The sequence below is a fragment of the Siminovitchia terrae genome (assembly GCF_003605405.2).
In the GTDB taxonomy this organism is placed as follows: Bacteria; Bacillota; Bacilli; order Bacillales; family Bacillaceae_C; genus Siminovitchia; species Siminovitchia terrae.
The window spans coordinates 288,357-346,027 of sequence record NZ_QYTW02000003.1; the positions used below are offsets into that span (position 1 = coordinate 288,357).

Below are 57,671 nucleotides of genomic sequence, written 5' to 3' on the forward strand. Positions count from 1 at the left end.
CAGTTCCTTCGCAATGTAAGGCTGATAAAGCGTACCTCCATTTACCGCAGCTGCAACCGCAGCAACCTGCTGGATGGGTGTGACTGACACTCCTTGGCCAAAAGCGGTTGTTGCCTGCTCAACTGGTCCCACTTTGTCCATTTTAAATAGGATTCCTGTCCCCTCTCCGGCAAGGTCAATGCCAGTTTTTTGCCCGAAACCAAAGCTCCTGATATATTGAAAAAGCTTTTCCTTGCCCAGTCGATCTCCCAGTTGCACAAAACCCGGGTTACACGAGTTTTGGACAACCTCCAAAAAGCTCTGGCTGCCATGTCCTCCTCTTTTCCAACATTTAAGAGTTGCCCCGCCAACTTTCACTGAACCAGGATCATAAAAATGGTCATGTTCCAGATCGACAAGTCCCTCTTCGAGTGCCGCAGCAAGGGTTATAATTTTAAAGGTGGAACCCGGTTCATAAGTGCTCCAGATCGGCAGATTCCGGTTGTATATTTCCTGGGGTACATCACGGAAGTCCGAAGGATCGAATGACGGCCTGCTTGACATAGCTAGAATTTCCCCGCTATTCGGATCCATGGCTATGGCTGCAATCCCGTCTGGGCTGAACTGTGCTTCGGCACTATCCAACTCCCTTTCCATGATGGATTGGATTTTCGTGTCAATTGTTAATTTTAAATCATATCCATCAACTGGAGCCTCAAAATCATCCGACATATCCGGCATTCTTCTCCCTTTAGCGTCGGAAAAAAATTGCACAGAGCCCCTTTTTCCTTGTAACTCTTTATCATAGTAGAGCTCAAGGCCCATCAGCCCTTGATTATCTACGCCAGTAAATCCCAATACATGAGACAAGTAGCGCCCAAATGGATAGTGACGCTTGGAATCTTCTGCTATATAAACACCTTTTATATCCAATGCGCTTACTTCCCTGGCTTTCTCATAGGAAATCTTTCTTCCCTCAGGAATACGCTCACTAGAAGAATTTGCTGTCATGTGTTTGTACAATTTTTCTTTTGACACATTTAGGACTGGAGCAAGGCTTTCTGCGGCAGCAGCCGGGTCTTCAATTTGCCTTGGTATGATATAGACCGTAGGTGCACTTTTATTTTCAGCAATCGGCACGCCGTTGCGGTCCGTTATTTTTCCCCTTTCTGGTTCAAAAGGGATGTTTCTGCTCCACGAATCACGAGCACGGTTCGTCAAATCGTCCCCTAATACGAATTGCACGTATCCCAACCTCATATCGATGATTAAAAAAACGATAAGTCCAATCAGCAGGAAATAGGACAGTCTTTTTCTTACTGTTACAGTTGAAACCCGCTTCACAAAAGGCCCCCCTCTTTTTACGGTTCGTTCAACTATATGTCTTGTCCTGCATGATTAGACCAACGTCCACGCCATGTATCAGTCCAGCGGAGCTTCTTCTTCCGCCTTGTCTTTTTCGGATTTCTTTTTTTCAACCATTTCAGTTTGGTTGGCGAAATTGGCAACAAGGTGGTCGCCAGCTGTTACTTTGGAGTTTGGCTTTATGTTTTGTTTCATCAAATAGCCGTTCCCCACCATATTAACCTTCAATTCTGCCAGTTTGGCCACTTTGAGAACATCCCGTTTTGACCATCCTGTCATATCCGGTATTGACAGTTTAGCGTCTGTCTTAATGACCACCTTCTCCCCTTCAATGACTCGATCTCCCTTCTTGGGAGAATGCGAGAGAATTTGTTTTCCATTCCCGAGGAGTACTGGCTTGAGGCCCTTTTCCTTTAAAAACTCTGTTGCTTCTTGAACATTCATGTCAGTTAGATCCGGCAATTCGGTGATAACCGCCTTCTCTTTCTTTTCAGGCTCAATGTTCAAATATTGAAGGCTGCTTTTCATTACCGGCTTAAATATTTCTGCAACGGGCAAAGCACCGTTTTCATCCTGCCTAAGCTTTGGCTTTTCTACAACCACATACATCACCAGCTTGGGATCATCCTTCGGAGCCATTCCCAAAAAAGAAAAAATATAATTTTCCCTTCCCTGCAAATATCCACCATTTGGAGCAGCTATTTGTGCAGTTCCGGTTTTCCCTGCAACGGAATATCCATCAAGCTGATAAAATTGATTTCCGGTACCATTTTCCGCCGTAATGACGGTTTCCAGAATATCTCTGACTTCTTTTGCACTCTTCGAGCTTAGTGGCTGTCCGCTCACCTCAGGCTTTGTTTCGGTGACATCGCCGGTAGCGGTGTCTACAATTTTATCCACCACATACGGTTTCATCATTTTTCCGTTATTGGCAATGGCTGAAGCTGCCTGGATCATCTGCATAGAGGTCACGGTTGTTCCTTGTCCAAAGACACTGGTTACTTTTTCAATCGGCCATTCATACAATATTTTTCCGCTTGCTTCATTCGGAAGGGCAATACCCGTTTTTTGCCCGAATTTAAACTTATCCATATAGTCACGCCAAGTATCTGTGCCCATTTTTTCCAGTAGATAGGCAAATCCGACGTTGGAAGAACGTTGGACCCCTTCCAGATAGGTTATTGGACCCCAACCGTTTCCTTGATTATGGTCTTTGATCGGAGGTTGCTTATTGTTCAAATAGTACTTTCCGGATGGGAAGGTCGCATTCGGATTGAAGACCCCTTCCTCAACAGATGCAGCTAATGAAAATATTTTCATCGTCGAACCCGGTTCAAATGAACTTTCAACCACTTCGTTATGCCAATTTTTTTCTATTCCTTCTCGGGTGACCGGATGATAGGTGGGACGCTGTCCCATGCCGAGGATCGCCCCCGTTTTCGGATCAGCAACAATGGCAAGAATTCTCTCAGGTGAATATTTCTGATCCACCTTATTCATCGCATCTTCAAGAAAGGTTTGGATTTTTTTATCAAGGGTTAAATAAATGTCCTTACCGTTCTTTGGCTCTTTAATCTGTTTTTTGGAGTTAGGCAAAATAAAGTCCCAGACATCTCCCTTATATGTGAGGGAGCCATCCTTTCCGGTGAGCATTTCATTATAGCTTTTTTCCAACCCCGCTTTACCGACGATTTCGGTAGATTCTCCATTAGACTGTTCCCCTTGGGCATAGCCAATCAAATGCGAAGCGAAAATACCGTTCGGATAAAATCGTTTCGTATCCTTAATGAAGCCTATGCCTGGCAGTTTCAACTTTTCGATTTCTTCCTTTACGCGGTGAGGAAGGTCCCGGCCAGCCGGACCAAATTCAACCTGTTTCCGTCCTTTTTTCGTCAGCCGTTCATAGATTTCCTGCTCGCTGAGCGAAATATGTTCCGAGAGTTTCTTGGCAGTTTCCTTTGGGTCTACCACGTGATGCGGACGCTTCGGGTCCAAAGTGACCTTCTTATCCATCACGGCGATTAGAGTATAAGATGCTGAGTCTTCGGCGATTACCTCACCTTCGCGGTCATAAATGGTCCCTCTCTTGGCTTTTAGCACATCAGTCCGTTTATACAATTGCGATGCTTTAGCAGCCAGCGCCTGCCCCTTCACTTCTCCTGTATACTGGATAGTTATGAAACGAACGGCCAAGACAAAAAAAAGCAGCCCGAATATAAAAAATAACAGTGCTGCTCCTATGTTTCTATTTTTTTTTTGAACATTCATCGATTCTCAACAACCTTAACATTATTCTCGTTCAGATTTAGGCCCAGTTCTTTGGCTTTTTTCCAAACCCGCTCATATCTGCTGAGTTCGTCAACTTGCATCGCTAAGTCAGCATTCACTTTTTCATGTTTCTGGATGTTTCTTTCCACTTCCTGAGCTTCTTTATTCGTATCGTAGACTGCAGCTTGAACTGTAATAATTTTTACGGCCATAAAAATTATAAAGGCAGCGAGAAGCAAATACAACACTTTTTCGCCCGGACTTATTTTTACATGTCGCCGAACTGTTGTTTTTTGAACTTCCTTTTGCTGAACACTATTATTTTGTTGGAGTTGTTGTGCCAAGTTACTCATTGACTTCCCCCATTTCTGACTGTTTTTAGATTATAATTTTTCGGCTATCCGTAGTTTCGCTGATCTCGAGCGGTTATTGGCTGTCAATTCAGCTTCTACTGGTACAATCGGCTTTCTATTTACTAGTTTCAGTACAGGTTTGTATTCTTCTGGAATGACCGGCAATCCCGGCGGAAGGTCAGGTCCTTCGCTGGCTTCCTTGAACACATGCTTACAAATCCGGTCTTCAAGGGAATGGAATGTGATGACACTGATCCGCCCTCCTGAATTCAATAACTCGATAGCCTGCCTCAAAGAGTTTTCAAAAACTTTCAATTCGTCATTGACAGCAATCCGAATGGCCTGAAAAATCCGTTTAGCCGGGTGACCTCCTTTTCTCCGCGCAGGAGCCGGAATACTATCTTTAATAATTTCTACCAGCTCGCCTGTTGTCTTAATAGGCCGTTTCTTTCTTGTTGCCTCAATATTCCTCGCCACTTGTTTCGAAAATTTCTCTTCTCCATACCGAAAGAAAATTCGCACCAAGTCTTCATATGGCCATTCGTTCACAACATCATAGGCCGAGACGTCTCCGTCCAAGTCCATCCTCATATCCAATGGCGCATCGTGGTGATAACTAAAACCCCGCTCAGGATTATCCAACTGCGGTGAGGAAACTCCAAGATCGTAAAGAATACCATCCACACGCGTAATACCCAACTTCTCTAATTCTTCAGCCAAATACTTAAAATTACTTTTCACCAAAATCAATTGGTCTTTGTGTTCTGCTAGCTTCTTACTTGCATGATCAATGGCTGTCTCATCCTGATCAAAGGCAATCAGTTTTCCTTCATCTGATAATTGGGACAAAAGGTAGGAGCTATGTCCTGCACCGCCTAGCGTGCAATCAACATATATACCATTCGGCTTTATATCCAGACCATCAACTGTTTCTTTAAGCAATACCGTCGTATGTGAAAACACTTTTCAATTCACCATCCAAATCTATTCCGAAAGTTGGAGCATTCTATATATCGAAGTCAATCATATTCTCGGCTATTTCTGCAAAAGACTCTTCAGATGCTGAGAAATAGTCTTCCCATAAATCTTTGCTCCAAATCTCAAAACGACTGGATACTCCTAAAATAACACATTCTTTTTCCAGTTTCGCATAGCCAAGAAGAGATGCGGGCAAATTAACCCTGCCCTGCTTGTCCAGTTCACATTCCACGGCCCCCGAGAAGAAAAATCGGGTAAAAGCACGTGCGTCTTTCTTGGTAAGTGGGAGAGCTTTTAATTTTTCTTCGATCTGTTTCCATTCTTCCATTGGGTAGCCAAATAAACATTGATCCAACCCCCGGGTAATAACGAACGAATCACCCAAGTGCTCTCTATATTTAGCAGGCACAATCAAGCGGCCTTTTGTATCAATGTTATGTTGGTATTCACCCATGAACATGACCTTTGCCCCCACTTTCTATAATAACTGTACCACAATCCCCCACTTGCCACCACCATTTTTTTAATGAATATTCCAGGGTTTTTATCATCGATTTTCGATAAAAAAAAAGCCTGCTCCCAAGGAAGCGGCTTTTTTCCATTTAAATTCTTATAATTTTATGTCTGCCGTCAAACTCATATGGCAAATTTAACAATCCATCGATAAATTTCGTTCCGTATTCATTCAGATAATAAAAGATGTTCCAAATTCTTTCCTGGGGCTGGCCATTTGGTCTGAGCATTTTCTCCACACAAACATATTTGTCCAGCTGGGAGCTATGCTTCTTTGTCATGCTGTCTTCCACTTTTCTCTGCAAAAATTCCAATTGCCTGATTTGCAATGCCAAACTAGTTTCCGCAAGTTGAACATGCCCCCGGTCAATTTCCCCTACTTTTGCAATGATTTTCTGATAATGGTCACTCAATTCTTCTTTCGTATCTTTTATCAGTGACTCAAATCCGCCATCCTTAATGGAAGCCAAAAAACGATTTCGATCTTCAGCTGTTCCTTTTTCCAACACCTTATCAATTGACAAATTTAAGTCAGCAAGATTTCGATCTGTCGTCTTATCGAGAAGTGTAATATTGAGCCTCGGTACAATCGGCGGCATTTGGCTTTCCATTGCCTGAAATGCAGGGAGCAATTCTCCCCAATAGGCAATCTCACCAGGCCCTGCAATAAATGCCAAGGTTGGAAACAACCATTCCTGCATAAGCGGGCGTGTAACGACATTATTACTAAATCTCTCAGGATATGATTCCAGTAGTTCAAATAACTCCAGATCAGTAAATCTCAATTCGTTTGTCTTGCTGACAAATACCTTCTCGATTGGATCGAACTCCAACAGCTCCCGCTCATTTTCATGGTAATAAAATAAGTTCGCCGCGTAATCATCGATTTCAATCGCATTGGAAAAGCCCCTGCTTTGTTTCTTTCTTTGTTGAGAGAGCACGGCATCAGTGATCATTTGCCTGTCATGAATGACTCGGGAGAAAAATGGCTTTTCAAGCTGACGGAGCTTCGGATCAGCAGAGTCAATGAGAAGCAAGCCGTAATCTTTGAAGAAATACATGATCAAATAGGAAAAGAACTCAGTAAAAGTTCTTGTATTTGAGATGGCTTCATCAACGACTGTTAGCATTTCCTTTGTATGGGAACGGTCACCAAAATACGAAAAAATCTGGCTAGTCCATGCTTGCATTTTCTCTTTATCGAAGACAATATGGGAAGCCATCATTTTGCCTGAAAAAGCTTCGTGGTAATTCTTCTTTTTAAAATTCTCTTTCTTCGGGGCAAATATATGATTGATTTCCAAATGGTCATGGTCTTCACCTGCAATCCAAAAGATTGGAACGACAGGCTGCTCCAATTCCTTTTCCTGCTGCTCAGCCAGTTTTATGATTGAAATAATTTTATGTATCGTATATAGGGGGCCAGTCAATAAGCCGGCCTGCTGTCCGCCGATGACTACAACGGATCTGTTGTCCCTGAATTTCTTGAGTGAATGCTGGGTAGCGGCAGAACTTGGAAACTTCTTCATATAATGATCGATGCATTCAGCAATTTCTTCCCGGGCAAATTCCCGTTCCATCAAATCACCATATCGCTGCCGATAAATTGTTTCTTCTTTTATATTATATTGAAAGAAATCTTTTACAGATTCCATATCTTCAATGTAAAGCGAAGCAAAGCGATTTGTTGCCAAAACGGCAGCATTTTCCAATTCCATCTATGTACTTCCTTTCTCCTATCTGTTTCAATCACAAAAAGTATAGCAAACTATATGAATAAATGACATTTTCCTGCTTAAAGCCGCCATACTAGACGCTGAAAATCAAGTTTTTTGCCCTCGTTATAATTCCAAACAAAAGGAGACTGATGTAAAAAACTGAAAACATAAGAAAGTTTAGACGCAGGTAACCTGCAAACACTTTCCAGTAAATGATCTCTTCTCTTGTTTTCCAATGCAAGAAAGTGAAGAACACAGCTGTGATCAGCATGAATAATATAATGACAAACAAATAGGAGCTTTCCCATATGGTCATGATTAAAAAATGAACGGATATAACTAGGATGAATGTAGTTAAATAAATGGCAGCATTTAGCGCTTTTTTATGATTCCTTGTTAATTGTTTAACGATAGTGAATACAACAATGTAGAAAAGGAGTGGCACTGTTATGAATAAGGCTGCTGCTGATGAAAAAAGAGTTCCCACTTTGCTTGCTCATCTCCTTTCCTGTTCAATTCCTTTGACCATGACGTAAGCCATTTGAATGGTCTTAAGCTTGGCCCCTTTTCTTTCTGCCACCTTTAGGATATATCCCAATATAGCATCTATTTCTGTTTTTCTGCCTTCTTGGATATCCTTCAACATAGATGAAGTGTTGTGTTTTGTATTTTTGCAAATACCAATGACCCTATTAAAGACTTCTTCTTTTTCCCCCAGTGGAAAGATTGAATAAATTTCCTCAAACATTAATCTCAATAACTCGTAATAATACGGATTATCAACTAGGCGTCCGTTCTTCACCTGAAAAACCACCGTCAGAGGATTAATCAACGCATTTGCAATCAGTTTATTAATCAGGATTGTGCGATATTCCTCATAGAAGCTGACAGGAAATTGAGGATCAGCACTCATTGGAAAGCTTTTTTCCATCTCATAGGTCCCCTTATAAACTGATACGTTTGTCTGCCCGACTCCATTATGTGAAACAGTCCAGTCATTCAATCTCTTGGCACCGTGCTCCACCGTCGCAACCAAGATAGTCTTTTGCGGCAGAATATTCAAAAGCTCAAGATGCCCCATTCCGTTTTGTATGAAACATAGCGGTATAGCTTTTGAAGCTGAGCTCAGCAAAGTCATTACCTGTGGTAAATCGTATTGCTTTACAGCCACAATCAAAATGTCTTGATCCGAGATGATGCAGTCTCCAAATTTGGCATCAACTGCAATCACTTTTTCCTCTCCATCTTGGAAACAAAGGCGGATTCCCATTTCCTTGATTTTTTGTGCTTGTTCCTCACGTTTTGTAAAAATAGTCACTTCATGGTTCTGTCCCAAATATGCTCCAAACAACAGGCCAATGGAACCTCCACCAATTATACCTACTCGCATCCAATCACCTAATTACTTAATTACTTAAATCAAATGCGCCTTGGCGTATTTGCGCCCAGATTTTATCGAGCTCCGCTCGATAAATTTCCTCTGAAAATCTGCGGCATCCGCCGAAGGCTTTAACTTTATTCAGCCGGGGTTTGAACCCCCGCTGATTTGAATACCAATATGCTTTCATCTCACCACTTACAGAAGTGGGAGACTTCTGCTGAATGAAGTTAAACTTACTATTATTGTTATTTTAGCAAATGAACATTCTCCAGCCTATTCCTTTTCCATAAAAAAATTCCTCTTACTGAAAAAAGAGGAATTTTTTTATTCCGCTATAAGGCCCCAGGTGTAAGATCAAATGCACCTTGGCGTANACTATTATTGTTATTTTAGCAAATGAACATTCTCCAGCCTATTCCTTTTCCATAAAAAAATTCCTCTTACTGAAAAAAGAGGAATTTTTTTATTCCGCTATAAGGCCCCAGGTGTAAGATCAAATGCACCTTGGCGTATTTCCGCCCAGATTTTATCGAGCTCCGCTCGATAAATTTTCTTTGAAAATCTGTGGCATCCGCCGGAGGCTTTAACTTTATTCAGCCGGGGTTTGAACCCCCACTGAATAGAATACTAATATGCTTTCATCTCACCACTTACAGAAGTGGGAGACTTCTGCTAAATGAAGTTAAAACCATGTCAGTTTCTTATTGTCTGGCTCCAGCGACGACGACGGACAGGACGTCCTAGTGCATGCGATGCGACAGGACGTCCTATAGTACATGCGATGCGGCAGGACGCCGCGCTCTGAGCATGCCGCACAAAGGCAGGCGAAGCGTGTCCTAAGCCGGAGCCTTACACTTTGAGGTGACAAAATCACCATGTTCTCTTATCTTGTCAAGATCCACCACCAAACGTTCCTCTATGCTTTTCTCTACACCGGATAAACCGGATGTTTTCTTGTACTAAAAACAACGTCCTTTGTCTCATATAAATCGAATCGGTCAATCAGCGTTCTCCGCAAATCTCCCGGTTCGGTGATTTCATCCACGATCATCTCTGATGCAAGTTTATAAATATCTATATGTTTCTTGTATTCTTCGTGTTTTTCAAAAACAAATTTCCGTCGTTCCTCAGGGTCCTCAATTGCCTCAATTTTATTGGAATATACAGCGTTTACTGCCGCCTCCGGCCCCATAACTGCAATTTGCGCTGTTGGTAATGCAATGCACACATCCGGCTCAAAAGCAGGTCCTGCCATAGCGTATAGCCCCGCTCCATATGCTTTTCGGACAATGACGGATATTTTAGGGACAGTGGCAGAGCTCATTGCCGCGATGAATTTGGCCCCATGCCTGATAATCCCAGCCCTCTCAACTTTGGTTCCTATCATGAAGCCTGGGACATCCGCCAAGAACAATAATGGAATATGATAAGCATCACAGAGCTGGATGAATTTCGCACCTTTATCAGCCGAATCGACAAAAAGAACCCCGCCTTTTACTTTCGGCTGATTCGCAATGATGCCTATTGTGCGACCGCCCATTCTGGCAAAACCAGTGATCAGTTCAGAAGCAAAAAGTTCCTTGATTTCATAGAAACTGCCTTCATCAATAAGGGCATCCACCGCTTCATACATGTCAAAAGGCGCATTTTGGTTTTTAGGGATGATTTCTTCAAGCCCTCTGCCCTGTTTCGGATCTTTTGGTTCAAAGATCTTCGTTTTTTTTGTAAAATTGGCCGGGAAATAAGATAAGTATTTTTGGGCTGCTTTTATAGCTTCTTCCTCTGATTGCGCCAATATGTCCCCGCAGCCGCTTACGGAGCAATGCATTCTCGCTCCACCCATTTCCTCGAGGGTCACTTTTTCGCCAATGACTTTTTCCGCCATCCTTGGAGACCCTAAGTACATGGATGCATTTTTATCCACCATAATCACAATATCGCAAAATGCTGGGATATAGGCACCCCCGGCTGCCGAAGGGCCAAAAAGGATGCACACTTGCGGGACCATCCCGGACAATTTCACCTGATTGTGAAAGATTCTTCCTGCTCCCCTGCGGTTTGGAAACATTTCCAGCTGATCTGTAATTCTGGCGCCGGCTGAATCAACCAAATAAAACAGAGGGACCTTCATCTTTTCTGCAGTTTCCTGCATTCTGATTATTTTTTCAACGGTTTTAGCACCCCAGGATCCTGCTTTGACAGTTGAATCATTGGCAATCACACAAACCGTTTGGCCATTTACTTTTCCTATCGCCGTAACAACTCCATCTGCCGGAAGGTCGCCGGCCTGATAATTGGCAAACAGTCCGTCTTCTTCATAACTTCCTTCATCAAAAAGAATGGACAGTCGATCCCTTACAAACATTTTATTCTGCTGCTTTAATTTCTCGTGGTATTTTTGGCCGCCTCCTGCGTAGACCACACTCTTTCTCTCAAGCAAAATATCTTTGTCTGCCTTTTCAGTCATGTAAGAATCTCTCCTTGATTTCTATTATTCTTAGAAAAACGCAAGGTGCGCAGCCTTAGGCGATAAGCACAAGGCGAATTGCGGGGAGTCACCACAGCAAAGCTGCTAATTTCAATTACATCGTGAAAAGCTTCTTTGAGTATGCTTCATGCAGCTTTGCGACGAGGGAATCATATGCTTCCTTGAATAAGCTGTGCCGCAGGAGCACATTCTTCCTAAATAAACTTCCGCGTGACTTGATCCTTGCGCCGATGGCGCCTGGCCGCCTCAAGCCGCCACATCCTGTGGCTTCGGTGGCACTAGTACTTACTGTACGTCATAGCTAGACATAGAAAAACTTAAATCGAACAAAATATTTATCTGATTTTATACTTTCTTATCTTCCTAGAAAGGTGCAAGCGCCTTGGTCTGTGAGGATAAACAAGTTACTTCCCAAGCAGGCAGTTCCTCAGCCATCAGAGGGAAGCCTCTTGATTCTAATGAGGTTAAGCGCTAGAGCTGGACAGGACAAACAGAGTATCTCCTTCATTAACAAAGTCCCCGGAAGAGACGTTTACTTTAGTTATTTTACCAGCCTCTGGACTTTCAATAGGAATTTCCATCTTCATCGATTCCAAAATCAATACGGTTTGGCCAGGTGATACATTTTCTCCAGCCCCGACTTCAATTTTCCAAACTGTACCTGCCATAGTCGCCTGAATTTCTTTCATTTCTATTCCTCCGTCCCCTCATATTTTCCATAACCTTGATAAAGCTCAGTGAGACAGCCATCATGCCATTGACGATGATGTAATCGCTTCCTATTTACCATTATATCTGAAATTTTTCATGCTTTGTTATATAATGAGATTTAATTACATAATAAAAAAGAAATATATACAGAAAATGGGGATGAAAATATGTCAGAGGAAGTAAAAAAGCTCAGAATCAACTATAAAACAATGGAGGAATTTAAAAAATTCAAAGAATATGGGGCACAGGAATTATCCATGCTGGAGGATTTGCAAGAAAATATCGTTGAAGATGACCTCGATTCTCCGTTTTATGGCATCTATTTTGGGGATAATCTTGCAGCCCGCATGAGCCTGTACAAAAAGGAAGCAAAGTTTGATAAGTATTTTAACCCGCCGCAGGATTACTTGGAGCTGTGGAAGCTGGAGGTTCTCCCGGACTTCCAAGGAAAGGGTTATGGACAGACTCTCGTAGATTATGCAAAAAGCTTTAATATGCCTATTAAAACAAACCCAAGGTTAAACTCCCGCCCGTTCTTTGAAAAGCTGGGCTTCCAAAACGTCAAGTATGATGTAGACAGGGATCTGGGAGAAAATCCGCTGGTCTGGTATCCTGAAGGGGTAACGGAACAAAAAAATAATGACTAAAATGAAACCATGTGTGTCCCTATCCCGTACAACATAAGGTACTTATACAAATATGGGAGGTTTTTTGTTTGAAACGGACAGGAGAAATTGCACTTGGGATCATTGGTATTATTTTAAGTGCGCTGATGTCATTGGGCGGTATCCTACTTATATGGGCCAATCAGTCTAGTGAATTTAAAACAGAGCTGGAAGATCAATTTACCGCGGATCCTACCTTAGAATTCAACGCCGGGGATGTTTCTACGATGCTGGACGCAGTAGGAACTTTTGGCTGGGCTATAGTCGTCGCTTCGATTATCGGTATCATTTTGGGACTAATTGGAGTAATCAGTATCAAAGGAAATAAAAAACCGAAATTAGCCGGATGGATGTTCATCATTGGCGCTTTATTAACAGGTATCATTTCCGTCGGATTCGGATTCTTACCTGCGATTCTATATTTGATAGCTGGTATCATGGCTTTTGCCCGCAAGGCTCCATCTGAATCGCCTGCTTATTAACAGCACCGGGCCGAAACTATTTCGGCCCGGCTCTTTGTTTGTGGGTTAAAGATAACAACAAAAATAAATTGCAAGAAGTTTGATTTTTTCTAGCATATTCTTTTTAACCAAATCAGAAAACAACGCAAACGACAAGTTTATCCATTCAGCTTATAAAAGCTCGCTCCAAAGCCACTGTAAAATGTTCCGCCAGTTTTAAGAGCAAACAGATGAAAGTTTGGTTCTATGCATCAGTGACTTCATAGGCTGTTTCCTTTGCCGCCAGTTTTCTCGCTTTATCCATAATTGACAGTAATGTAGAATATTCCGCTTTCAAATTACCATATTCTCTTCGCAAATTTTCCAATTTCCCATTTAAGTCTTCGTTTTTCTGTCTTAACATCTGGTTTTCCTCTTTCAAAGCACTGTATGATTGAATATTCGCTTCCTGATCCTCCTGTAGCCCATTTAAATAACTGATTACGTCCCTTATTGATAAATGTGTATCGTTTGCCTCACGAATGGCCTCGCTTTCATTCGCTTCATTCAACGTTGAAGAGCCGTTTCTCTGAGCATCTTTCCTCTCTTTTTTTGCCACCGTAATTTCGTTTTGGTATGCTTTTCGCACATAAGAATTCCAGCGAAACCCACAGGCCGCTGCTGTTCTGGCCAATTTAGCCCCAGCCTCTTTAAATGCCTTCAATTGAGTGCTTCCTTCCCTTATATGTGAAAGGACCAAATCTGCAAGTAGTCTATCTTCTTCGGCAGTCCATGCATCCTGTCTTCCAGTTGCCAATGAAATCACTCCTGACTTTTTAACACATACATATGCACATAATAGAAAAGATAGACTAACGAGCAATTGATATTTATCGTTTTAGAAAACTCGATACAACCTGATGATGCTCATCTTTTGCCCAAAGTACCGCACAACGTCTGATTTCTTGGTCCATCCGCTGCTTTAAATTACTTGCATGAAATTTTTCAATCAGAGACTCTTTATACGATTTCAATACGCCCGCTTCCTTTGAAAGAATATCTTCCATAAATTTCTCCAGCGCATGAAGGGAATTCCCTTCATAAATCTCATTGATGAAGCCGAAACTTTTTAATTCTTGCGCAGACAGTACCTGCGCTTCTGTCAAGATTTGCAAGGCCCGTGATGGATTCATCTTTTCGTAAAGAAGACTTGCTCCTCCCCACCCAGTCGTAATGGCAAGATTCGCCTGGATGAACCCAGCATCCGTCCCTGCTTTCGCTATCCTCATATCACAAGCTGTAGCCAACTCACATCCTCCTCCCAGTGCCGACCCATTCAAGACAGCAACAGTCGGTTTAGGCAGAATGGCAAGGCGATATAGCAAGTTTCCCATTCTGGACAACATCGCATAAGCTTGTTCCTCTGTTATTAGACTATGAAATTGCACCACATCTCCACCGGAGCAAAAAGAACGTTCTCCTTCACCTATAATAGCTACTGCTTTTATGGAAGGGTCTCCTTCTGCTTCATTCAGCATCAAATCCAACCCATCCATGACTTCATAGTTTATGGCATTCCTTTTTTCAGGCCGATTGATTTTCCATACAAGCAAACCGTTCTCATATTTTGTAGAAGAATATGCTTTCACCTTATTCTCCCCCTTTTCACATTCAAAAAAATTCTGGAAAACAAAAAACGTGAAGGACTGAATCTCTTCACGTTTTTTGAATTAGTTATTTACAACTGATTTTCCTTTATAAGTTCCGCACTCTTTGCAGACACGATGGGCAAGTTTCGCTTCACCGCAATTTGGGCACTCTACCATTCCTGGTACATCCAATTTGAAGTGAGTACGACGTTGTCTTTTAGCCGTCTTAGACGTTCTTCTTTTTGGTACTGCCATTCTTCCCACCTCCTTAAAGCTGTTAAATATTATCTTTGTTTTTCATCTTCGTCTTTTTGAAGCAATTTTGCCAGATCGGCAAGGCGCGGGTCAATTTTTTTCTTTTCACGCTCTCTCACCTCATACAGCTGATCCTCTGTCAATACTTTCCAATCCTGACCGGATGGTAACGAAGAGCTTTCTTCTACCTCTGGCGAAAACACTTGGATGGGAACTTCCAGAAGAACCAGTTCATGAACGACAGGCTTTAGATCAATGACTCCGCCTACAATCTCATGAATCTCTTCATTCTCATCGACCTGATAATTGAGCGGATTCAATGAAAAGGTCTCGATAGAATGAATATCAAATGGGTATTCCACATCTGCCAAGGTTCTGGAACATGGCAAAATGAATGCCCCTGTAATGTGAAGATGGAAAGCCGCCTTATCAGAATCGACATCCGCTCTTCCTTGGACTCGGATGGGAGAAACCTCTCTAATCTCAGAATCCGCTTTTTTCAGTTCTTCGGCAAGATCGATCGTCTTGTCAAATGTCATTGCCTCGTACTGATATTTATGTAATTCGGCAACGGTCCATTTCATTATGATCACCTCTAGGCAACAAAAGTAATTATAGCTTTGGTCATACTGTTTGTCAATAAAATCTTCTTTACACTTAATGAAATTTAAGTTCATTCTTTACTTTACCCAATTTAGGACAATTGAACACTGTTCATCCATTTACAAAGTAGACCATAGCTCATACAACTTTAATGAAATAAGCATAGATTATCCGGAATTTAATTTTATGAGAGGTGAAAAATTTGAAAAAGGAAGACAGACAGCTTCCGATCCCTGGCGGATATCCGGGGTATGGAGGTTATCACGGGTACGGCGGCTATCCAGGTTATGGATATCATCATGGCACTATGGCTATCAAGCATACGGCCACGGATATTACGGTCATAGAGACGACGAATGTACATATAAGAGGAGGCTTCTCCTCTTATATGTTACAATTTTTAAAAATCCAGTATGATAACAAAGAATTATAGAGGGGGAGTCGATTGGAATGAAAAGCGTTGGGATCGTAGCTGAATACAATCCATTTCACAATGGACACTTGTATCATTTATCACAATCAAAAGAAGTATCAAAAAGTGAGGTTGCCATCGTAGTCATGAGCGGAAACTTTTTACAAAGGGGGGAGCCCGCCATCGTTTCTAAATGGGCAAGGACAAAGATGGCTCTACTGGCAGGTGCCGATATTGTCATAGAACTCCCCTATGCGTTTGCTGTTCAAAAAGCAGAAACGTTCGCTTTGGGTTCTGTTTATTTGCTTGATGCACTGAAATGCAGCTCTATCTGTTTCGGCAGTGAGTCGGGAAGCATTGACCCCTTTTTACATACAATGGAACTTCTCAAGGAGCAGGAAGATCTATATAACCAAAAGATCAAATCTTATATAAAAGAGGGAGTGAGTTATCCGAAGGCCCTTTCTCTTGCTTTCTCGGATCTTGAAAAAAATAAAGACTCGGTTGACTTATCAATGCCAAATAATATTTTGGGCTATCATTACATTTCAGCCGCTGACAAATTAAATTCAAGTATGCAGTTTTTTACAATAAAGCGCAATACAGCGGAACATAATGATCAAACAATCCATGATGATCGAATTGCGAGTGCAACCTCTATCCGGAAGCTGATAAGAGAGGAAGGTAATTTAAACCGCATGCGTCCCTATGTTCCGGAAAGCACATTCGCCGAAATGAATGTTTACTATAATACATATGGACACTTTCATGACTGGGAAGATTATTGGCCCTATTTGCAGTATCGCCTCATTACCATGGGCGAAGAAGAATTAAATCAGATGTACGATATTGAAGAAGGACTTCCTTATCGTCTTCAAAAGGCTGCACAGACTGCTGAAAACTTTCAATCTTTTATGGAATTGATCAAAACAAAGCGCTACACATGGACACGATTGCAAAGAATCTGCACCCATGCTTTGACAAATACTTCAAAAGCCGATATAAAATCCGTTGGGGAGACACCAGGATATATTCGCTTGCTTGGAATGTCAGCTAACGGCAGAGAGTATTTAAACAAGGTAAAGAAGGATTTATCTTTGCCTCTCGTTTCAACGGTTTCCTCTTTCCCGCAGGACCTGCTAGCACTCGACCGGAAGGCGGCACTTGTGTACTCCCAAGTATTAAAAGAGCCTGCTAGAAGCAGGCTGTTATCCATGGAATATGCTCAGCCTCCTATCATGGCCGATTAATCAGGGATTTTCTTTATGCCATCTTTGAATTGCTCTTTGGATCAACGGCAATTTTAATAAGGTGGCTTCTTCCCCCATTTCGATAATCTCACCGATATTTTTAAAAGCCTTTGTGCTTAAATGCTCCACAGGGGGCAAAATCATGACATCAGACTCCACCTCCCTTGCAGCAATAATTTCCTGCTGCAGTATATCCAAACTCTGCATGATTACATCATACACCGTAAGAATCTCCGCACGCCGATTCACTCTTGAAACATCCACCCCAATCACAATATTTGCTCCCATTTCTTTTACAGTTGTTACTGGAACCCGATCCGACACCCCGCCATCGACCATGAGCCTGCCGTCTATTTTCTCAGGTACAAATACACCGGGAATGGAAATACTGGCTCTCACAATTTCAGGAATGGGCCCCTTCTTGAACACGACTTTTTCGCCGGTCTGTAAATCCGTCGCAATGACAGCGACAGGAATATCCAAATCTTCAATCTGCTTTCCCTGCATGAACAGGCGGATTAAATTCTTCACTCTATTCCCCGCAATAAACCCCATTTTCGGGACTGTGAAATCTATATAGTACTGTCTTTTAAAAGCTTTCGATAATTTTATAAGCTGGCTGATATCATGGCCAAAGCCATAAAAACATCCTATTAGCGCTCCCATGCTGCTGCCTGCAATCATATCTACGGGGATGGAATGATCTTTTAGAACTTTAAGTACTCCCAAATGGGCAAAACCCCTTGCACCCCCAGATCCGAGTGCAAGGCCGATTTTCGGTCTTTTCAACATTCACCGCCCCCTTTGCCCCATTTTATGGTCTAAAAGGATAGCCTATGAGTATATTGGTTATGTAGGGTTCCTTGGACAAGGAGGGCTGAACTTGAACTTATCAAAAATAAAAACCGTTTTCCTTGCTGTAATGGTAACATCAATGGCCGCTTCCATGGTCCTTCTTCCGGAAAAATCTTTTGAAGCATCCGTCCGCGGCCTCAACATGTGGTGGGAAATCGTCTTTCCATCCCTATTTCCTTTTTTTGTACTTTCCGAGTTGCTGATAGGGTTTGGAGTCGTAAAATTTATGGGAGTGTTGCTTGAACCGTTAATGAGGCCACTTTTCAGGGTTCCTGGTGTTGGGGGATTCGCCTGGGCGATGGGGATGGCTTCTGGTTTTCCTGCTGGGACAAAAATAACCGCACGGCTACGCCAAGAGGGGCATTTAACGCGTGATGAAGCAGAGAGGCTTGTATCTTTTACAAATTGCTCAAGTCCTCTTTTTATTTTCGGTGCCGTTTCAATAGGTTTTTTTCATAATCCAAAGCTTGGCTTCCTTTTGGCTTTAACCCATTATATAGGCAATTTCTCTGTAGGAATCATCATGAGAAATTTCGGTAAAAAAAGGCCCAAAAGTGAAATGCCAACTTATAAACGGCCGCTTTTGACCGAAGCTTTGTCCGCTTTGCATCAAACTAGACTGAAAAATAAAAAGCCGATCGGAAAGCTGGTAGGGGATGCTGTCATTTCATCCATCCACACATTACTTATGATCGGCGGTTTTATTATATTATTTTCTGTAGTAAACAAGCTGTTGTTTCACATGCATGTTACAGCGTTTCTGGCAAAATTGGTAGAAGGTATCTTAATGATTTTCCATCTGCCAACGTCTTTAAGCATCCCTTCTATTGCCGGTATTTTCGAGATTACTCTCGGAAGCCAGATGACCAGCCAGATACAAGATGCAACCCTTATGCAACAGGCCATTATGGCTAGCTTTATTCTCGGGTTCAGCGGTTTCAGTGTACAAGCGCAGGCCGCGAGCATACTTGCCCAAACTGATATCCGTTTCCGCCCTTTCTTTATAGCCAGGATTCTTCATGGTTTTTTGGCCGGTTTTTTTACTTTCATTTTTTGGAAGCCATTCGAACAAAGGTTTTTGAGCGGCCAATCCATGTCCACTCCGGTATTTTTTCAGAAGCATGACATTTGGTGGGAAAATGTGCTTAATTGGTTAAAGCAATTTGGGCCTCTTTTCACCATTTTTATGTTATTGATTTGCATAGCGGTCTATGTACAGAAAATCGAATCAAAAAACTAGTCTAGCTATGGTCGAATTTCTCTTTTAAAGCTTTTTCCACTTCCCATGGAACGAGTTCTGATATGTCCGCATTATATTTCGCTACTTCTTTCACTATGCTCGAACTTAAAAAAGAGTACTGGTTATTGGTCATAATAAAAAACGTTTCAATATTTTCATTCAGAACCCTGTTCATTGAAGTGATCTGCATTTCATACTCAAAATCTGAGACCGCTCTCAATCCTCTTATGATTGCATTGGCATGGATGCTTTTGGCGTAATCGACAAGAAGACCATTAAATGAATCTACTTTGACATTTTTTATATCTTTTGTCACTTTCTTAATTAATTCTGTTCTTTCATCTGTTGAAAACAACGGCTTCTTGGACGAGTTACTTAAAACAACGACGTACACTTCATCAAAAACTTTTGCTCCACGCCGAATAATGTCCAGATGTCCGTTAGTCACCGGATCAAAGCTCCCCGGGCATACTGCGATGCTCGTCATCTTGCTCCCCCTCTTTTTCCTCATGAATATACATAGTAAGACTGCTCATTCCATAGCTGGCGCTTTTCACCTGCTCCAGCTCGCCAATCGTATCCGGAAGGATCACTTCGGGGTCATGCTCGCAAATGATACAGCCTGACTCCTTCAGCAAAGACTTTTTCTCTATCATTTCCAATAACATATTTAGCTTTTGTCTTTTATATGGCGGATCTAAGAAAATCAGATCAAATTGCAGGTTCCTTTTGACAATGGCTCTTAATGCGCGTTCTGAATCATTATTGTAAATCTCGCATTTATCGTCCATGCCACACATGGAAACATTCGTCTTGACTGTTTGGATAGCTTGTTTATTATTGTCCACAAAAACAACTAAATCCATGCCCCTGCTCAGCGCCTCTAGACCGACACCGCCGCTGCCTGCGTATAAATCAAGGCAAGATCCCCCAGAAAAATAGGGACCGATCCAATTAAAAATCGTTTCTTTCATTTTATCGGTAGTAGGCCTTGTTGACTTGCCTGGAACCGACTTCAGCTTCCTGCCTTTGCAAGTGCCTGATATTATCCTCATATTCGTCACCATTCGTCCTGTATTGTCGCTTTTTATACTAACACAAAAGTTTTCTACAATCTATATTAATCAAGTGAGACTTTACACCTACATGATTGATTGCATAAGACATGTATAAAAGTTTTGTTAACGGTGATAATATGGATAACAACATCGCAGCAGATGTTGTTGCCAACCGCGGAGAAGACTTACGCTTCCCCATAAGTTCTTCCTCCGGTTTCTCCTCTCCCTTTGCCTTCTATCCGTTTATACGGAAAATAGAAGGACCCTGCAGTGTATTCTGCAGGGTTTTTTAATGTATATTAATTTCCTGACTATTTTCCTCCACTTCCAAATCAAACAGTCCCTTAAGTGCAGCTGTATCAAAATAGACTTCATTATGGTCCATAGAAAACGGGTTCCGCTGAAAACCAAATTGCTGCCCGTTTTTAAAGAATAATTTCTTTGAAAAAATAAAGTGATACTTATCACCATTTTTACCAATCATCAACTCTTTTGGCTTGGATGAATCCAATACATGAAAGCCAAGCATTTCGATCAATGGGACAAAGGATATATAGGTCCGATCATTTTGGAGTAAAATGTTTATTTTGTCAGCTTTTTTGCCGTTTATATATATTTTCCGTTTATCTAAAAAGTAAAACGGCTGGAACGGCTTGCTCATATCAGCGTTTTTTTGAAAAAAATCAGTTTTAATTCCCGCAGTATCTTCAAGCAATTCATCGAGCAGCTGACTAGTAATAGTTTTTGAATCTGTCGAGAGAATGTTTTCCAACCAGCGATCTGCTTGTTCTTTGGTTAACACCGAGAAGATTGTTTCCCGCATTTTTTCCACCTTGTTACTATGGGCAGGCGTATGAGTTAGAGAAGAAACAAGCAAATCGAGCATCCACTCTTTTTCATCCGTGAAAGAAAGCTTTTTTGCAAGCAGCAGGCTAGCAAGCTGTTTTTCCACATTTTTTTTCCCCCCCGGTACGAAGATCAGCTTGTCTGTTTCGGTAAGCTCGCTAATATTGTTCGACATGATCACAAATATTTTCTCGTCAGGAACGAGCTTTTCAAATATAGATCGTTTTAACGAAGGCTTACCTTCTGAGTAAATGGTGAGATGCTGATTCATTTCCATTGGCACGAGAGCTTGCTCTTGCCAAAATAGCGGAGGTATTAATCCTTCTGCCTTAAATACATAATAGTCAAGGCCTTCCATTTTTTCTTTTCCAGCTAAATCCGCCCCTGTTGCCCAGCTGCCATTTCGCCAATTTTGTTCTGTCAACTGGATACGTGTAGAAGCGCTTGGTGCCTCTTTAATCGTTATTCCCCAATCCTCCAGCAAGAAGCTGTTAACCTTCATGGGGGCTTTAAGCTTATATGTAAAAGTCAGAGGGCCTTCCTTGACCTTTAATTGGCTGTTTTTTCCATCCTCCCATTTGCAGACATGATCCTCTCCCAATTGACAATCGATATCTTTTGCTTTTGGTGGGTAGTGTATATGGTATTTTCCTTCCGGAAGATTTTCGATAGACTGTTTTATCACAAATTCGTCTTGCGTATGCCGAATAGTAAATGTTTGTTCAATATTCAACACAGCCGCATCTTCTACAGAATGATAGCCTTTCCACTGAATGAACAATATACAACCTATAACAAACGCAAGAAACAATGAAAAGCGAATAATCCTTTTAGTCAAACTACTCTCCCCCATTATAAGAAAAGCGAAAGGCGCACAACCTTAGGCGACAAGCACAAGGCGAATTGCGAGGAGGCGGTTCCTCAGCCACCACAGCAAAGCTGCTAATTTCAATCCTGAAAAGTTTCCTTGAGAATGCTTCATGCAGCTTTTCAACGAGGAAAACATATCCTTCCTTGAATAAGCTGTGTCGCAGGAGCACATTCTTCCTGAATAAACTTCCGCGTGACTTGATTCTTGCGCCGATGGTGCTGTACGTCGGCTGGCTCAAGCAGCGACGTCCTATCGCTTCGCTTGCACTAGCACATCCTTGTGCGTCAGCAGAATCAAAACGAGACTTCCTGTCGCTTCGCTTGCACTAGCACATCCCTGTGCGTCAGCAGGATCAAAACGAGACTTCCTGTCGCTTCGCTGCACTAGCACATCCCTATGCGCCGGCAGGCTCAGAACGCGGCATCCTGCAGCTTTGCTTGCGCTAGCACATCCCTGTGCGTCAAAGTCTATGTTAACCTATTGTAGTGAAGTTTGTTAGTCGCTGAGCGCTAGAACTGGACATCTATATCATCTAAATTTGTATTTTGCTCACCACTTAAAGAAAGCGGCCCTGTTATGGGCCGCTTTCTCTTAAAGACCTATTCGATAATCGTATTCCTTCGCTTTGTCAGGCTTCGCATTTTCAAATTCCGTCTTGAGATCCGACTTGTAAGAAGGCTCCACTTTCTTAATGAATGGGAGTGATTCCAGTTTTTCAGACAAAGTCTCAAATTCATTTTGATTGCAATAGAGTACGGCATATTTCATTCGCTTGGAGACAAAATGTACATTTCCATACCGTCGCAGCATTTTTGTATTTTTTAAATTATACAACCATACGATTAATCCTTGTCTTTTCATAAACATATTTGTTCCCCTTTACATCTCTTCCTTTGGTTATGCAGAACAGCCGCAGCCGGCTCCGGTTCCGCATCCTCCTGAGCATGATGAACCTGTATCAAAAAACGGATTGCCTGTATCCACCTTGATACTGTCAGAAACAGCTTGACTGATAATCACGCTTATTTGATCCAGCAACGACTGCAAATCATTCTCTGCCTTTCGGAAGTTTGCAACATTTTCGTCAAGATCCATCTCCCGTTTAAGCTCCCGCGTCTTTGTCATGATTTGCTTATACTCTGGATGGTAACGGCCGAACCGTTGGACATCTTCGTACAATTCCTTCATTTTGACGAACTCAGCAATTTTCCTCCTTGTAGTAGAATCTTCCTGCAATTTATGATAATAGAACCGATACCGCTCGGCAATATTCGTTTCCTGAATAATTTTACCAAGCATTTCAGCATTCTCGATGATTTCAATACTTTCAAGTGTAGCAAGCAAAGGGCTCACCTCCACTATTTATTTTACCATGTTTCCAGTTGGGCGGCGATACTATCTAGCTGACAGTTGCCTTAAACTTTTTACTGATTCCAAGCGACCTGTTGTCCTTGTCCACTATTTCAATTGTAAAAGTGTGAACTCCACTTGAAATATCTTTAACGACGAAAGCAGCTGTATCATATTCATTGTACAGTTGTCCGTCGATATATAAAAGAGCTTTACCTAATTGTCCTTCAGCTTTTGAACCAGAAAAAGAAACACCAGGTATGAAACACTCGATATATATGGAATTTCCTTGGACATTGTGACGCACAGTCATTTGCTTACTGGCCTCAACTTCGGTTTCCATCGCTTTTGCTTTTTCAGCTTCAGGGTCCGGCAGCTTTTGCGCACAACCTGAAAAAATAAGAGCCACCAATGTATATAAGATCATTTTTTTCATCGCCATCACCTCTTACCCTTTAGTTTTTTCCCCAAAGGGTGAGGTTCATGCAAAAAAATAAGAACACATAAATTTATATGTGTTCACCAGTTAAGATTTCATACCCTGCAGCATTCCCATCATCATTGAAGCCATTTGTACACCTCTAGAAAATTTTTCGACCCGGTGTGGGATCGTTTTTTCAAAATAATGGCTAGAGGCAATTTCAAACTGCTCCAATAACTCCGGCTTACGTGAAAGTGTTCGATACCATCGTGGCTGCTCCCGGATAAAACGCTTCAATTCATTACTGGAATATATATATTGCAATACATCCGCCCTCATCTTTTCACTTCTCCTTAATCTTTACGGAATGAAAATGGATTTCTTGGGGCATCATTTTGCGGTTGAGTATTTGTATTTTCTTGATTGTTCCCTTGAAATTGCGTCAGGACTCCTTGGATCGCTCCTATGGCCTGGCTCAAATTATTAATATGGTGCTGCATTTGATTGGCATCCATTTTTTTAAACACTCCGGTCAATTGCTGGACCCAGTTTTTATCATCGTCTTTTTTATGACTAGTCTTGGTTTGGCTTCCATTTTTATATTGGGTCCATTTGGGATCATCTTCACCGAGCAAATACCAATCCTCATATAGTTCTTGCCATGTGTATTCGTCGTCTCTTACCAATTTTATGAGGATCGGATGCTCTTTCACAAATGCTTTGAATTGTTCCACTGATGGATGGAGCTTTTTCCCGGCCATCGCTCAATCACCTCAATTTATCCTCCATTTATATTATGACAATGGAGGATGATTGTTCATGTCAAAACGGGAACACTTCACATTTCAGAATGCTTGACAAAGTTCTGAGTATAATTCTTCTTAAATACCCCAACACCGATTAAAGTAAAGTCTTCATCCAAAAGTGCTTTGCGGTGATTCTCCGAATTAACCCAGCCTTCCATAGCAGCAGGCCCGTCAATATAATCGGCCGCAATATTTTCGCCGGCAGTTTGAAATGAGACCTTTCCTTCCTTTAGCCGTTTTGCAAGGTCACCAAAAGTCGGTGAATCATGTGCAAAATAGTCGTTTTCTCTCATATCCTTACTATGCCCATACGCCACTTCTGCAATTTCATCATCCCATTTGAGCTCTGGGATATCAAAGCGCGTACGAAAGGTATTCGTCAGATCAAAGATCTGCTGTTCACTTCCTCTTTCGATTGCTTCCCATTTATCCTCATCCGGGTCCTCCATATCAATCAAATCACCGCTGTAAATCAATTCATATGGCCGCTGGCTGATAAGTGTCTTCTGATCCAGAAACCTGACACTAAATAGTGTCCCGGTAAATTTATCAATGGAGAGTTGAGCAAATATGTCTCCAAGCTGGATGAGTGGTCGGATATTTAAATCCTCTTCTGTCAATTCGAATCGATAATTTCCCTCGTGGGCATTCACAACAATCTCAGTCTCAAGCACAGTTGATCGATAGATATCCTCAACAGGTTGATCGATTTTAAACGGAGTGATATTCAACTGGCTCCCAACGGCATATATGGTGACAACTTTGCTATCTTGGATGCCTACCTGCATATATGAATCAAGTTCATTATTATAAATCCACCATTCATATTCATAGGAAGAAGGCTCCTTCCGATCAGGCTCTCCGAAACCTTCAATTAACTCAGCCTGCGGCCTTCCAATTAAAGAACCGAGACCTTCAGCGGGCTGCTTGTCTGAATCAGTCATTGTGATATGCGGAATCGCTTCATCATTGTCATGTTTAGGAGGTAGTGAATAAGTATCATCTTTTATGGGGCCCGTTTCTTCAGGGGAATATATATAAAAGCTAATTACAAGTAATGCGGCTGTAAAAATCAGGATTCGGAATAAGTTACGCAGTTTTACCCCTTCTCTCAATGGCTCTCATTATTTAGGTAACATTATACCATTTCCTGCCGTCTGAACATATAGAAAAAGCTTAGAAAAAGGCAGTCTAGGAAGCGATTGGCTTATTTTGAATATGTTGGGCAAACCATAACTTGCCTTTTTAGAAAAAACAAAAAATGAGGCGAAAGAAAAACGAATCGTTTTCTTTCGCCTGCAACATATTCCTAGTGTATCGCCTGCTCACCATCGTCTTCCGAGATTTCCGACAATGCACCTTTTGCCTGGTTATCGGTTAAATCCCTGACAGCCAAATCCCCAAGTGCAACAATTCCCACCAATTCCCCATTTTCGACAACTGGCAAGCGACGAATCTGTTCCTTTGCCATTAACCGTGCGGCTTCCTGTGTTGTCGTATTAGGAGACACCGTATATAGATTTTCGCTCATGACCTCTTCCACCTTGGAGGATGGGGGCTGTTTTTCAGCAATACAGCGGAGTACAATATCCCTGTCTGTAATAATCCCCATCAACCTTTTATCTTCCACAATGGGTATGACACCGACATTCAAATCTTTCATTTTCACAGCTACGTCATAAATATTATCTTTCAATGAACATGTTTCGACATCCCTTGTCATAATATCACTAATATGACTCATTTCCTGTGCCTCCTTAAAAAATTTCATTTCATACCTTCCCTATAGTCACCATTATTGGACAAATTATACTTCCTCAAAATCAACTCTCCGCAAGCAGGCAAATAATATGTGATTTCGTTGCAAGAAGGGGTTTTTTCGACTATTATAAAATATGGGGTAGTATTAGCGGCCTGAATTATTAGGAGGGAATTTTAATATGAAGTTTGAAAACATCGAATTAGAATCGTTTAAAATCGATTTAAATCGGCTTGATGAAGTAATGAGCAAAAACCGCATGGTGCGTGCAGGTCAGTGGGACTATGAAAGGGTTACATACGACCATAAATTTGTTATTCAAGAAGGTACATATTACTTGCGTATTTCTGGATATGCACTTGAAGGAGATGTAGGAAGCGGCAAAGCATTGATTCAACTCATGAATCCGCTGCTTGGCAAGCATTATTATCCTCATGGTGTGGAATACGGAGAAGACGAAGTTTTCCCTGCTCAGCTTGTAAAACAGTGCAATCAAATTTTAGAAGCAATTAAGAAAGACATTGAAGTATTTGCAGAATAACACCATCAAGAACACGGAAAATAACCGTGTTCTTTTTTGTATATATATACTAAAAACTTGACTTCCCATACTATAATGTAATATATCCATTGTAAAGGAGGAGAGGTTTGTTTGGGGTAAAAAGAAAGTATGTGACCGTTGGAATCTTTATTATTCTTATTGCACTGGCTTTCTATTTTATTATGCCCGTATCCATTCCGTTAGTTGCTGCATTAATCACCGCACTTATTCTGGACCCACTAGTCAAACTCCTGCAATTAAAAACTTCTTTAAAAAGACATTTTGTCGTCATGATCGTTTTTACCGTATTTACAATCATTTTGGGATCCTGCATTTTCTTTATTACTACTAAGGTCGCAGGACAATCAGTTAAATTAGTTGAGGATTTTCCTCAATATGTCAATCATATTTCTGAGACGTGGAGTAATTATGAGAAACAATTAAAGAATACGGCTCAAAGTTTGCCTGAAGAGGTAGTACATTCCATTACAGAGGAAGTCACCGAATTTTTAAATACGATGATGATCAGCATTCGCAAAAATTTAAATATAGAGAATATTAGCGCCGTTATATCCTACATACCGAATTTCCTTGTTAGCTTTCTTGTATATTTAATTGCTTTATTTTTATTTATGCTGGACCTGCCCAAAATCCAAAACGGCATTTACAGGCACTTAACGGACGAAACTTCCAAAAAGGTAAAATTCATGACAAGCCAGATTTCCAATTTCGTGATTGGTTTTTTCAAAGCCCAGTTCCTTGTGAGCTTAATCATATTTGCAGTGTGCCTTATCGGATTGTTAATGATATCTCCCAAGGTCGCCATCATCATGTCCCTTGTAGTGTGGATCATTGATCTTATCCCTATTATTGGCTCAATCATTGTGCTTGGCCCCTGGTCTCTATATCACCTATTGTCAGGGAATATTGTTTTGGGGATGAAGCTTGCGATATTGGCAGTTGTTCTGTTGATAATCAGGCGCACCGTAGAACCAAAAGTAATGGGCGTCCATATGGGTCTTTCACCACTTGCTACATTAATCGCCATGTATTTGGGTCTTAAAATACTTGGCATACTTGGGATCATCATAGGGCCGCTGCTGCTGATTATTTTTAAAGCTGCAAAAGAAGCGGGAATCATAAAGTTGAATTTTAAAATTTAAAAAGCATGCATGGCACTCTGACCATGCATGCTTTTTAACCACCCAGGATTGCTTTAATCAGGGATGTCGTTTCTCCACCCTCATAGATTATATACAGGAATAGATAAACTAAGACACCTGTAATTCCTGTACCTAACCACACTATACTTGTAACAGGTCCCAGTTTCCGATGAATATTCAACCTGTCTTTTAATCCCGACCATATCGAAATGATTCCAAGAACGGCGCCAACTGTCGCCAATGTGATATGAAAAAATAAAAAGATAGTGTAAAAAAGCTTTAAATTCTCCGGTCCTCCAAAAGATGTATTTCCTATGAAAACCGTCCTGCTTGAATAGATGATAAAAAAGATTACGGCAAAAACAGCTGCGGCAATCATTATTTTTTTATGGCTTTCAATCTGGCGTTTTCTAATTTTTCCCCAACCGATAGCCACAAGCACAGAACTGATAACAATACATGCCGTACTAATTGTTGGTAAGATTGGAACTGACATCTACTTCCATTTCCTTCCTTGTCTATTTTCTAAAAAAAGCGCAAGACACGCGGCTTTAGACGACAAGCACACGACGAAATTTGATAAGGGGCAAAAGCAACCACAGTCAAGCCATTTAGCTTGACCCTTTCCTGATGCTCCTGCCGACTTAAAGCGCCACGCCCTGTGAACTCTGCAGGTGCTGGAGTAACATCCTATTTCTTCTCTAACACCAATACTCCCGGTAAGTCACCATCACTAGGATCTGCTGGACACCTAACATAATCATTTGAATACACAGTGTAATTTCATAGCCATTTCCTATTTAAAAAAAGGCCATCAGCCCTTTTTTAATCCGCAGGACGAGGGTCGTGTTGAATGAGACTCTCATCAACAGGGTCAACCCCAGTCGACTCTTTCTTATACCACTCAAAAAAGACTTTCGACAGAATGGTAGCCAGCACAATCTCCTGAATGATTTTCATCAAAACTCCACCAAGCTGCTGGTCTTCCCTGGCAGGCATATTAGTAAATAACTCTGGACCACTAATGTTTAAGCCCGCGAGTGTCGCACCTGGCACGCAAAGTTCCATTGCCTTCATCCACATTTCGCCATCGGTGTATGTTGCATACATAGCTTCTGGTGCAAAAATAATCAGCCCACATGCTGGGGTCAAAAGTACACCATCTCCAAGAATATAGCCAACTTTCTTCAAGCCATGCAACTGATAATGCCCTGGTAGCTTATTGACAAGGGGCCACCAAAGGAAAAGGGCAAAAACAAATAATACAACCGTGTATAAAGCATGAAGGAACATATTCATTTTGACATAGTCCATTACCATTGGAATATGGTAAACGGAAAATAAACCATTAAACATAACAAGTGCAATCAATGGCTTTGTAAAGAAACGAAAGATCCCGTTGAAGGAAGGCAACTCAATGACATGTTTCCATATCCAGTTTGGTACACCCGAAATAAACAACGGGGGTATAACCAAATAAAGAAAAGCCATTTGGACCATGTGAAAAGTAAACATGATATGTGCCATCAAATCAACAGGCGACCCTTTAATGATATAAAGCAGCAACATGCTGATCAGGAATAAAGCAGCCTGGCTCTTTTTCAAGGGTTCACTGTCTTTAAACAGATGACGTTTCTTGACCGTCAGATAAAAGTAGACGGCAACCAAAACTAAAATGAACATCAGAAAATAAGGACTCCAAAGTGCACGAAAACCAAATATACTTAAAGGCACTCGCCTTCACCTCTTTTATGGTCTACAATTTCTTCTACATTCCATTATACTTAGCGGCTTCTCACACTTCAACGTTTCGACATGACAAGTTGATGAACATTGAAAGAAAAGCGATAGCGCCTGATCATCGACGTACAGACTGGAGTGACTCCGACGAGATAAAGGAAACACGGTGAGCCAAAGGCGAATCGATGTTGACTTATCGTAGGAGGAGGCGCGAAGTCTGCTAGGCGATAGGTGCGGTAGCTAGACAATGAGAAAAACGATAGCGCCTGGTCATCGGCGTACAGACTGGAATGAAATGCGAAAACGCCTTGCTTAGCCCCGACAAACATAAGAAAATTCCCGAGGAGGCGTTCCTCAGCCACCACAGGGAATTGGCCTATGACCTCGAGGGGCTGGCGTTGGCAGGCTAAGAACGCGACGTCCTGTCGCTTCGCTTGCACTAGTACTTGCTGTACGTCAAAGACGATGTTGAGCAGGAAGGCTGCTAGGTGTTGAGCGATGAAATGAGACAATTAGAAAAGCCAGTCGAAAATTCGACTGGCTCAAAATCTGCTTACCACCAAACGATGGTCAAGAAGGCCAAAAGGGTAACGAAACCGATAATGACTCCTCCATATATAAACAACTGGACTGCTTCATGCCCCTTCTCGCTCATATGCATAAAGTAATATAATTGGAAGATTACCTGCACTAATGCGAGTAAAAGGATAAACGGAATGACAAACCATTTATCAAATCCAGCTGCTACTGCGCCAAATGCCACCAATGTCAAAAAGATCGAGATGGCAAATGAGATTACTTGATGACGCATGTGTTCCTTGTTTCTTCTGCGACGGTATTCATAATCAACACGTGGATTTCCTGAATTTAAGTATTGATCTTCCATACGTTATCCCACCATTCCCATTAAGTAAACGACAGTGAAGATAAATACCCAGACTACGTCGATAAAGTGCCAGTAGATACTTGCCAAGTAGAATTTAGGCGCATTATAAAGACTTAGTCCTCGTTTTGCGTTACGTACAAGCAATGCAATAATCCATCCAAGTCCGAACACTACGTGCCCGCCGTGGAAGCCAACAAGTGTATAGAAGGCCGAGCTGAATGCACTGCTTTTAAAACCAAATCCCAATTCTGTCGTGTAGTGATGAAACTCATAAATTTCCAGAGCAAAGAATCCCAGCCCTAGCAAACACGTAATGATAAACCACAATTGCATCTTTTTATAATTAAAGTTCCTCAAATGGTAGATCGCATACACGCTTGTGACTGAGCTTGTCAATAAAAGCATCGTCATGGCAAATGCCAGCGGCAGACCGAAAACATCTGTTGAAGTCAGGCTGTCACTGTTTGGAACTTTATCCTTTAGGGCCAAATATGTGGCAAAGAAAGAGGCGAAGAGAACAGTTTCGCCTCCAAGGAAAAACCAGAGACCCAAGAATTTATTTTTTCCTTCCAGAGTGGCTCTCTCCGGTGTCTCCGGCCATGTTTCCGGAGTAAATTGCTGTTCAACTGCCATTATGCCTTAACTCCTTTCTCACTATCATCCATCAATTCTGACTTAGGTATATGATAGCCGTGGTCATCTTTCAAGGAGCGGACAAGCATAGAACCGAAAGCGATGACTAATCCAATAATCAAAACGGGAATTCCCCACGCATGCTCTTGGTTATAAATTGCTCCGAATGATGCAACAAAGAAACCGAATGACATCATGAAAGGAATAAATGATCCGTTTGGCATGTGAATCTCACCGATAGGCTCAGCCGGTGTCATCTCAGTTCTGCCTTCCATTTTTTCCAACCAGAAAGCATCAAGACCGCGAACAAGCGGAAGCTGTTTAAAATTGTAAAATGGCGGCGGTGAAGGGATAGCCCATTCGATCGAACGTCCATCTCCCCATGGGTCGTTGGCTACAGCTTCTCCTTTAACAGTAGTAATTACTACGTTAATTAGAAGAACAATAACCGCAACAGCCATTGTTAATGCTCCAATGGAGCTGATCATGTTACCTGAAGTCAATCCTTGACCATCAAGGAAGGTAAATACTCTTCGCGGCATTCCCATCAAACCTAGGAAGTGTTGAATAAAGAATGTCAAATGGAAGCCAATGACAAACAATACCCAAGTAATTTTACCCAATGTTTCGTTCAACATTCTTCCGAACAGTTTTGGCCAATAGAAATGAACGGCTGCAAAGATACCGAATACTACCCCACCAACAATTACATAGTGGAAGTGAGCAACGATAAAGTATGTGTCATGGTACTGATAGTCGGCAGGTGCAACAGCCTGCATGATACCAGTTACACCACCCATAACGAATGAAGGAACAAAAGCGGCCGCCCAAAGCATTGGAGTAGTAAATTTAATGCTTCCGCCCCACATCGTCAAGAGCCAGTTAAATATTTTAATTCCCGTTGGTACGGCAATTGCCATTGTTGCAACCGCAAAAATTGCATTAGCGATATTACCAAGTCCTACTGTAAACATGTGGTGAGCCCACACCATGAAACCAAGGAATCCGATCAATACAGTAGCAAAAACCATTGAGGAATATCCAAACAATCTCTTTCTTGAAAAAGTCGAGATGATTTCAGAGAAAATTCCAAATGCAGGCAAGATCAAAATATATACTTCCGGGTGCCCAAAAATCCAGAAGAAGTGTTCCCAGATGATTGTGTTTCCTCCAGCTGCCACGTTGAAGAAGTTCGCTCCGAACATTCTATCAAAAGTCAAAAGGAACAACGCAACAGTAAGTGGAGGGAATGCAAACAAAATAAGTGCCGATGTAATGAATGTTGTCCAAGTGAACATAGGCATTCTCATATAAGTCATTCCAGGTGCACGCATGTTGATGATTGTAACGAGGAAGTTGATTCCCCCCATGAGTGTACCAAATCCGGAGATTTGAATTCCGGTAGCATAGAAGTCAACACCATGGGTGGTTGAATTCATCGCAAGTGATGCGTAGGAAGTCCACCCTGCATCAGGTGCGCCGCCTCCAACAAACCAGGATACGTTCACCAACAAGCCACCAAAGACGAAAAGCCAAAGGCCCAGAGCGTTCAAAAACGGGAAAGCAACGTCCCGCGCTCCAATTTGGAGAGGCATAATCGCATTCATAAAACCTACCAAAATCGGCATGGCGGCAAAGAAAATCATAGTTGTTCCATGCATCGTCATCATTTCATTAAACGTACCAGCACTAACAAAGTCATTGTTAGGCACTGCGAGCTGGATACGTATAATCATAGCTTCGATTCCGCCTAGGAGAAAGAAGAAGAACCCTGCGGCGAAGTATAAGATACCCACTTTTTTATGGTCCACAGTTGTTAAGTAGTCCCATACAGCGGCTCCGAAACTTCTTTTTTGAGCAATAGTACTCACAATTAAACCTCCCTTTGTTATACGTTACTTATTTTTGAACCTTTAATTCCATCAAATACGCAGCCAAAGCATCCAATTCCTGATCAGACATTTCTGGATACGTACCTGTCATTTTGTTGCCCGGTTTAATTTTTTCAGGATCTTTAATCCATTTCTTCAATTCTTTCTCATTGTGATCGAGAATCCCTGCAACTTTTTCACGATCAGCAAACCCAGCAAGGTTTGGAGCAAGTTCCCCACTTGGTTTTGCCTCTGGTGTTACCGCGTGACATGTAATACAGCTTTGGTTGAAGATTTCTTCACCTTGTTTTGCAAGATCTGTAGTTGGTTCTACAGGCTCTTTTGTATTTTGCATGTCTGCAACCCAGTTTTCAAAATCCTTCTGTGGTAATGCTTTTACTTTGAAGTCCATCAAAGCATGGGAAGGTCCGCATAGCTCGGCACATTTACCATAGAAGAGATTGCCTGCTTCTTCAGCTTTGTCACTATCGGCAATCAACCAGAACTTATTGACGTTATCCGGGTTAGTGTCCAGCTTCCCACCTAATGGCGGAATCCAGAATGAGTGTTTTACGTCTTTACTTGTTACCTGGAAGTAGACTTTTTCATCTGTCGGAATGACAAGGTCCTGGCTCGTTACAATTCCAAGATCCGGATACTCAAATTCCCACCAGTATAAGTGTGCATTGACGTTTACAACAAGAGCTTCTCGGTTTCCATCTGCATCTTTTTTATCAATTGCAGAAACATCACCTTGGCTGAAAGTAACAGCAACTGTAGGTACTGCAAGGATTAGAAGCAAGATGATCGGAATAACAGTCCATACAATTTCCAGCGTGTGGCTGCCTTCTACCTGTTTCGGAATTTTTTCATCTTTACGTCGGAATTTAATGATGGCAAAAGTAAAGATAATTACTACAACAACGATTACCAGAGCCATGATCCCTAAACTAAGAAGAATGAGATCATACTGCTGTTTTCCAACTTCTCCTGCGGGAACCAGCCCGGATAGAAAAGGCTCGCCGCAGCCTGAAAGCACGAGCGCTAATATCGCAAAAACTGATAATAGACGCCACTTTTGCAGCCATAGTTTCATAATTCAATCAAACCCCTCTTTCGTAAAATATCTTAGTGGTTGCAAGGACCGGGTCATTCTATGTGGATTTCTTTAAAAAAGAAAGAATTCCCAAAATCAAATGCGCCTTAGCGTATTTGCGCCCAGATTTTATCGAGCTCCGCTCGATAAATTCCCTCTGAAAATCTGAGGCATCCGCCGGAGGCTTTAACTTTATTCAGCAGGGGTTTGAACCCCCACTGAATGGAATACCAATAGGCATTCATCTCACCACTTACAGAAGTGGGAGACTTTCTGCTGAGGGAATTTAAATAACTGCGAAAATTACCATTGCAGTAAAAATAATGGTCAAATAGTTTAATGAATAGACAAACATGAGCGTTGCCCATTTTATATCATTTTTCATCCTATAACCAGCAATTCCCATCACAAGCCAGCCAACGTTTAATAGCGTGGCTAATATAACAAATGGTATTCCCAGTGCTGTCATAAAAAATGGAATCGGCAACAACAAAGCCACCCACATAACAATGCTGCGTTTTGTAGCTGCAAAACCTTTCACGACAGGCAGCATAGGTATACCTGCTGCCCTGTATTCCTCAGTTCTCCTCATGGCCAATGCATAAAAGTGAGGCGGCTGCCATATGAACATGATCAGGAACAGCATCCATGCCATCGTTGGCAGACTCGGATCGATTGCCGCCCATCCAATCAGCGGAGGAACCGCTCCGGACAAGCTTCCAATGACCGTATTGCTTACAAGCTTCCGCTTAGCCCACATGCTGTAAATCACTACATAGCTAAACACCCCGACAATACCGATGAAGCCGGCTGTTGCATTGGTAAGAAAAATGAGAATTAAGCCCAATATCACGAAAGTAAATCCAACTGTAAGTACTTTCCCTCCACTGATCCGGCCTGTAACCGTCGGCCTCGATTTTGTTCTTTCCATAATTGGATCAATGTCTCGATCGATATAATTATTGAAAGCACATGATCCGGCCATAATGAAGGCAGACCCAAGCAACGTGAAAATAACAGTGTCCAAGGATTGGAGGAAATGCTGTCCATTATATATGAGTGCAAGCCATAGCCCCGCAAAAACAGGTATCAGGTTGGAGTTGACAATTCCAATTTTGATCAAGGCCATAAAGTCCGACCAAGCCGTCGAAGGAGAGGCTTCCACTTCAGATATGTGGCGACTGTTTTCCATATCTTTTCCACTCGTCTCCTTTCCCAAAACATATTTACATATAATTCTTACTATAGGCCATCTTGAGACAACTTTCCTGTATTATGTACGATGTTTCAGTATTTGTTCACTTATTTTCCTGTTTTTTCAACTTTTACTTGAAAGCATGCCTAGACTCCTGCACTCAATATTGTAGCATACAGATGTTGAAAAGCCGAGTGCAGGTTGAACAGGATTATGAACGAAGGCCTTCAACAATATATTTAATCATATAATCCAACGTTTTTCACATTGCATTCAGCCATTATTTTGTCCAAAATGTGTCGCCCAAAAAGAATATATATAACCAAAAATTCACCAATCGCTCATACCATTACTATCAAAATTTATCGTATTTTTCAAGTTTATACCTTTTTTGGTCGTGTTAACAAATTTGTCGGTTGTATTTTTGAATCCGTTTATGTAGTATCAAAGTTGAAATTAATCATTCCAATAAAATTTAATAAAGATAAGTGGGTGAAATTTTGCACCGGAAATTAAAATGGTTTGCTGTACTTACAACGGTTGTGATGATTTTTGTCCTTCTGGGTGGTGCTTTGGTTACAAAGACCGATTCCGGCATGGGCTGCGGAAAATCATGGCCGCTGTGTAACGGGCAACTAATACCAACCGAAATTACTGCTGAACTTATCATTGAGCTGGCTCACCGGATCGTTTCCGGAAGTGCTGCTTTGCTCGTTCTGATCCTTTCAATTTGGGCATGGAAAACAATTGGGCACAAAAGGGAAACAAAAGCCCTTGCCATCCTTTCAGTTTTCTTTCTTATTTTGCAGGCTTTAATTGGAGCAGCAGCAGTTGTGTGGGGTCAGTCAAGCTTCGTGCTAGCACTTCATTTCGGAATCTCGCTTATATCCTTTGCCTCGGTATTTTTATTGACACTTTTAATTTTTGAAGTCGATAAAAAGCTTGATACATCAAAGATCAGGCTGGATAAAAAAATGAAATATCATACGATTGGAGTTACAGTTTATTCCTATATTGTTGTGTACACAGGAGCCCTTGTCCGCCATACGGAAGCAAGCCTTGTCTGTAAAGATTGGCCTTTCTGTTTAAACAGCACGCCTTTCTCTCTGCCAACTAATATGTATGAGTGGATACAAATGGGGCATCGTTTCATGGCCGGTCTCATATTTTTATGGATTGGCTATATTACATGGATGGCAATCAAAAACTATAAAGACCAAAAGATTGTGGTCAAAGGATGGATCATCGCTTTCATTCTTGTGACATTGCAAGTTGCTGCCGGAGCTATAGTAGTATTTACAAGCCTAAATATTTATGTTGCACTAGCACATGCACTTTTTATCACTTGTCTCTTTGGCTTATTAAGCTACTTTATCATGTTAATCACCAGAGGCGGAATGGAATTCTCCCCTGTTTCTCAAACGGATGAAAAAGGAAATGCTAAAACTGACATAGAGTCGCAAAAGTCGCCAAATATGATTACACAATAAAAAATCTTGCGCAATTTAACTGCGCAAGATTTTTTGTATCCTTTATTTCTCCACTTCTATCAATAAGTCACCAGGCTGGATAGCGTCTCCTGACTGTACGAAGATATCTTTGACGATTCCCGAAAACGGAGCCTGGACTGTTGTCTCCATCTTCATCGCTTCGGTGAGTACGAGGTGGTCCCCTTTTTGAACCTTCTCCCCTTTTTCAACAAGGACCTTCAGTACCGTTCCCGGCATTGTAGCTCCGATATGTGCCTGATTTTTCGGATCCGCTTTCTGTTTCAGCACCACGGTTGACTTGATGTTCTCATCTTTGATGACAACTTCCCTCGGCTGCCCATTCAATTCAAAATAGACTACCCGCGTACCGTCAGGCTGCGGTTGTCCAATAGAGACAAGCTTTACAATCAACGTCTTGCCTGTCTCGATTTCCACCTCGATTTCTTCACCCAGCCTCATACCATGGACAAATGTCGGGGTATCAAGTACTGAAATGTCTCCAAATTGGTTCAGTGTCGCAATATACTCAAGGAATACCTTCGGATAAAGGGCATAGGCGATCACATCCTTTTGTGAAACATCCGGTCCCATTTCTTCCGCCAATTCTTCTTGAAGCTGGTCAAAATCCACGTCTTCAAGCAGCTCACCCGGTCTTACAGTTATAGGCTCGCGTTTTTTCAGGATGACCCGTTGCAGTTCTTCCGGGAAACCACCGTGTGACTGGCCCAAATAGCCTTCAAATAGTTCCACCACTGAATCCGGAAAGTCGATGGACTGTCCCCTTTCCAGCACAGATTCTTCGTCTAAATCGTTTTGGACCATAAATAACGCCATGTCTCCGACTACTTTGGATGAAGGTGTCACTTTGACAATGTCTCCAAACATCCGATTGACCCGGCTGTACATATCCTTGACCTCATCCCAGCGGCCCCCCAGCCCCACAGCTTTTGCCTGCTGTTGAAGATTGCTGTACTGTCCTCCGGGCATTTCATGCTTGTATACTTCAGTATGCGGAGCAAGCATACCGCTTTCAAAATCGTGGTAGTACTTTCGGACATCCTCCCAGTAATAGGATAACTTCTCAAGGGAATCAATTTCGATATTAATCGCCTTTTCCGTTCCTTCAAGCGCATAATACAGCGTATTCAAACTCGGCTGGGAAGTCAAACCAGCCATTGAGCCAAGTGCTGTATCGATGATATCCACACCTGCTTCAATCGCTTTCGTATAAGTAAGAATACCATTTCCGCTAGTGTCATGCATATGCAGGTGGATCGGCAGATCGACCGTCTCCTTCAGTTCGGAAATCAGCCGATAGGCGGCCTCCGGCTTCAACAGGCCAGCCATATCCTTGATCGCCAGCATATGCGCTCCTAACGCCTCCAGCTCCCTAGCCATAGATTTGTAATAATCGATATGGTATTTCGGTCTTTCAGCATCATTGATATCCCCTGTATAGCAGATAGCGGCTTCAGCAATCTTGCCTGACTGGCGAACCGAATCAATCGCCACTTCCATTCCCTTAACCCAATTCAAACTATCAAAGATTCGGAATACATCAATACCTGCGTTTGCCGATTCTCGGACGAAAGCCTTGATGACATTATCCGGATAGTTTTTGTAGCCAACGGCGTTCGATCCCCTGAACAGCATCTGGAACAAAATGTTCGGCATTTTTTCCCGCAGTTTGGAAAGCCGGTCCCATGGATCTTCCTTCAGGAATCGGTAGGCAACGTCAAAGGTCGCCCCTCCCCACATCTCCATAGAAAAGAGCTCTGGGAGAAGATGTGATGTTGGTTCAGCCACCTGAACGAGATCGCGGGTGCGGATACGGGTTGCAAGCAACGATTGATGTGCATCACGGAACGTGGTGTCCGTAATCAGGACTTCTTCCTGGTTTTTAACCCACTCAATCAAGCCTTCGGCTCCCTGCTCATCCAGAATCTGTTTGGTCCCCTGTGAAACGGTTTCATCCACTGGAATAGAAGGAACTCTCGGGTCAGGTTCAATCGGCTTTTTCGTTTTTTCAATACCCGGGAATCCGTTGACCGTAACCGTCCCGATGTAGGTAAGCATTTTTGTACCGCGGTCCTTGCTCTCAGGGAAAGAGAACAACTCTGGAGCACTGTCCAGAAAGGACGTATCATACTCACCTGTAATGAATCGCTCGTGTTGCATGACATTAATTAAAAATGGGATATTTGTTTTAATTCCGCGAATCCTGAATTCCTTCAGATTTCTGACCATTTTGGCCGCGGCTTGTTCAAAATTCAGCGCTTGAGTGGACAGCTTCATCAGCAAAGAATCATAATAAGGCGTGATAACAGCCCCCTGGAAACCGTTCCCGGCATCCATCCGAACACCAAATCCTCCGCCTGTACGGAAAGCCATGATTTTTCCTGTATCCGGCATAAAATCATTTAAAGGATCTTCTGTCGTCACTCTCGCTTGGATGGCATATCCGTTCATCATAATATCTTTCTGTTTCGGAATCTGAACGGAATCCCCATGAAGCGGGTGCCCCTCGGCAATCAAAATCTGTGACTGTACAATGTCAATGCCTGTGATCATTTCCGTGATCGTGTGTTCAACCTGAATTCTCGGATTTACCTCAATGAAATAAAACTGGTCGCCCTCTACAAGGAATTCTACCGTTCCAGCATTAAGGTACCCCACATTTTTCATAAGCTGTACAGCCGCCCCGCAAATTCTTCCCCGCATTTCTTCACTGAGAGACACGCATGGTGCAGTCTCCACTACTTTCTGGTGGCGCCTTTGGACAGAGCAATCACGTTCAAATAGATGGACAATATTTCCTTGGGCATCTCCCAGTATCTGTACTTCAATATGCTTAGGATTTTCAATGAACTTCTCCACGTAGACCTCGTCATCACCAAAAGCCGCCTTCGCTTCTGACTTTGCACGTTCGTACGCTTCCTTCAATTCCCCTTTGCTTCGGACAATGCGCATGCCGCGTCCACCACCGCCAAGGGATGCTTTCACCATAATCGGGTAACCGTAATCATTTCCAAAAGCAGCAGCCTCTTCCAAGCTCTCAACTGGACCATCACTGCCTGGGACTGCCGGAATACCAGCAAGCACTGCCTGATGTTTCGCTTTAACCTTATCACCAAACATATCCAAATGCTGTATGGCCGGACCGATAAAAGTGATTCCCTCTTCGGCGCAGCGTTTAGCCAGCTCAATGTTTTCGGACAGAAATCCATAGCCTGGATGGATGGCATCTGCCTCGGAACGTTTAGCAATTTCAATAATGCCTTCGATATCTAAATAAGCATCGATCGGCTTTTTTCCTTCTCCAACCAGATAGGCCTCATCCGCTTTATAGCGGTGATAGGACCCCGAGTCTTCGCGAGAATAGATTGCGACCGTGCGGATTCCGAGCTCTGTGCAGGCCCGAAACACACGGATGGCAATCTCTCCACGGTTAGCAACTAGTACTTTGTTAATCTTTGTCATATAAGCTCTCCCCTTCATAAACATCTAGCTATCTGTCTATTTAAGGTTCACCCATGGACGTTTATCTTGGCTGTTTTCCTGAATGCTGTCAGTCCGGGGAACAGGAACAGTATTTTTAGTTTTGAATTTTTCCTCATATCGATTGAACATGGAAACATTGGCTAGAATCCCCATCGCTATCGAAAGGACAAGGATGGAGGAACCACCATAGCTGATAAATGGCAAAGGTACACCTGTAATCGGGATAATCCCCGACATACCTCCCAAATTAATAAACGCTTGTATTCCAATCATTCCTGATATTCCAATCGCAAGCATGCTTCCAAATGGGTCGCGGCTCCTTGTACTGATATAAATTCCTCGCAAAACAATGTAGCCAAGACCTCCCAGTACAAATGCAACTCCGAAAACCCCCAGCTCCTCAGCAATGACTGCCATAATAAAATCTGTATGGGCTTCCGGCAAATAGCCAAGTTTCTGGACGCTCTGCCCTAATCCAAGACCTTTCAATCCTCCTGAACCAATAGCCAAATATGAATTTACCAATTGAAACCCTTCATTTTGGCCTGTTCCGAACGGATCCAAGAATCCATAGATTCTCCCGAGTCGAGTCTCAGTAAATATCTTATCGGATTTTAAAATCACAAAAGGTGCAAGAACAGCAGCCAAAAGCAAACCCAGCAATCCTAGCTTGAATATGGTTTTCAAACGCATCCCAGAGCACAAAATGATCATCGCGCCGATTAGAAAGGTGATGAGAGCTGTTCCATTATCCGGTTCCATCGCAATGAGGAAACAAACAAAAATAAGGAACATCAATGGTGGCAAAACACCTTTATCCAATTGGTTTATGTATGTTTGTTTCTTAGAATACACAGCGGATAAATAAACAATGATGCTCAGCTTGGCAAATTCCGAAGGTTGAATCTTCCTTGTGCCCACCTGAATCCAGCTTTGAGCATTATTCGTTGCATGCCCGAAAATGTCCACGGCAAAAAGTCCAATGACTGCTGCTACTGTAACAAAAACTAGAAACTTTTTACTTCTGTATGCTTTATATGGAAATAAAGCAAAAAATAAAAAAAACAAAAAACCTACTGCCAGATTGATTTTTTGCTTTTGATAAAAGAAATCTGGTGGATAATCATAATATTGAACCGCCATCACCATACTCGCACTATAAATCATGATTAATCCGAAAAAGCAAAGAAGCAAATAAACAACGATGATTGAGTAATCATATGATTTCAAGATTTTTTTTAACATTACTTTTCATCCAATCTATCAGTCAGATTTCATAAAGCAGGGAATAACAGATTACTAGTTTCCTGTAAAAATGAAGCCTCCCGGCCTATAGAGTTGGATTCAGTGATTCAATTAGATAAAAAAACTCAAACAATTACGAACGAACTGTTTGAGCTTTATTGTTTGGTGAGGCGAAAGAGCTTGCACATTTTCATTTTTCACTTTTAGTAAATGCTTCGTGAAGCGCAGACAGCTTCCTTTCCAATGAAAAAATCAACTCTCTCCCATCCTTCTCATCAACCAGCCCAAGTCGGACGGCAAAATCTATCTCACGAGAAAAGCCAAACATTTGAGTATCAAGAACTTCCTCGTATAAAGGACATTGAGGCATTGTTAAGTTGTCCATTTGCACCTGAATCAAACACAAAATTTTTTCCGCGTCTGCCTTCAAGAGAGCATAGGCTTTTTCCCGATGATTCAGCTTTATATCAGACACCACATTTTATCCCCCTATCTCCGGACAAATAGACAATACTATCTGTAAATTTTAACCCTATTATTATGAAATTGCAAGGGATTGGGCGTTATTTTTGTCCTTCTGCAATTGGAAGGTGCCTGTACTCTCGCTTATCGTACCGCTGTTTCATGATAAAATCTCTCTAACTTTTCATTTCATTTTTTTAGAGTTATACTATCTGAAGTGGAAAAGGAGGTAGTATGTATGAATACAATCATGCCCATTAAGGGGAAAGTGAAATTTCCAATCACATTGGACGCCGGGGTATGGATCTTTGACGACCGGCGAATTGATTTGAATACATATTTTACAGAAGAGAAAAGTGAAAAGGATACGGATGAGGTAGAATTTACAGTGGCTTCCAAACACTGGGACCGCGTGATTAAAGAAGGCGCTGTATCACCTCCGACACTTAAGTCGGAGCGCCAATTTGAAAAAGTGAGGGTATTAACCGGTTCATTTGGGATCATATTGAAACCTTTCTTGGAAAATGCGGAGCCGGAGCCCGAAGCTTCCAAACTTGTTATTGAAACATCAACGGGTGAACTTTCAGTCTCACTCGATGAAGGCAAAGAATTGATATTGGCGTTTTCCAAAAATGGAAAACCCCTTAGTACAGACGGACCGGTTCATATACTTTATCCAGATGGCTCAAATAAGGAAAACCCCATTAAAAATGTGAAGGGGTTTCGTGTGCAGTAGATGTAAAGCAGGCGCTTCAACCGCCTGTTTTTTGTTTTAAAAGCGAATGACTGGTGCTTTTCTATAAAATATCCGCTGCAAGCTGAGCCAGATCAGACCTCTCCCCTTTGATCAGCCTGATATGCCCTGCAACACTTTGCTCTTTGAATTTCTCCAATACATACACCAACCCATTATTGAATTCATCCAGGTAAGGGTGGTCAATCTGCTGTGGATCTCCCATCAGCACAATTTTGCTTTCTTCCCCTACTCTCGTCAGTATTGTTTTTACTTCGTGCTTTGTGAGGTTTTGGGCCTCATCTATGATGATGAATTGTTTTGGAATACTGCGCCCTCTAATATATGTCAATGCTTCAACCTCGATAGAGCCCATCCCTGCTAAAATTGAGTCCAGTTCGCCAGGTTTTTTTGTATTGAATAAGTATTCGAAGTTATCATATATCGGCTGCATCCATGGCCTTAATTTCTCCTGCTTTTCTCCCGGCAAATATCCGATATCCTTTCCAACGGGAACGATTGGGCGTGCGACAAGCAGCTTTTTATATTTCTTCATATCTTCTGTCTGCATCAGACCGGCTGCTAAGGCCAAAAGTGTCTTCCCTGTACCCGCCTTGCCGATCATCGTGACAAGTTGAATATCCTCACGGAAAAGAAGCTCCACTGCCATTGTCTGCTGAACATTTCTCGGTTTAATTCCCCAGATAGAATCAAAATGAGTGATCAGTTTTCGAATCAAGGTTCCTGTCTCATCAACAATCCCTAGTCCTGACGAAGAACTGCCAAGTTCATCCTTCATCACAATAAATTGATTAGGGTTCAGCGGCTTACTATTCACCACTTCCAAACTCGGAATTTGGCCGGTTTCATAGAAAATCCTTAACAAGTCAAGATTCACATAAACTTCCTGGGACCCGGTATATAAATGATCGACTTCTACTACGCGGTCGCTGAGAAAATCTTCCGCCTGCAATCCCAGGGCATCTGCCTTGACTCTTAATAAAGCATCTTTGCTGACGATGATGACGGGCTTCCCATCCTCTTTCTTCTCTTCTTCCATCGCTATGTTTTTCGCCACCGCCAAAATGCGATTATCGTTCGTCTTCTCTAAAAAAATCTCCTGAAGCTGATGGAATGATCGATGATTGAGTTCAATCCGCAATGTCCCTCCATTTACCAAAGCTATCCTCTCATGGAGTTTTCCGATCTTTCTGAAGCCGTCTATCAATTTGGAAACATGTCTTGCATTCCTGCCGATCTCATTCATGTACCTCTTCTTTGAATCCAGCTCTTCCAGCACAACCGCTGGAAGTACAATTTCATTATCCTGGAACGAAAAGACGGCATTAGGGTCTTGCAACAAGACATTCGTATCTAAAACGTATATTTTCGTCAAATTGATGCCTCCTGCTCCTTTTTAATATCTTATGATGCTATAGATCGGCCGGTTCCACTAGAAAGTGCCATATAGGGACAACTCTTTGTCTGAAATATATGTACTTGTGCATAAACTTAGAAGCCTTATTGCACAATATAAAAATAATGACAGCTGAAGAAATAACAGGAGGAAAACATATTGAAAAAAATAGCATTTATTTTCATCATTCTCACACTGGGAGCGTGTGGACAGACGAACCAAGCAAAAAGAGACAATGGGAATCCTTCACTCCAAAACACAAGAACTGAGACATACCAGCGGGACAATACTCGAAACAGCGATGAGGAACGGGCAAATTATTTAGCTGGTCTGGCTTCCGATATCCCCCATGTAAAAAATGCAACTGCAGTAGTTGCAGGAGATTACGCCATTATTGGGATAGATGTAGATAAAGATTTGGATCGTTCTAAAGTGGGTTCCATCAAATATTCAGTAGCAGAAAGCATCAAACATGATCCTTTGGGTGCTGGAGCAGTCGTGGTCGCCGATCCTGACATCAATGCCAGACTTAAAGAAATAAAAGACGACATGTCCAAAGGCAGACCCATCCAAGGGATCATCAATGAACTGGCCGATATCACAGGAAGACTAATGCCTGAACTGCCGCCTCAGGAAGATAATAAAAACCCTCAGGAAGCACCTCAAAAACAAGATAGAGAAATGGACAATCACGATACGAGACAGATCGAAAAGGAACAGAAAAAACAAACAAATGAATGATTTTAGACAAATAGGTGCTTGACCAATCTGGCTGGAAATAATCATTGTTAGAACCAGGGGGTTACATGGTATAATGTTCTGTAAAAGAACATTATTCTTTTACAGAGGTGGCCAGAATGAAAGTGCAATGCGTCATTTGCGATAAACAGCATGAACTGGAAAATGACACGCCCCTTGCTAAGAAATTAAGAAATAGGCCGATTCATACTTATATGTGCGATGAATGCCATGAAAGAATTGAAGAAAAAACGAAAGCACGTCATGCAAGCGGGCAGTTTCAGTTATACAGTTTTAAAGGGAAAGAAAAGGATTTTTAAAAACGAAAGATAGCGCATTTTCCGTCTGCTGGCTCAATAGCGATGCCCTGTCGATTCGCCTATTGTGACAAGGGGGCATTAATCAATAAGCGCCAATAAAAAGTAAAAAAGACTTGAAGCAACGTTGTAACGATGCTTCAAGTCTTTTTAATTATCAAATGTACCCGCTTTTTTCTCTTTGTTCAGTCTAATTTTATAAATGATTAATATGAGCGCAGCCACGACAAGTCCTTCTACAATCGGAAGAAAGATCCCAAGAAATGTAAGTAGTGTACACCCCATAAACAGAAAGATATAAATAATAGCGGACTTCAACAATGGAAGTTTCTTTGCAAATCCTAGTTTATAAACGAGGATACAAAGTACCAAAATTGTTAAAAACAAGAGCCAACTTGCCGCTTTGGGACTTTGAGTCTGCTGATAATAAAATTTAAAAAATGGAGAAAAGCTATCAATCGCATCTTGGTCTGACTTTGTCATGCCAATGGCAAAAAACAGACTACCAATGAATTTCATTCAGGCTACCTCCCATGTCTTTAGAAAGGGGCTTCTTTTTACAAAAAGAAGCCTCCATAAGCATACCATATTTAAGCGGCATTATAACAAATTTAGGCAAATTTTTTCTTTTTAGCTGCCTTTTCCCGTTCATTTTTGTTCAAAATTGTTTTACGCAAACGGATGGACTCAGGAGTTACCTCACATAACTCATCATCATTTAGGTATTCAAGGGATTCTTCCAAAGACATGATCCTAGGCCGTTTGATGACTGAAGTCTGGTCCTTTGTCGCAGATCTGACATTCGTTGCATGTTTTGTCTTTGTAATATTAACAGCCAGATCATTATCGCGCGAATGCTCGCCGACAATCATTCCCTCATATATTTCCGTACCAGGTTCAACAAATATTGTTCCACGCTCTTCCACATGCATGATACCGTATGTCGTTGCCTTTCCGCTTTCCATCGAAACAAGGACACCTTGATGCCTTCCTCCGATTTGTCCAGAAGCCATCGGTTGATAGCTGTCGAAGGTATGGTTCAAAATTCCGTAGCCCCTTGTCAATGACATGAACTCTGTTGTATAACCGATCAATCCCCTTGCAGGAACATGGAATATCAGACGAACCTGTCCTTTTCCATTATTGATCATATCCAACATCGTACCTTTACGAGAGCCGAGTGATTCAATAATGCCTCCAGTGTATTCCTCCGGAGTATCAATTTGAACATGCTCAATCGGTTCGCAAAGTACGCCATCAACCTCTTTGATAATGACTTGAGGTTTTGATACCTGGAGTTCAAAACCTTCGCGGCGCATATTTTCAATTAAAATAGACAGGTGAAGCTCACCCCTGCCTGAAACAATCCACGCATCCGGAGACTCTGTATCTTCGACACGAAGACTAACATCTGTTTCAAGCTGTGTTTTAATTCTTTCTTCGATTTTCCTTGCTGTAACAAATTTCCCTTCCCTGCCCGCAAACGGACTATTGTTGACCAAGAAAGTCATTTGAAGGGTAGGCTCATCTATTTTCAGCATTGGAAGAGGGTCCTGATGGTCGATTGGACATAGTGTTTCACCAACATTGATATCTTCCATACCAGACACCGCAACAATATCCCCTGTAAAAGCCTCTTCAATTTCCATTCTCTTCAATCCAAAGAAACCAAACAGCTTAGTTACGCGAAACTGTTTCACGCTCCCATCCTGTTTCATCAGAGCAACTTGCTGGCCAACCTTGATTGTACCGCGGAAAATACGACCTATTCCTACCCGTCCAACATATTTATCGTAATCCAAAAGGGATACCTGAAGCTGGAGAGGTTCATCCCTGTTTTCCACTGGAGCAGGAATATGCTCTAAGATCGTTTCATACAGCACTTCCATGTTTTCATCCTGTTGGCCTGGGTCTGTGCTAGCCGTTCCATTTATCCCAGAAGCAAAAATGACTGGAAACTCCAATTGGTCATCATTGGCATCAAGTTCGATAAATAACTCAAGGACCTCATCCACCACTTCTTCCGGACGCGCAAAGTCACGGTCAATTTTGTTGACTACAACAATGGGTGTCAAGTTTTGTTCTAAGGCTTTTTTCAATACAAAGCGAGTTTGAGGCATACACCCTTCATAGGCATCTACTACAAGTAATACGCCGTCTACCATTTTTAAAATCCGTTCTACTTCTCCGCCAAAATCAGCATGTCCCGGTGTGTCCATGATATTAATTCTTGTATCTTTATATTGAATGGCAGTATTTTTCGCCAAAATCGTAATACCGCGTTCACGTTCCAAATCATTGGAGTCCATTACCCGGTCTTCAACATGCTCATTTGTCCGGAATGTACCGGATTGCTTGAGGAGCTGATCGACCAAAGTCGTTTTTCCATGGTCAACGTGGGCAATGATCGCAATATTTCTGATATCATTTCTTGTATTCAAAGTAGTTCCTCCTGCCTGAAATAAACGAATGTAAATATAACTTAGCAATTATACCACAATAGTAGCCAAGCCGATATTTTTTTTGTACAATTAATGAATGAGGAGGGCGGACAACGTGAATGGCATTAAGTTTAATTTTCTTTTTTTAGCCATATTAGCGGCGTTTTCCATCGTAGGGATGGGCTTTTCCCTCGGTGCAAGAAGTACAATTGGAATGATTGTCTGTTTGATCATTTTAATATCTGTAATGGGCTATGGCTTTGCTACAAAGAAGAAATACAGGGAATCCGGCAAATTATAAACACCCCTTGCTTTTATGATTACACGCCACTTTGGAATCATACAGAAACGGTCCAGTATACATCTGGACCGTTTTTTCATTCATAAACCTTTCGATAAATATTTTTGGATGATTTTTTCATGGAGCCCTGGCCTTGCCACAACTATCGGATTTCTTTCCAACATTTTCAGTGGCTCCCCTTTTAAATTTGTTACCTTCCCGCCAACTTCCTCAACTATGATTTTTCCTCCAGCAAAATCCCATGGTGAAAGCCGCATTGTTATGTAGGCATCAAGTCTTCCGGTCGCAACAAATACAAACTCAAGTGCAGCAGAACCGTACGATCTTGTTCCCCTCACATCTTTCACAAGTGGTATTAGGGTCTCTTTTGGGTCAATCAGCCTATTGGAAACAAGCCACGTTGAATTGATTCCGATTAACGCTTTTTCTACAGGAAGCTCTTCTAATGCCGGGAGTTTCTTGTCATTCCAATATGCGCCTTCGCCTGCTCTTGCATGATAAAGTTCCTGATATACAACGTCGTATACAAATCCCAGTCCCGGTTCTCCATTTTCATAAATCCCAATGGAAATCATGAAATTTCTCTGCTGGTGAACAAAATTAGTAGTGCCGTCAATCGGATCTATAATCCAGATAATACCGGATAATCCGGTCGGTTCATCTCCAAAGCCTTCTTCACCTAGTATATGGTGATCAGGAAATGTTTCCCTTATTTTTTCAGTGAAAAATTGTTCCGTTTCCTGATCAATATTTGTTACTAGGTCATTTGGATTTGTTTTAGTCATGATTTCTGGTGTAGTTGCAAAAGAAGAGACAATCCTTTTGCCGGCCTCTTGAAGCCATGCTCTGGCATGTTTATCTATCAATGTCCAATTTGCCATTGTCATCCTCCGATCAGTCTTTCCTTCTTAATACTCAGCTTATTGAATATTGACCATCTTTTCAAGGAATAACAGATGAACTTTCAAAAAGGCGATCGACAGAAAGGAGTCCTTTTAGCGGCACCTGTGTCCCTCGGTACATTTTCCTTATTTTATCCCAAATTCATTCACAAAAAGACGAACTCTTTCATTTAATAATTCGGAAGAGAGTTCGCCGTCTAAATCTATTTTATCCTTTTCACCTGCAAAAACATCATTATAATGCTTGCATCTTTATCAATTCAGCACGGATCCTTTCTAGTTTACGCTTCGCTTTTGCCTTCATTTCTTCGTTGTTTTCTTGCATTGCATCAAAGAGAACTGCGAGTTCATAGTTCAACTCTAGGTGAAGAACAGCCAGTTTCTGTTGGTCCACTACCTTCTTTCGATAAGTGTTGACGACTTGCTTCATTATAAACACTCCTTCCGAGATTAGTGGCAAGTGCTTACCTTATCATTCGCTTACTTTATCGTATGTTGCCGACTGATTGCCGGTAACAAAATTGTGCACATACCTAGGATGATTACGAATGAATCCTTATTTAATAGTTAAATACCCATTTGTCGATATTCATAAACTCATGTTGTTCTCTGTCTGATGATGCCAGTTGTCTATAACCGTATTTTCTCTTCAGGAGAAGCCAGTTTCATTTTTTGAACGACCTTATAAGCTGAATAACCACTCACCTCTTCAAATTCATTACAAATATTCTTTTCATCTGCTTTCCCCGGTACAATCTCTTTAAAACGTCGGTACGCTTGCATTAGGACACTCCTTTCGATACCTTTTTCATACGCCTTTTCTATTGATTGAAAAAAACGGATAACGTCCACAATTTCTTCAGTTGACCAATGTTGGGAAATCGGATATTGGTAATCCATTAATGAACACTCCATTTCACACGAATTTTTTCAGCTTCTTCTATGATTGTTTTCATGAGCTCTTCGACACTTACAACCTCATGTATCAAACCCACTGCCTGTCCTGCCCACCCGAATCCTTGTTCCGGTTTGCCTTCATAAATATATTTTTTATTGGCTGTTCCACTTATATACTGTTTCAGCTCTTCGTAGCCTGCTCCGGATTCCTCAAGTTCAATAATCTTTTTTGATAATGGGGTTGTGATGACCCGCCCGGGCGCTTTCAGTGTTCTTTTAATAATCTCTGTATCTGTTTCAGCCCCATCAACAATAGCTTGCTGATATTGTTTTGAAGCATGAACACATTCCTTTGTGGCTATAAACCTCGTACCCATTTCAATTCCTTCCGCACCGAGACTCATAGCCGCCATAACCCCTCTGCCGTCTGCAATCCCGCCGGAAGCTATGACTGGAATTTTTACCGCGTCGGCAACCGTTGGAATGAGGATAAATGTACCGGTATCATCCCTACCGATATGTCCCCCTCCCTCCTGTCCGACAACCATGACAGCATCTGCCCCAAGTTCCTCTGCCTTTATTGCCTGGCGTTTCGCTGCGACAAGGACGAGCTTTTTTATATCTACCCCTTCTAGTTCTTGGAAAAATCCGGTAGGATTTCCACCCGTAACAGAAACCACTCCAACCCCTTCTTTTACTGCTACCTCAAGCATATGTTCAAAGGGGCGTCCGTGCTGTCCAATGGAAAAATTAACACCGAAGGGTTTGTCGGTCATTGCTCTGGTTTTCCTTATCTCTTCCCTCAGCTCCTCAGGAGTTGAAAGTGACATAGCTGTGATTTGTCCTAAGCCGCCAGCATTGGAAACCGCTGAAGCCAATTCAGCATAGGCTAAGTAAGCCAGTCCTCCTTGTATAATTGGATACTTGATATTGAGTAAATCTGTCACTCTTGTTTTCCACTTTGTCATTCCATCATCTCTCCTTTTTTATTTTGGGGCAAATTAGAACAAAAGCGCAGCATCCCTTTTGTGTTTAAGTCTTCTATACAGATAATATCGTGGTTTTTGATGATCTCTGTACTGAGCTGATTCAAAAAATCGGTACGCTGATTCATGACTTTTTCGTGCAGCTTAGCCACTTTACGTTTTTGTTTCTGATAATTTTTCGCTTCAAAGAGATTGACACCCTTTTTCTTAGCGAGGAGGGCACGTCTGGACAACTTCCGTTGCTCGCGTTTGAGTTTCTTTTCCATTCTGGAAGTGAATCGATTATTGTCGATTTTGCGACCATCGAAAAGTCAGTGATCCCCAAGTCAACGCCAACCGCAAAGCCTGTTTTAGGGAGCTCGTGGATTTCTTCTTCGCATAACAAAGACGCGAAGAATGTCCCGCTCGCATGTTGGCGAATCGTGGCATTCAGGATACGCCCTTTCGGTTCTTGACTTTTAGCCAAAGCCACTAGACCTAGCTTGGGCAACTTCACGTGTTTCTCTTTCAGTTCAATACTATTATTCACATTTTTGGTTGTATAGCTTTGAACAGGATTTTTTTACTTTCGAATCTCGGTCGATGATTCCGTTTTTTGAAAAAACGAGAAAAAGAATCCGCCAGATTTTTTAGAGAGGATTGAAGAGCCGTACTATCTACTTCTTTCAGCCAATAAGTGGCTTCTTCCCTTTTCATTTGAGTAAGTAAGGCAGAACAAACCTCATAGGACAAGCTTTTTCCAGTTTGAGCATACGCCGTATTCCAACGATGAAGAAAATGGTTATAGACAAATCTTGAACAACCGATGGTTTTAGCAATTAAGATTTCTTGTTCTTTCGTTGGATATATACGAAACTTGTAGGCTTTGTGCCGCAGCATTGGACTCACCTCACTTCATTGCTTTGATAGACAGACATCTCTATACTATTTTAACATTTGTACTAGATCTCATTTATCTAAACAAAAGCCGATTCATCTACACGACTGAAGTCGCGAGTATTCTCGGTTGGATGATAAATAAAAGGAGCGCCCCGTCTGGGATGCTCCACATTTCAGTCAGTCTTCATCTGTTTTTCCATAGCATTCACAGCAACAGGAATACAATTTTGTCACTTTTTCATCTTCAACATAATCGATGGTCGCATTGCACTCCTGGCAAATGATGATCCCCATCTTCTCCATCCTTCCTGTGAAATGGCTTGAAGGCGATTATTCGTTAAAGTCATAATAATATAACACATCCTGTTTATCAAGCCCAATTTGTATGTCACAATTCACACAATAGGAGATTATTCCGTTTCTGTATCAATTAAGTTAGGGTCTAGAAGTTCGTATCCTTTATCACGTAGCCCCTCCACAATTTTTTCCAATCCGTCATTCGTCCATTCGCGGTCATGCATAAGCAAATTAGCACCGTCCTGAAGCAAAGGTGTGTTAACCATAATATCCGAGATGGCTTCACCTGTCATATACTCTTTTTCCCAGTCATACCCGTATGTCCAATTCATCAGCAGCATATCTTCATCAGCAACGATCTGCCGGCTGTAATCTGTATTCTTGCCAAAAGGGGCACGGAAAAATTTCGGCTTTTCTCCTATGATTTTTTCCACGATTTCATTTACAGACAAAATTTCTTCCTTTTGTTTTTCTTCTGGAAGGGTTGTCAAGTCACTATGCGAATATGTATGGTTTCCGATAATAAATCCAAGGTCATGTATCTCTTTAATAACCTTTTCTTTTTCAGGAGAATTGATGAAGTGCCCATTGACGAAAAAAATAGCCGGTGCATTAAGTTTCTTCAAGGTTTTGGCCATTTCCAACGCATGTTCATCAGGAGCATCGTCAATGGTCAAAAGTGCAACTTTGGGATTCGCCTCTCCAATCGGCTCCAAAGCAAAGGTGGTTTGATTCACTTTATATTCCGGAGAAACATCGATGTCCGCTTGTTGCGTGGAATCATCTTTTGGCTGATTATCTTCCTTTCCCTCCGCTTCCTGTTTATTTCCGCTTACTTCCTGTTTGGCTGATCCATCACTGGCTGGCTTGTCCTCATGTGACGATTTCTCCGTACCACAGGCAGCCAAAAGCAGTATTGCCGCTGTCATGGTGAAAAACTTCCTCATCACTGTCTTCCTTCCTAAAAATTAAAATATGAATTTACTTTATTATAACTTTCTTTCCCTTGGATAGATATAGGAGAATCATCATTGTTCTTGAAACTCAAACTTTCCTCCAAGCAGATTTACCTACTCTAAAAGCTTGCAGATCTGAGTAAAGAGTTGCCTCTAAAGCCTAAAAAACCGTCGATCTATATAACGTATTCAGTAAGAGATGAATCCCTGCATAAGTGCCCAAGCTTGTTATGGTTATAAAAAAGGTGGTTTTGTTCGATTTGACTATCATTCTCGTAATTAAGAAAGCAAGATAAAAAAACACGGAAAATAGTATAGCCTTTGCGAGGATATGATCACGCCCCGAGAGCCACTCCACAAGTGTAAAACCGCTCCATACCATCAACTGCAAAAGAAGTGCCACATATTTTTTCATTGTATGTCACCAACTTTTCAGAATATAACAGGACCCCTGTATGGAGCATATGCACTTTCTTGATTATATTAAACCTTTTTTATTAAGAAAAGCGGAAGCGCCTTGGTCAGCCTCGAAAAGCACAAGACGCTTCTCGAGAGGCTAGGCGCTGGCAGGCTCAGAACGCGACATCCTGTCGCTTCGCTTGCACTAGCACGTCCTGTCCGTCGTAGCCGGGGCAAAGAAAAACCCATGAAACTTCGAATTGAAATTCCATGGGTTCTTTGAATCATTATTTAATAATATGGATAGGAGTTCCGAGAGCCACCTCTGCTGCCTCCATCGTCATTTCTCCCAAGGTTGGGTGAGCATGGATGGTCATAGCCACATCTTCTGCTGTCATGCCTGCTTCAATGGCAAGTCCGATTTCAGCGATCATATCAGAAGCATTCGCTCCTGCAATTTGCCCGCCAATAATCAATCCATCCTCTTTACGAGTAATCAGTTTGACAAAGCCGTCTGTTGCATTAAGCGCCAGCGCACGACCGTTTGCCGCAAACGGAAACCTAGCTGCCTCAATTTCAATGCCTTCTTCTTTTGCCTGTTGTTCAGTATATCCGACAGAAGCCAGTTCAGGCTCTGAAAAGACGACTGCTGGGATACCGATATAATCGACTTCGGAGGATTGCCCTGCAATAACTTCAGCAGCGATTTTACCTTCATAGGAAGCTTTGTGTGCCAGCTTAGGCCCCTCGACAATATCACCAATCGCATAGATGCTTGGAACATTAGATCTGAGCTGTTTGTCAACTGCAATAAGCCCTTTATCATCGATCTTGACTCCAACCTGTTCAAGGCCCAGCTCGTCCGTATTAGGTTTTCTTCCTACTGTCACAAGTACATAATCTGCTTCGATGGTTTGTTCTTCACCTTTTGCAGCATATGTTACTTTTACTCCCTGATCGGTCTCTTCGACGCCTTTAGCCTGGGCATTCGTAACGACATTTACATTTTTCTTTTTCAGATTGCGTTTGACAAGCGAAGTCATCTGCTTTTCGAATCCGCCAAGAATATCTTTCGTGCCTTCAATGATTGTCACTTCAGTACCAAAATTTGCATAGGTAGATCCTAGTTCGATACCAACATATCCTCCACCGATTACAACCAGACTCTTTGGAAGTTCATCAAGGTTGATTGCACCTGTAGAGTCAAGCACGCGTTTTGAATATTTAAAGCCCGGAATCTCAACAGGACGGGATCCTGTCGCTATGATGGCATTTTTGAATGTGTATGTTTGTGCAGAGTTTTCATCCATCACACGAATGCTGTTTGCATCGACGAAGTAAGCTTCACCTTTGACAATATCGATTTTGTTTCCTTTCAAAAGCCCTTCGACACCGCCAGTCAGTTTTTTAACCACTCCGGACTTCCATTCTTGAACTTTACCAAAGTCAAGATTGACATTCTCCGCTGTGATTCCGATGTCTTCTGAATTTTTGGCTTCTTGGAAACGATGGGACGCTGAAATCAAAGCCTTTGAGGGAATACATCCTACATTTAGGCAAACTCCTCCCAGTTCCCCTTTTTCAACAATCGTCACTTTTTGGCCAAGCTGAGCAGCCCGAATAGCCGCAACATACCCGCCAGGTCCGGCACCAATTACAATCGTGTCTGTCTCAATTGGAAAATCTCCTACTACCATACTTTACGCCTCCATTAGTAAAAGTTCAGGATCACTTAACAGCAGCTTGATGTGATTTAATGCCTGTTGTGCAGTTACGCCGTCAATAATCCGATGGTCAAAGCTCAATGATAATGCTAACACAGGTGCAGCAACAATTTCACCATTTTTCACTATCGGTTTTTCTGCAATTCGTCCTATTCCGAGGATAGCCGTTTCCGGATGATTGATGACTGGCGTAAACCATTGCCCTCCAGCAGAACCAATATTTGTAATTGTGCAGGAACCGCCGCTCATTTCATTCGGAGCTAATTTTCCTGTTCTTGCTTTATCAGCCAATTCGTTGATCTCTTTTGAGATAGCAAAAACTGATTTTGAATCTGCACGTTTTACGACAGGAACGAGCAAACCTCTTTCGGTATCAGCAGCAATTCCAATATTGTAGTAATGCTTTTGTATGATTTCTTCTTTTTCATCATCAACAGATGTATTCAATGCAGGGTACTCACGCAATGCACTTACCAAAGCCTTTACTACATATGGAAGGTAAGTAAGTTTGATATCTTTTTCAGCCGCAATTCCTTTGAACTTCTTGCGGTGTGCAACGAGTCCTGTTACATCGACTTCATCAAGAAGTGCAACATGCGGTGCTGTATGTTTAGAGTTGACCATCGCCTTTGCGATCGCTCTTCTGATGCCGCTCATTTTCTCTCTTGTTTCAGGATAATCGCCTTCTGGAATAACAGGAGCTTTCTTCTGCTGTTTCTCCTCTTGTTTCGGTGCTTCCTGCACTTCGGTTGCAGCCTCTTTTTCTGCTGGCGCATTCAAGTACCCATCAATGTCAGACTTTAAAATTCGTCCATTTTTCCCTGAACCGCTGACAGCCTGGATGTTAACATTTTTCTCTCGCGCATATTTCCTTACGGAAGGCATGGCAATAACCCGCTTGTCTGAAGCCTCTTCCTCATTTACTTCAGGTTGAGCTACAGCATCGTTTTTCGCCGCCTGTTCCTTTGGTTCAGCGTCTGCTTGTCCTGATTCAGCTGGTGGTTGTTCATCCGCTTCGGTTTCACCTTCGCCATGATCACCCTTGAATTGGAGATCCTCATATCCTGGTGCATCGATCTTAATGAGCACATCTCCAACAACTGCAGTCTCACCTTCGTTGACGAGAATTTCCTCTACCGTTCCAGCAACCGGTGAAGGTATTTCAACCACTGCCTTATCATTTTGAACTTCACATAGAACATCATCTTCTTCAACTTTTTTACCTGGTTCCACAAACCATTTGACTATTTCGCCTTCATGAATTCCTTCGCCGATGTCAGGCAGCCTAAATTGGAATGACAATGTATTTCACCCTCCTATTATTCGTATTCCCTATAGATTGTCTACTTAAGAAATGATAAATACATAGCTTATGATTCATTTCCTCTATCGATTCGTTTGCGTTCAGCGCTTATTGACAGCAGGTTTTGCACCTTTTCCTACAAAAAGTCAAAGACGCTTTAGCCTGCACGTTGATAAATAGACATTTGCACTTTTTGTTTTTTAAAATTCAAGCACTTTCTTTGCAGTTTCAATTATATCCTTGTGGCTAGGAAGCCAAACTGGTTCTGCTTGGGAGAAAGGATACACTGTATCTGGAGCTGTTACCCTTAGTACCGGTGCCTCCAGACTTAAAATGGCACGATCATTGATTTCTGCCACAACATTTGCAGCAATTCCCGCTTGCTTCTGCGCTTCCTGCACTACAATCGCCCGATTTGTCTTCTCAACCGATTGGACGATTGTTTCAATGTCAAGTGGGCTGATAGTGCGAAGGTCGATGACTTCCACCGAATGCCCTTCTTTTTCAAGTGCCTCTGCAGCCTTAATAGAGTCGTGAACCATTGCACCATACGTAATGATGGAAAGATCATTTCCTTCCCGTTTCACTTCAGCTTTTCCAAGCGGGATCGTGTATTCCTCTTCAGGAACCTCCTGTCTGAAGGAACGATACAATTTCATATGCTCAAGGAAAATAACAGGATCATTATCGCGAATAGCAGAGATGAGCAACCCTTTTGCATCATACGGTGTAGATGGAATTACTACTTTCAAACCTGGTTGCTGAGCCATCAAGCCTTCCAGACTGTCTGCATGCAGCTCAGGCGTATGAACACCTCCGCCAAATGGTGAGCGAATCGTAATCGGCGCATGATAAGAGCCGCCTGTACGGTAGCGCCAGCGTGCTATTTGCCCACTGATGGAGTCCATCACTTCGTATACGAACCCGAAAAATTGGATTTCCGGAACAGGGCGATAGCCTTGAGTAGAAAGTCCAATTGCAAGGCCGCCAATACCGGATTCAGCCAAAGGAGTGTCAAATACACGCTCTTCTCCAAACTCTTTTTGCAACCCTTCAGTCGCACGGAAGACGCCGCCATTTACCCCTACGTCTTCTCCAAACACAAGGACGTTTTCATCATTGCGCAGCTCGGTGCGAAGCGCATCAGTTATTGCTTGAATCATAGTCATTTGCGCCATGGCTTACTTCGACTCCTTCTCTTTATATATTTCATACTGCTCTTGCAGATTATATGGAAGTTCTTCATACATGTTTGAAATCAAATCTGTAACTTTTTGCTTCGGCGTATCATCTGCTTGCTTGATTGCCTGCTTGATTTCTTCTT

At 42.0% G+C, this 57,671-nt stretch carries 62 protein-coding genes and 1 pseudogene (2 of these 63 cut by a window edge); 12 read left to right on the forward strand and 51 right to left on the reverse strand.

The annotated features are described in order from the left end of the window. The 11 genes from D5F11_RS05730 to D5F11_RS05775 all read right to left on the reverse strand — a co-directional run. Positions 1-1,323, reverse strand: partial view of a stage V sporulation protein D gene (locus D5F11_RS05730; RefSeq protein WP_120115247.1) — the 5' portion only. Its footprint begins 591 nt before the window's first position; 1,323 of the gene's 1,914 nt are visible here — the first part of the coding sequence; the start codon lies at positions 1,321-1,323; the stop codon falls past the left edge of the window. Between the two features lie 78 nt (positions 1,324-1,401). Further along, on the reverse strand, positions 1,402-3,612 hold the full coding sequence (locus D5F11_RS05735) for a penicillin-binding protein (protein ID WP_126646509.1): 2,211 nt from the start codon (positions 3,610-3,612) through the stop codon (positions 1,402-1,404). Next, positions 3,609-3,965 carry a cell division protein FtsL gene (gene ftsL, locus D5F11_RS05740; protein ID WP_120115249.1) on the reverse strand — a complete coding sequence of 119 codons (357 nt, stop codon included), beginning with the start codon at positions 3,963-3,965 and terminating at the stop codon, positions 3,609-3,611. Before ftsL ends, D5F11_RS05735 begins: the two co-directional genes overlap by 4 nt. A gap of 30 nt (positions 3,966-3,995) precedes the next feature. Further along, positions 3,996-4,928 (reverse strand): 16S rRNA (cytosine(1402)-N(4))-methyltransferase RsmH, encoded by a 933-nt coding sequence (gene rsmH / locus D5F11_RS05745; RefSeq protein WP_120115250.1) that lies wholly within the window; start codon positions 4,926-4,928, stop codon positions 3,996-3,998. A gap of 43 nt (positions 4,929-4,971) precedes the next feature. Next, positions 4,972-5,403: a division/cell wall cluster transcriptional repressor MraZ gene (mraZ, locus tag D5F11_RS05750; RefSeq protein WP_120115251.1), complete on the reverse strand. Its 432-nt coding sequence runs from the start codon at positions 5,401-5,403 to the stop codon at positions 4,972-4,974. Positions 5,404-5,545: 142 nt separating this feature from the next. Further along, positions 5,546-7,174: a bacillithiol biosynthesis cysteine-adding enzyme BshC gene (bshC, locus tag D5F11_RS05755; protein WP_120115252.1), complete on the reverse strand. Its 1,629-nt coding sequence runs from the start codon at positions 7,172-7,174 to the stop codon at positions 5,546-5,548. 91 nt (positions 7,175-7,265) lie between these two features. After that, the gene (locus tag D5F11_RS05760; protein ID WP_120115253.1) at positions 7,266-7,661 is read right to left on the reverse strand and encodes a DUF3397 domain-containing protein; all 396 of its coding nucleotides are present in this window, start codon (positions 7,659-7,661) and stop codon (positions 7,266-7,268) included. A gap of 9 nt (positions 7,662-7,670) precedes the next feature. Further along, positions 7,671-8,564, reverse strand: coding sequence for a 2-dehydropantoate 2-reductase (locus D5F11_RS05765; protein ID WP_120115254.1), 894 nt, complete (start codon positions 8,562-8,564; stop codon positions 7,671-7,673). A gap of 16 nt (positions 8,565-8,580) precedes the next feature. Continuing rightward, positions 8,581-8,742, reverse strand: coding sequence for a hypothetical protein (locus D5F11_RS26010; RefSeq protein ID WP_185830520.1), 162 nt, complete (start codon positions 8,740-8,742; stop codon positions 8,581-8,583). Between the two features lie 741 nt (positions 8,743-9,483). Beyond that, complete coding sequence (locus tag D5F11_RS05770) at positions 9,484-11,022, reverse strand: acyl-CoA carboxylase subunit beta (RefSeq protein WP_120115255.1); 1,539 nt, start codon at positions 11,020-11,022, stop codon at positions 9,484-9,486. Between the two features lie 485 nt (positions 11,023-11,507). Continuing rightward, a complete protein-coding gene (locus D5F11_RS05775) occupies positions 11,508-11,732 on the reverse strand; it encodes an acetyl-CoA carboxylase biotin carboxyl carrier protein subunit (RefSeq protein ID WP_120115256.1) in 225 nt (74 codons plus the stop codon). Between the two features lie 189 nt (positions 11,733-11,921). On the opposite strand from D5F11_RS05775, the gene D5F11_RS05780 reads away from it, so the two are divergent. Together D5F11_RS05780 and D5F11_RS05785 are read left to right on the forward strand one after the other, a co-directional pair. Further along, positions 11,922-12,401 (forward strand): N-acetyltransferase, encoded by a 480-nt coding sequence (locus tag D5F11_RS05780; RefSeq protein ID WP_120115257.1) that lies wholly within the window; start codon positions 11,922-11,924, stop codon positions 12,399-12,401. 68 nt (positions 12,402-12,469) lie between these two features. Beyond that, on the forward strand, positions 12,470-12,901 hold the full coding sequence (locus tag D5F11_RS05785; protein ID WP_185830521.1) for a DUF4064 domain-containing protein: 432 nt from the start codon (positions 12,470-12,472) through the stop codon (positions 12,899-12,901). 223 nt (positions 12,902-13,124) lie between these two features. Here the strand turns inward: D5F11_RS05785 and D5F11_RS05790 are convergent, their stop codons facing one another. From D5F11_RS05790 to D5F11_RS05805, 4 genes are all read right to left on the reverse strand, one after another. Further along, on the reverse strand, positions 13,125-13,676 hold the full coding sequence (locus D5F11_RS05790; RefSeq protein ID WP_120115259.1) for an RsfA family transcriptional regulator: 552 nt from the start codon (positions 13,674-13,676) through the stop codon (positions 13,125-13,127). A gap of 73 nt (positions 13,677-13,749) precedes the next feature. Further along, entirely contained in the window at positions 13,750-14,508 is a 759-nt protein-coding gene (locus D5F11_RS05795) for an enoyl-CoA hydratase/isomerase family protein (protein WP_120115260.1), read from the reverse strand. 81 nt (positions 14,509-14,589) lie between these two features. Further along, positions 14,590-14,763 carry a 50S ribosomal protein L32 gene (gene rpmF / locus D5F11_RS05800; protein WP_120115261.1) on the reverse strand — a complete coding sequence of 58 codons (174 nt, stop codon included), beginning with the start codon at positions 14,761-14,763 and terminating at the stop codon, positions 14,590-14,592. A 29-nt stretch (positions 14,764-14,792) separates the two neighbouring features. Beyond that, positions 14,793-15,347, reverse strand: coding sequence for a YceD family protein (locus D5F11_RS05805; protein WP_120115262.1), 555 nt, complete (start codon positions 15,345-15,347; stop codon positions 14,793-14,795). A gap of 221 nt (positions 15,348-15,568) precedes the next feature. Between D5F11_RS05805 and D5F11_RS26015 the strand changes: the two genes are divergently transcribed. Then, positions 15,569-15,799, forward strand: a complete 231-nt coding sequence (locus D5F11_RS26015) for a hypothetical protein (protein WP_185830526.1) — start codon at positions 15,569-15,571, stop codon at positions 15,797-15,799. Between the two features lie 17 nt (positions 15,800-15,816). Next, positions 15,817-17,028 (forward strand): nucleotidyltransferase, encoded by a 1,212-nt coding sequence (locus tag D5F11_RS05810; RefSeq protein ID WP_120115263.1) that lies wholly within the window; start codon positions 15,817-15,819, stop codon positions 17,026-17,028. Here D5F11_RS05810 and D5F11_RS05815 read toward each other — a convergent pair whose 3' ends face one another. Continuing rightward, on the reverse strand, positions 17,029-17,817 hold the full coding sequence (locus D5F11_RS05815) for a patatin-like phospholipase family protein (RefSeq protein WP_120115322.1): 789 nt from the start codon (positions 17,815-17,817) through the stop codon (positions 17,029-17,031). Positions 17,818-17,911: 94 nt separating this feature from the next. Here D5F11_RS05815 and ylbJ point away from each other — a divergent pair, with 94 nt between their 5' ends. Further along, positions 17,912-19,123 carry a sporulation integral membrane protein YlbJ gene (ylbJ, locus tag D5F11_RS05820; RefSeq protein WP_120115264.1) on the forward strand — a complete coding sequence of 404 codons (1,212 nt, stop codon included), beginning with the start codon at positions 17,912-17,914 and terminating at the stop codon, positions 19,121-19,123. Between the two features lies 1 nt (position 19,124). On the opposite strand, the gene coaD is transcribed toward ylbJ, so the two are convergent. The 10 genes from coaD to D5F11_RS05870 form a co-directional block, all read right to left on the reverse strand. Beyond that, entirely contained in the window at positions 19,125-19,610 is a 486-nt protein-coding gene (coaD, locus tag D5F11_RS05825; protein WP_120115265.1) for a pantetheine-phosphate adenylyltransferase, read from the reverse strand. Beyond that, the gene (gene rsmD, locus D5F11_RS05830; RefSeq protein WP_120115266.1) at positions 19,576-20,178 is read right to left on the reverse strand and encodes a 16S rRNA (guanine(966)-N(2))-methyltransferase RsmD; all 603 of its coding nucleotides are present in this window, start codon (positions 20,176-20,178) and stop codon (positions 19,576-19,578) included. The genes coaD and rsmD overlap by 35 nt, the downstream gene beginning before the upstream one ends. Before the next feature lie 292 nt (positions 20,179-20,470). Beyond that, a complete protein-coding gene (locus D5F11_RS05835) occupies positions 20,471-21,865 on the reverse strand; it encodes a stalk domain-containing protein (RefSeq protein ID WP_120115267.1) in 1,395 nt (464 codons plus the stop codon). Positions 21,866-22,489: 624 nt separating this feature from the next. Continuing rightward, positions 22,490-22,765: a YlbG family protein gene (locus tag D5F11_RS05840; RefSeq protein WP_120115269.1), complete on the reverse strand. Its 276-nt coding sequence runs from the start codon at positions 22,763-22,765 to the stop codon at positions 22,490-22,492. 30 nt (positions 22,766-22,795) lie between these two features. Then, positions 22,796-23,242: a YlbF/YmcA family competence regulator gene (locus tag D5F11_RS05845; RefSeq protein ID WP_120115270.1), complete on the reverse strand. Its 447-nt coding sequence runs from the start codon at positions 23,240-23,242 to the stop codon at positions 22,796-22,798. Positions 23,243-23,297: 55 nt separating this feature from the next. Continuing rightward, on the reverse strand, positions 23,298-23,684 hold the full coding sequence (locus D5F11_RS05850) for a hypothetical protein (protein WP_120115271.1): 387 nt from the start codon (positions 23,682-23,684) through the stop codon (positions 23,298-23,300). A gap of 90 nt (positions 23,685-23,774) precedes the next feature. Continuing rightward, complete coding sequence (locus D5F11_RS05855; protein WP_120115272.1) at positions 23,775-24,008, reverse strand: YlbE-like family protein; 234 nt, start codon at positions 24,006-24,008, stop codon at positions 23,775-23,777. 14 nt (positions 24,009-24,022) lie between these two features. Further along, on the reverse strand, positions 24,023-24,430 hold the full coding sequence (gene ylbD, locus D5F11_RS05860; RefSeq protein ID WP_120115273.1) for a YlbD family protein: 408 nt from the start codon (positions 24,428-24,430) through the stop codon (positions 24,023-24,025). Positions 24,431-24,507: 77 nt separating this feature from the next. After that, positions 24,508-25,590 (reverse strand): CAP domain-containing protein, encoded by a 1,083-nt coding sequence (locus tag D5F11_RS05865; RefSeq protein ID WP_245998091.1) that lies wholly within the window; start codon positions 25,588-25,590, stop codon positions 24,508-24,510. 194 nt (positions 25,591-25,784) lie between these two features. Beyond that, the gene (locus tag D5F11_RS05870) at positions 25,785-26,219 is read right to left on the reverse strand and encodes a CBS domain-containing protein (RefSeq protein WP_120115274.1); all 435 of its coding nucleotides are present in this window, start codon (positions 26,217-26,219) and stop codon (positions 25,785-25,787) included. Between the two features lie 196 nt (positions 26,220-26,415). Between D5F11_RS05870 and D5F11_RS05875 the strand changes: the two genes are divergently transcribed. Then, on the forward strand, positions 26,416-26,775 hold the full coding sequence (locus D5F11_RS05875) for a YugN family protein (protein WP_120115275.1): 360 nt from the start codon (positions 26,416-26,418) through the stop codon (positions 26,773-26,775). A gap of 107 nt (positions 26,776-26,882) precedes the next feature. Next, complete coding sequence (gene ytvI / locus D5F11_RS05880; protein WP_120115276.1) at positions 26,883-27,938, forward strand: sporulation integral membrane protein YtvI; 1,056 nt, start codon at positions 26,883-26,885, stop codon at positions 27,936-27,938. A 34-nt stretch (positions 27,939-27,972) separates the two neighbouring features. Here ytvI and D5F11_RS05885 read toward each other — a convergent pair whose 3' ends face one another. The 8 genes from D5F11_RS05885 to cyoE form a co-directional block, all read right to left on the reverse strand. Next, entirely contained in the window at positions 27,973-28,434 is a 462-nt protein-coding gene (locus D5F11_RS05885) for a DUF420 domain-containing protein (protein WP_120115277.1), read from the reverse strand. A gap of 329 nt (positions 28,435-28,763) precedes the next feature. Next, the gene (gene ctaG / locus D5F11_RS05890; protein ID WP_120115278.1) at positions 28,764-29,672 is read right to left on the reverse strand and encodes a cytochrome c oxidase assembly factor CtaG; all 909 of its coding nucleotides are present in this window, start codon (positions 29,670-29,672) and stop codon (positions 28,764-28,766) included. Between the two features lie 559 nt (positions 29,673-30,231). Further along, positions 30,232-30,564 (reverse strand): cytochrome c oxidase subunit IVB, encoded by a 333-nt coding sequence (gene ctaF / locus D5F11_RS05895; RefSeq protein WP_120115279.1) that lies wholly within the window; start codon positions 30,562-30,564, stop codon positions 30,232-30,234. A 3-nt stretch (positions 30,565-30,567) separates the two neighbouring features. Next, positions 30,568-31,197 (reverse strand): cytochrome c oxidase subunit 3, encoded by a 630-nt coding sequence (locus D5F11_RS05900; RefSeq protein ID WP_120115280.1) that lies wholly within the window; start codon positions 31,195-31,197, stop codon positions 30,568-30,570. Continuing rightward, positions 31,197-33,068: a cytochrome c oxidase subunit I gene (gene ctaD, locus D5F11_RS05905; protein WP_120115281.1), complete on the reverse strand. Its 1,872-nt coding sequence runs from the start codon at positions 33,066-33,068 to the stop codon at positions 31,197-31,199. The genes D5F11_RS05900 and ctaD overlap by 1 nt, the downstream gene beginning before the upstream one ends. 28 nt (positions 33,069-33,096) lie before the next feature. Further along, positions 33,097-34,164 carry a cytochrome c oxidase subunit II gene (gene coxB / locus D5F11_RS05910; protein WP_120115282.1) on the reverse strand — a complete coding sequence of 356 codons (1,068 nt, stop codon included), beginning with the start codon at positions 34,162-34,164 and terminating at the stop codon, positions 33,097-33,099. Positions 34,165-34,271: 107 nt separating this feature from the next. Continuing rightward, positions 34,272-34,409, reverse strand: a complete 138-nt coding sequence (locus tag D5F11_RS26020; protein WP_185830522.1) for a hypothetical protein — start codon at positions 34,407-34,409, stop codon at positions 34,272-34,274. Between the two features lie 41 nt (positions 34,410-34,450). Then, complete coding sequence (gene cyoE, locus D5F11_RS05915; RefSeq protein WP_120115283.1) at positions 34,451-35,356, reverse strand: heme o synthase; 906 nt, start codon at positions 35,354-35,356, stop codon at positions 34,451-34,453. Positions 35,357-35,859: 503 nt separating this feature from the next. On the opposite strand from cyoE, the gene D5F11_RS05920 reads away from it, so the two are divergent. After that, the gene (locus tag D5F11_RS05920) at positions 35,860-36,849 is read left to right on the forward strand and encodes a COX15/CtaA family protein (RefSeq protein ID WP_120115284.1); all 990 of its coding nucleotides are present in this window, start codon (positions 35,860-35,862) and stop codon (positions 36,847-36,849) included. A gap of 42 nt (positions 36,850-36,891) precedes the next feature. Here D5F11_RS05920 and pyc read toward each other — a convergent pair whose 3' ends face one another. From pyc to D5F11_RS05935, 3 genes are all read right to left on the reverse strand, one after another. Then, a complete protein-coding gene (gene pyc, locus D5F11_RS05925) occupies positions 36,892-40,329 on the reverse strand; it encodes a pyruvate carboxylase (protein WP_185830523.1) in 3,438 nt (1,145 codons plus the stop codon). A 36-nt stretch (positions 40,330-40,365) separates the two neighbouring features. Next, entirely contained in the window at positions 40,366-41,595 is a 1,230-nt protein-coding gene (locus D5F11_RS05930) for an FtsW/RodA/SpoVE family cell cycle protein (protein WP_120115286.1), read from the reverse strand. A 190-nt stretch (positions 41,596-41,785) separates the two neighbouring features. Then, entirely contained in the window at positions 41,786-42,073 is a 288-nt protein-coding gene (locus tag D5F11_RS05935; protein ID WP_120115287.1) for an Fpa/YlaN family protein, read from the reverse strand. A gap of 222 nt (positions 42,074-42,295) precedes the next feature. On the opposite strand from D5F11_RS05935, the gene D5F11_RS05940 reads away from it, so the two are divergent. After that, the gene (locus D5F11_RS05940; RefSeq protein ID WP_120115288.1) at positions 42,296-42,793 is read left to right on the forward strand and encodes a molybdopterin-binding protein; all 498 of its coding nucleotides are present in this window, start codon (positions 42,296-42,298) and stop codon (positions 42,791-42,793) included. 61 nt (positions 42,794-42,854) lie between these two features. Here the strand turns inward: D5F11_RS05940 and D5F11_RS05945 are convergent, their stop codons facing one another. Further along, entirely contained in the window at positions 42,855-44,186 is a 1,332-nt protein-coding gene (locus tag D5F11_RS05945) for a PhoH family protein (protein ID WP_120115289.1), read from the reverse strand. 180 nt (positions 44,187-44,366) lie between these two features. On the opposite strand from D5F11_RS05945, the gene D5F11_RS05950 reads away from it, so the two are divergent. Further along, positions 44,367-44,948, forward strand: coding sequence for a YhcN/YlaJ family sporulation lipoprotein (locus D5F11_RS05950; RefSeq protein ID WP_120115290.1), 582 nt, complete (start codon positions 44,367-44,369; stop codon positions 44,946-44,948). Between the two features lie 116 nt (positions 44,949-45,064). Continuing rightward, positions 45,065-45,265 carry a YlaI family protein gene (locus D5F11_RS05955; protein ID WP_120115291.1) on the forward strand — a complete coding sequence of 67 codons (201 nt, stop codon included), beginning with the start codon at positions 45,065-45,067 and terminating at the stop codon, positions 45,263-45,265. Between the two features lie 147 nt (positions 45,266-45,412). On the opposite strand, the gene D5F11_RS05960 is transcribed toward D5F11_RS05955, so the two are convergent. Then, complete coding sequence (locus D5F11_RS05960; RefSeq protein WP_120115324.1) at positions 45,413-45,745, reverse strand: YlaH-like family protein; 333 nt, start codon at positions 45,743-45,745, stop codon at positions 45,413-45,415. A gap of 128 nt (positions 45,746-45,873) precedes the next feature. Then, positions 45,874-47,703, reverse strand: coding sequence for a translational GTPase TypA (gene typA / locus D5F11_RS05965; protein WP_120115292.1), 1,830 nt, complete (start codon positions 47,701-47,703; stop codon positions 45,874-45,876). A 115-nt stretch (positions 47,704-47,818) separates the two neighbouring features. Between typA and D5F11_RS05970 the strand changes: the two genes are divergently transcribed. Beyond that, positions 47,819-48,004, forward strand: a complete 186-nt coding sequence (locus tag D5F11_RS05970) for a YlaF family protein (RefSeq protein WP_120115293.1) — start codon at positions 47,819-47,821, stop codon at positions 48,002-48,004. A gap of 80 nt (positions 48,005-48,084) precedes the next feature. Here the strand turns inward: D5F11_RS05970 and D5F11_RS05975 are convergent, their stop codons facing one another. From D5F11_RS05975 to pdhA, 11 genes and pseudogenes are all read right to left on the reverse strand, one after another. Beyond that, the gene (locus D5F11_RS05975; protein WP_120115294.1) at positions 48,085-48,885 is read right to left on the reverse strand and encodes an inositol monophosphatase family protein; all 801 of its coding nucleotides are present in this window, start codon (positions 48,883-48,885) and stop codon (positions 48,085-48,087) included. Positions 48,886-49,141: 256 nt separating this feature from the next. Then, the gene (locus tag D5F11_RS05980) at positions 49,142-49,336 is read right to left on the reverse strand and encodes a hypothetical protein (protein WP_120115295.1); all 195 of its coding nucleotides are present in this window, start codon (positions 49,334-49,336) and stop codon (positions 49,142-49,144) included. A gap of 200 nt (positions 49,337-49,536) precedes the next feature. Next, positions 49,537-49,806, reverse strand: a complete 270-nt coding sequence (locus tag D5F11_RS05985) for a UPF0223 family protein (protein WP_120115296.1) — start codon at positions 49,804-49,806, stop codon at positions 49,537-49,539. Continuing rightward, positions 49,806-50,771, reverse strand: coding sequence for an NAD(P)H-dependent flavin oxidoreductase (locus tag D5F11_RS05990; protein ID WP_120115297.1), 966 nt, complete (start codon positions 50,769-50,771; stop codon positions 49,806-49,808). Before D5F11_RS05990 ends, D5F11_RS05985 begins: the two co-directional genes overlap by 1 nt. 44 nt (positions 50,772-50,815) lie before the next feature. Next, positions 50,816-51,668: pseudogene (locus D5F11_RS27275) on the reverse strand (RNA-guided endonuclease TnpB family protein); the annotation flags it as partial. Positions 51,669-51,845: 177 nt separating this feature from the next. Continuing rightward, positions 51,846-51,962 carry a GapA-binding peptide SR1P gene (locus D5F11_RS06000; RefSeq protein ID WP_120115298.1) on the reverse strand — a complete coding sequence of 39 codons (117 nt, stop codon included), beginning with the start codon at positions 51,960-51,962 and terminating at the stop codon, positions 51,846-51,848. 116 nt (positions 51,963-52,078) lie between these two features. Then, on the reverse strand, positions 52,079-52,912 hold the full coding sequence (locus D5F11_RS06005; protein WP_120115299.1) for a polysaccharide deacetylase family protein: 834 nt from the start codon (positions 52,910-52,912) through the stop codon (positions 52,079-52,081). A gap of 695 nt (positions 52,913-53,607) precedes the next feature. Further along, positions 53,608-55,017, reverse strand: coding sequence for a dihydrolipoyl dehydrogenase (gene lpdA / locus D5F11_RS06015; RefSeq protein WP_120115301.1), 1,410 nt, complete (start codon positions 55,015-55,017; stop codon positions 53,608-53,610). A gap of 3 nt (positions 55,018-55,020) precedes the next feature. Further along, positions 55,021-56,346 (reverse strand): dihydrolipoamide acetyltransferase family protein, encoded by a 1,326-nt coding sequence (locus D5F11_RS06020; protein ID WP_120115302.1) that lies wholly within the window; start codon positions 56,344-56,346, stop codon positions 55,021-55,023. 201 nt (positions 56,347-56,547) lie between these two features. Further along, positions 56,548-57,525 carry an alpha-ketoacid dehydrogenase subunit beta gene (locus tag D5F11_RS06025; RefSeq protein WP_120115303.1) on the reverse strand — a complete coding sequence of 326 codons (978 nt, stop codon included), beginning with the start codon at positions 57,523-57,525 and terminating at the stop codon, positions 56,548-56,550. A gap of 3 nt (positions 57,526-57,528) precedes the next feature. Then, positions 57,529-57,671, reverse strand: the end of a protein-coding gene (gene pdhA, locus D5F11_RS06030) for a pyruvate dehydrogenase (acetyl-transferring) E1 component subunit alpha (protein ID WP_120115304.1). It continues 973 nt past the right edge of the window; 143 of the gene's 1,116 nt are visible here — the last part of the coding sequence; the start codon falls outside the window, past its right edge — the gene reads right to left on this strand; it ends in the stop codon at positions 57,529-57,531.

What these genes read in the sequence shown, in the direction of transcription:
- ftsL (WP_120115249.1), bottom strand. Translation starts at nt 3,965, where the DNA reads ATGAGTAACTTGGCACAACAACTCCAACAAAATAATAGTGTTCAGCAA.
- D5F11_RS05780 (WP_120115257.1), top strand. Translation starts at nt 11,922, where the DNA reads ATGTCAGAGGAAGTAAAAAAGCTCAGAATCAACTATAAAACAATGGAG.
- D5F11_RS05930 (WP_120115286.1), bottom strand. Translation starts at nt 41,595, where the DNA reads ATGTTAAAAAAAATCTTGAAATCATATGATTACTCAATCATCGTTGTT.
- rpmF (WP_120115261.1), bottom strand. Translation starts at nt 14,763, where the DNA reads ATGGCAGTACCAAAAAGAAGAACGTCTAAGACGGCTAAAAGACAACGT.
- D5F11_RS05770 (WP_120115255.1), bottom strand. Translation starts at nt 11,022, where the DNA reads ATGACTGAAAAGGCAGACAAAGATATTTTGCTTGAGAGAAAGAGTGTG.
- D5F11_RS26020 (WP_185830522.1), bottom strand. Translation starts at nt 34,409, where the DNA reads ATGAATGCCTATTGGTATTCCATTCAGTGGGGGTTCAAACCCCTGCTG.
- D5F11_RS05765 (WP_120115254.1), bottom strand. Translation starts at nt 8,564, where the DNA reads ATGCGAGTAGGTATAATTGGTGGAGGTTCCATTGGCCTGTTGTTTGGA.
- D5F11_RS06005 (WP_120115299.1), bottom strand. Translation starts at nt 52,912, where the DNA reads ATGAGGAAGTTTTTCACCATGACAGCGGCAATACTGCTTTTGGCTGCC.
- D5F11_RS26010 (WP_185830520.1), bottom strand. Translation starts at nt 8,742, where the DNA reads ATGAAAGCATATTGGTATTCAAATCAGCGGGGGTTCAAACCCCGGCTG.
- D5F11_RS05870 (WP_120115274.1), bottom strand. Translation starts at nt 26,219, where the DNA reads ATGAGTCATATTAGTGATATTATGACAAGGGATGTCGAAACATGTTCA.
- pyc (WP_185830523.1), bottom strand. Translation starts at nt 40,329, where the DNA reads ATGACAAAGATTAACAAAGTACTAGTTGCTAACCGTGGAGAGATTGCC.
- cyoE (WP_120115283.1), bottom strand. Translation starts at nt 35,356, where the DNA reads ATGGAAAACAGTCGCCACATATCTGAAGTGGAAGCCTCTCCTTCGACG.
- D5F11_RS05805 (WP_120115262.1), bottom strand. Translation starts at nt 15,347, where the DNA reads ATGAAATGGACCGTTGCCGAATTACATAAATATCAGTACGAGGCAATG.
- D5F11_RS06000 (WP_120115298.1), bottom strand. Translation starts at nt 51,962, where the DNA reads ATGGGGATCATCATTTGCCAGGAGTGCAATGCGACCATCGATTATGTT.
- coxB (WP_120115282.1), bottom strand. Translation starts at nt 34,164, where the DNA reads ATGAAACTATGGCTGCAAAAGTGGCGTCTATTATCAGTTTTTGCGATA.
- D5F11_RS05990 (WP_120115297.1), bottom strand. Translation starts at nt 50,771, where the DNA reads ATGACAAAGTGGAAAACAAGAGTGACAGATTTACTCAATATCAAGTAT.
- lpdA (WP_120115301.1), bottom strand. Translation starts at nt 55,017, where the DNA reads ATGGTAGTAGGAGATTTTCCAATTGAGACAGACACGATTGTAATTGGT.
- coaD (WP_120115265.1), bottom strand. Translation starts at nt 19,610, where the DNA reads ATGACGAGCATCGCAGTATGCCCGGGGAGCTTTGATCCGGTGACTAAC.
- D5F11_RS05810 (WP_120115263.1), top strand. Translation starts at nt 15,817, where the DNA reads ATGAAAAGCGTTGGGATCGTAGCTGAATACAATCCATTTCACAATGGA.
- mraZ (WP_120115251.1), bottom strand. Translation starts at nt 5,403, where the DNA reads ATGTTCATGGGTGAATACCAACATAACATTGATACAAAAGGCCGCTTG.
- D5F11_RS05985 (WP_120115296.1), bottom strand. Translation starts at nt 49,806, where the DNA reads ATGGATTACCAATATCCGATTTCCCAACATTGGTCAACTGAAGAAATT.
- D5F11_RS06025 (WP_120115303.1), bottom strand. Translation starts at nt 57,525, where the DNA reads ATGGCGCAAATGACTATGATTCAAGCAATAACTGATGCGCTTCGCACC.
- D5F11_RS05955 (WP_120115291.1), top strand. Translation starts at nt 45,065, where the DNA reads ATGAAAGTGCAATGCGTCATTTGCGATAAACAGCATGAACTGGAAAAT.
- ylbD (WP_120115273.1), bottom strand. Translation starts at nt 24,430, where the DNA reads ATGGCCGGGAAAAAGCTCCATCCATCAGTGGAACAATTCAAAGCATTT.
- D5F11_RS05855 (WP_120115272.1), bottom strand. Translation starts at nt 24,008, where the DNA reads ATGAGGGCGGATGTATTGCAATATATATATTCCAGTAATGAATTGAAG.
- ctaF (WP_120115279.1), bottom strand. Translation starts at nt 30,564, where the DNA reads ATGGAAGATCAATACTTAAATTCAGGAAATCCACGTGTTGATTATGAA.
- D5F11_RS05975 (WP_120115294.1), bottom strand. Translation starts at nt 48,885, where the DNA reads ATGGCAAATTGGACATTGATAGATAAACATGCCAGAGCATGGCTTCAA.
- D5F11_RS05885 (WP_120115277.1), bottom strand. Translation starts at nt 28,434, where the DNA reads ATGTCAGTTCCAATCTTACCAACAATTAGTACGGCATGTATTGTTATC.
- D5F11_RS05850 (WP_120115271.1), bottom strand. Translation starts at nt 23,684, where the DNA reads ATGAAAAAAATGATCTTATATACATTGGTGGCTCTTATTTTTTCAGGT.
- D5F11_RS05840 (WP_120115269.1), bottom strand. Translation starts at nt 22,765, where the DNA reads ATGTTTATGAAAAGACAAGGATTAATCGTATGGTTGTATAATTTAAAA.
- D5F11_RS05900 (WP_120115280.1), bottom strand. Translation starts at nt 31,197, where the DNA reads ATGGCAGTTGAACAGCAATTTACTCCGGAAACATGGCCGGAGACACCG.
- D5F11_RS05940 (WP_120115288.1), top strand. Translation starts at nt 42,296, where the DNA reads ATGAATACAATCATGCCCATTAAGGGGAAAGTGAAATTTCCAATCACA.
- D5F11_RS05980 (WP_120115295.1), bottom strand. Translation starts at nt 49,336, where the DNA reads ATGAAGCAAGTCGTCAACACTTATCGAAAGAAGGTAGTGGACCAACAG.
- D5F11_RS05960 (WP_120115324.1), bottom strand. Translation starts at nt 45,745, where the DNA reads ATGACAAAGTCAGACCAAGATGCGATTGATAGCTTTTCTCCATTTTTT.
- D5F11_RS05775 (WP_120115256.1), bottom strand. Translation starts at nt 11,732, where the DNA reads ATGAAAGAAATTCAGGCGACTATGGCAGGTACAGTTTGGAAAATTGAA.
- D5F11_RS05875 (WP_120115275.1), top strand. Translation starts at nt 26,416, where the DNA reads ATGAAGTTTGAAAACATCGAATTAGAATCGTTTAAAATCGATTTAAAT.
- rsmD (WP_120115266.1), bottom strand. Translation starts at nt 20,178, where the DNA reads ATGAGGATAATATCAGGCACTTGCAAAGGCAGGAAGCTGAAGTCGGTT.
- D5F11_RS05735 (WP_126646509.1), bottom strand. Translation starts at nt 3,612, where the DNA reads ATGAATGTTCAAAAAAAAAATAGAAACATAGGAGCAGCACTGTTATTT.
- bshC (WP_120115252.1), bottom strand. Translation starts at nt 7,174, where the DNA reads ATGGAATTGGAAAATGCTGCCGTTTTGGCAACAAATCGCTTTGCTTCG.